This window comes from Proteus mirabilis HI4320 (assembly GCF_000069965.1).
GTDB lineage: Bacteria > Pseudomonadota > Gammaproteobacteria > Enterobacterales > Enterobacteriaceae > Proteus > Proteus mirabilis.
In genome coordinates, this window is sequence record NC_010554.1 from 1787814 (window position 1) to 1845484 (window position 57671).

55 protein-coding genes and 8 tRNA genes (1 of these 63 only partly in view) are annotated in these 57671 nt (G+C 37.5%); 26 read left to right on the top strand and 37 right to left on the bottom strand.

Features of this window, described 5'->3' with window-relative positions; all coding sequences use genetic code 11:
• Positions 1-660 precede the first annotated feature (660 nt).
• The 3 genes from PMI_RS08170 to cspE form a co-directional block, all read right to left on the bottom strand.
• Entirely contained in the window at positions 661-1359 is a 699-nt protein-coding gene (locus tag PMI_RS08170; RefSeq protein WP_004248352.1) for an MgtC family protein, read from the bottom strand.
• A 364-nt stretch (positions 1360-1723) separates the two neighbouring features.
• Positions 1724-1918 carry a protein DsrB gene (gene dsrB / locus PMI_RS08175; protein WP_004243572.1) on the bottom strand — a complete coding sequence of 65 codons (195 nt, stop codon included), beginning with the start codon at positions 1916-1918 and terminating at the stop codon, positions 1724-1726.
• Between the two features lie 108 nt (positions 1919-2026).
• A complete protein-coding gene (cspE, locus tag PMI_RS08180) occupies positions 2027-2239 on the bottom strand; it encodes a transcription antiterminator/RNA stability regulator CspE (RefSeq protein ID WP_004243573.1) in 213 nt (70 codons plus the stop codon).
• 455 nt (positions 2240-2694) lie between these two features.
• Between cspE and PMI_RS08185 the strand changes: the two genes are divergently transcribed.
• From PMI_RS08185 to PMI_RS08220, 8 genes are all read left to right on the top strand, one after another.
• On the top strand, positions 2695-3201 hold the full coding sequence (locus PMI_RS08185) for a YlaC family protein (protein WP_004243574.1): 507 nt from the start codon (positions 2695-2697) through the stop codon (positions 3199-3201).
• Between the two features lie 165 nt (positions 3202-3366).
• A tRNA-Asn gene (locus tag PMI_RS08190) sits at positions 3367-3442 on the top strand.
• Between the two features lie 234 nt (positions 3443-3676).
• A tRNA-Asn gene (locus PMI_RS08195) sits at positions 3677-3752 on the top strand.
• A 335-nt stretch (positions 3753-4087) separates the two neighbouring features.
• A tRNA-Asn gene (locus PMI_RS08200) sits at positions 4088-4163 on the top strand.
• 248 nt (positions 4164-4411) lie between these two features.
• Positions 4412-4487, top strand: a tRNA-Asn gene (locus tag PMI_RS08205).
• A gap of 187 nt (positions 4488-4674) precedes the next feature.
• The gene (gene pyrC, locus PMI_RS08210) at positions 4675-5727 is read left to right on the top strand and encodes a dihydroorotase (protein WP_012368066.1); all 1053 of its coding nucleotides are present in this window, start codon (positions 4675-4677) and stop codon (positions 5725-5727) included.
• A 211-nt stretch (positions 5728-5938) separates the two neighbouring features.
• A complete protein-coding gene (gene bssS / locus PMI_RS08215) occupies positions 5939-6193 on the top strand; it encodes a biofilm formation regulator BssS (RefSeq protein WP_004248355.1) in 255 nt (84 codons plus the stop codon).
• 314 nt (positions 6194-6507) lie between these two features.
• Positions 6508-7110, top strand: a complete 603-nt coding sequence (locus tag PMI_RS08220) for a response regulator transcription factor (protein ID WP_004243578.1) — start codon at positions 6508-6510, stop codon at positions 7108-7110.
• A 339-nt stretch (positions 7111-7449) separates the two neighbouring features.
• Here PMI_RS08220 and ttrA read toward each other — a convergent pair whose 3' ends face one another.
• From ttrA to ttrB, 3 genes are read right to left on the bottom strand one after another with little or no spacing between them, the layout of a single operon-like run.
• The gene (gene ttrA, locus PMI_RS08225) at positions 7450-10530 is read right to left on the bottom strand and encodes a tetrathionate reductase subunit TtrA (protein WP_012368067.1); all 3081 of its coding nucleotides are present in this window, start codon (positions 10528-10530) and stop codon (positions 7450-7452) included.
• Positions 10523-11551, bottom strand: a complete 1029-nt coding sequence (ttrC, locus tag PMI_RS08230; RefSeq protein ID WP_012368068.1) for a tetrathionate reductase subunit TtrC — start codon at positions 11549-11551, stop codon at positions 10523-10525. The genes ttrA and ttrC overlap by 8 nt, the downstream gene beginning before the upstream one ends.
• A complete protein-coding gene (gene ttrB / locus PMI_RS08235; RefSeq protein WP_004243581.1) occupies positions 11548-12288 on the bottom strand; it encodes a tetrathionate reductase subunit TtrB in 741 nt (246 codons plus the stop codon). Before ttrB ends, ttrC begins: the two co-directional genes overlap by 4 nt.
• A 163-nt stretch (positions 12289-12451) precedes the next feature.
• Here ttrB and ttrS point away from each other — a divergent pair, with 163 nt between their 5' ends.
• The 7 genes from ttrS to PMI_RS08275 all read left to right on the top strand — a co-directional run bounded on the left by ttrS (position 12452) and on the right by PMI_RS08275 (position 21385).
• Positions 12452-14215 carry a tetrathionate respiration histidine kinase TtrS gene (gene ttrS, locus PMI_RS08240; RefSeq protein WP_012368069.1) on the top strand — a complete coding sequence of 588 codons (1764 nt, stop codon included), beginning with the start codon at positions 12452-12454 and terminating at the stop codon, positions 14213-14215.
• A gap of 10 nt (positions 14216-14225) precedes the next feature.
• Positions 14226-14828, top strand: a complete 603-nt coding sequence (gene ttrR, locus PMI_RS08245) for a tetrathionate respiration response regulator TtrR (RefSeq protein ID WP_012368070.1) — start codon at positions 14226-14228, stop codon at positions 14826-14828.
• Positions 14829-14902: 74 nt separating this feature from the next.
• Positions 14903-15844: a Kdo(2)-lipid IV(A) acyltransferase gene (locus PMI_RS08250; RefSeq protein ID WP_004243585.1), complete on the top strand. Its 942-nt coding sequence runs from the start codon at positions 14903-14905 to the stop codon at positions 15842-15844.
• A 284-nt stretch (positions 15845-16128) separates the two neighbouring features.
• Positions 16129-17337 carry a multidrug efflux MFS transporter MdtG gene (gene mdtG / locus PMI_RS08255; RefSeq protein WP_012368071.1) on the top strand — a complete coding sequence of 403 codons (1209 nt, stop codon included), beginning with the start codon at positions 16129-16131 and terminating at the stop codon, positions 17335-17337.
• A 420-nt stretch (positions 17338-17757) separates the two neighbouring features.
• Positions 17758-19293, top strand: a complete 1536-nt coding sequence (locus PMI_RS08260) for a peptide MFS transporter (protein ID WP_004250754.1) — start codon at positions 17758-17760, stop codon at positions 19291-19293.
• A gap of 789 nt (positions 19294-20082) precedes the next feature.
• Complete coding sequence (locus PMI_RS08270; RefSeq protein WP_012368073.1) at positions 20083-20862, top strand: PhzF family phenazine biosynthesis protein; 780 nt, start codon at positions 20083-20085, stop codon at positions 20860-20862.
• A 100-nt stretch (positions 20863-20962) separates the two neighbouring features.
• Positions 20963-21385 carry an acyl-CoA thioesterase gene (locus PMI_RS08275; protein WP_012368074.1) on the top strand — a complete coding sequence of 141 codons (423 nt, stop codon included), beginning with the start codon at positions 20963-20965 and terminating at the stop codon, positions 21383-21385.
• A gap of 229 nt (positions 21386-21614) precedes the next feature.
• Here PMI_RS08275 and PMI_RS08280 read toward each other — a convergent pair whose 3' ends face one another.
• The 4 genes from PMI_RS08280 to PMI_RS08295 all read right to left on the bottom strand — a co-directional run bounded on the left by PMI_RS08280 (position 21615) and on the right by PMI_RS08295 (position 24619).
• Positions 21615-21932: a hypothetical protein gene (locus PMI_RS08280; protein WP_004243593.1), complete on the bottom strand. Its 318-nt coding sequence runs from the start codon at positions 21930-21932 to the stop codon at positions 21615-21617.
• A 153-nt stretch (positions 21933-22085) separates the two neighbouring features.
• Positions 22086-22724, bottom strand: coding sequence for a CatB-related O-acetyltransferase (locus PMI_RS08285; RefSeq protein ID WP_004250749.1), 639 nt, complete (start codon positions 22722-22724; stop codon positions 22086-22088).
• Between the two features lie 268 nt (positions 22725-22992).
• Positions 22993-24084 carry an NADH:flavin oxidoreductase/NADH oxidase gene (locus tag PMI_RS08290; RefSeq protein WP_012368075.1) on the bottom strand — a complete coding sequence of 364 codons (1092 nt, stop codon included), beginning with the start codon at positions 24082-24084 and terminating at the stop codon, positions 22993-22995.
• A gap of 268 nt (positions 24085-24352) precedes the next feature.
• Positions 24353-24619: a DUF2798 domain-containing protein gene (locus PMI_RS08295; protein ID WP_012368076.1), complete on the bottom strand. Its 267-nt coding sequence runs from the start codon at positions 24617-24619 to the stop codon at positions 24353-24355.
• Between the two features lie 983 nt (positions 24620-25602).
• Here PMI_RS08295 and PMI_RS08300 point away from each other — a divergent pair.
• Positions 25603-26268, top strand: coding sequence for a response regulator (locus PMI_RS08300; RefSeq protein WP_004243597.1), 666 nt, complete (start codon positions 25603-25605; stop codon positions 26266-26268).
• Positions 26269-27672 (top strand): ATP-binding protein, encoded by a 1404-nt coding sequence (locus PMI_RS08305; protein ID WP_012368077.1) that lies wholly within the window; start codon positions 26269-26271, stop codon positions 27670-27672. It abuts the gene before it with no gap.
• A gap of 56 nt (positions 27673-27728) precedes the next feature.
• Here PMI_RS08305 and PMI_RS08310 read toward each other — a convergent pair whose 3' ends face one another.
• On the bottom strand, positions 27729-28058 hold the full coding sequence (locus PMI_RS08310; protein ID WP_004250741.1) for an AzlD domain-containing protein: 330 nt from the start codon (positions 28056-28058) through the stop codon (positions 27729-27731).
• Positions 28055-28717: an AzlC family ABC transporter permease gene (locus PMI_RS08315; protein ID WP_012368078.1), complete on the bottom strand. Its 663-nt coding sequence runs from the start codon at positions 28715-28717 to the stop codon at positions 28055-28057. Before PMI_RS08315 ends, PMI_RS08310 begins: the two co-directional genes overlap by 4 nt.
• An 84-nt stretch (positions 28718-28801) precedes the next feature.
• Between PMI_RS08315 and PMI_RS08320 the strand changes: the two genes are divergently transcribed.
• The gene (locus tag PMI_RS08320) at positions 28802-29362 is read left to right on the top strand and encodes a helix-turn-helix domain-containing protein (RefSeq protein ID WP_004250737.1); all 561 of its coding nucleotides are present in this window, start codon (positions 28802-28804) and stop codon (positions 29360-29362) included.
• Positions 29363-29424: 62 nt separating this feature from the next.
• On the opposite strand, the gene PMI_RS08325 is transcribed toward PMI_RS08320, so the two are convergent.
• Positions 29425-30282 carry a D-amino-acid transaminase gene (locus PMI_RS08325; protein ID WP_012368079.1) on the bottom strand — a complete coding sequence of 286 codons (858 nt, stop codon included), beginning with the start codon at positions 30280-30282 and terminating at the stop codon, positions 29425-29427.
• A 186-nt stretch (positions 30283-30468) separates the two neighbouring features.
• On the opposite strand from PMI_RS08325, the gene PMI_RS08330 reads away from it, so the two are divergent.
• Positions 30469-31047 (top strand): HdeD family acid-resistance protein, encoded by a 579-nt coding sequence (locus PMI_RS08330; protein ID WP_012368080.1) that lies wholly within the window; start codon positions 30469-30471, stop codon positions 31045-31047.
• 79 nt (positions 31048-31126) lie between these two features.
• Here the strand turns inward: PMI_RS08330 and PMI_RS08335 are convergent, their stop codons facing one another.
• Positions 31127-32764: a hypothetical protein gene (locus PMI_RS08335; RefSeq protein ID WP_004243605.1), complete on the bottom strand. Its 1638-nt coding sequence runs from the start codon at positions 32762-32764 to the stop codon at positions 31127-31129.
• A gap of 599 nt (positions 32765-33363) precedes the next feature.
• On the opposite strand from PMI_RS08335, the gene PMI_RS08340 reads away from it, so the two are divergent.
• From PMI_RS08340 to PMI_RS08355, 4 genes are all read left to right on the top strand, one after another.
• Positions 33364-34620, top strand: coding sequence for a mechanosensitive ion channel family protein (locus PMI_RS08340; RefSeq protein ID WP_004250735.1), 1257 nt, complete (start codon positions 33364-33366; stop codon positions 34618-34620).
• 353 nt (positions 34621-34973) lie between these two features.
• Complete coding sequence (locus PMI_RS08345; protein WP_012368081.1) at positions 34974-37412, top strand: DMSO/selenate family reductase complex A subunit; 2439 nt, start codon at positions 34974-34976, stop codon at positions 37410-37412.
• Between the two features lie 11 nt (positions 37413-37423).
• Positions 37424-38041, top strand: a complete 618-nt coding sequence (locus PMI_RS08350) for a DMSO/selenate family reductase complex B subunit (protein ID WP_004243609.1) — start codon at positions 37424-37426, stop codon at positions 38039-38041.
• 3 nt (positions 38042-38044) lie between these two features.
• Positions 38045-38821, top strand: coding sequence for a dimethyl sulfoxide reductase anchor subunit family protein (locus PMI_RS08355; protein ID WP_012368082.1), 777 nt, complete (start codon positions 38045-38047; stop codon positions 38819-38821).
• A gap of 115 nt (positions 38822-38936) precedes the next feature.
• Here PMI_RS08355 and PMI_RS08360 read toward each other — a convergent pair whose 3' ends face one another.
• Positions 38937-39479, bottom strand: coding sequence for a DUF924 family protein (locus PMI_RS08360; RefSeq protein ID WP_004243612.1), 543 nt, complete (start codon positions 39477-39479; stop codon positions 38937-38939).
• Between the two features lie 566 nt (positions 39480-40045).
• On the opposite strand from PMI_RS08360, the gene PMI_RS08365 reads away from it, so the two are divergent.
• The gene (locus PMI_RS08365; protein WP_012368083.1) at positions 40046-40225 is read left to right on the top strand and encodes a GhoT/OrtT family toxin; all 180 of its coding nucleotides are present in this window, start codon (positions 40046-40048) and stop codon (positions 40223-40225) included.
• 260 nt (positions 40226-40485) lie between these two features.
• Here PMI_RS08365 and PMI_RS08370 read toward each other — a convergent pair whose 3' ends face one another.
• The 17 genes from PMI_RS08370 to PMI_RS08450 form a co-directional block, all read right to left on the bottom strand.
• Complete coding sequence (locus PMI_RS08370) at positions 40486-41739, bottom strand: hypothetical protein (RefSeq protein WP_012368084.1); 1254 nt, start codon at positions 41737-41739, stop codon at positions 40486-40488.
• A 5-nt stretch (positions 41740-41744) separates the two neighbouring features.
• Positions 41745-42401, bottom strand: a complete 657-nt coding sequence (locus PMI_RS08375; protein ID WP_004243615.1) for a DUF2612 domain-containing protein — start codon at positions 42399-42401, stop codon at positions 41745-41747.
• Positions 42398-43585: a baseplate J/gp47 family protein gene (locus PMI_RS08380; protein WP_012368085.1), complete on the bottom strand. Its 1188-nt coding sequence runs from the start codon at positions 43583-43585 to the stop codon at positions 42398-42400. The genes PMI_RS08375 and PMI_RS08380 overlap by 4 nt, the downstream gene beginning before the upstream one ends.
• Positions 43578-43922, bottom strand: coding sequence for a contractile injection system sheath initiator (locus tag PMI_RS08385; RefSeq protein ID WP_004243617.1), 345 nt, complete (start codon positions 43920-43922; stop codon positions 43578-43580). Before PMI_RS08385 ends, PMI_RS08380 begins: the two co-directional genes overlap by 8 nt.
• Complete coding sequence (locus PMI_RS08390) at positions 43919-44611, bottom strand: Gp138 family membrane-puncturing spike protein (protein ID WP_012368086.1); 693 nt, start codon at positions 44609-44611, stop codon at positions 43919-43921. Before PMI_RS08390 ends, PMI_RS08385 begins: the two co-directional genes overlap by 4 nt.
• A gap of 2 nt (positions 44612-44613) precedes the next feature.
• Positions 44614-45426 carry a baseplate hub protein gene (locus PMI_RS08395; RefSeq protein WP_004243622.1) on the bottom strand — a complete coding sequence of 271 codons (813 nt, stop codon included), beginning with the start codon at positions 45424-45426 and terminating at the stop codon, positions 44614-44616.
• On the bottom strand, positions 45395-45715 hold the full coding sequence (locus tag PMI_RS08400; protein ID WP_004243623.1) for a phage baseplate plug family protein: 321 nt from the start codon (positions 45713-45715) through the stop codon (positions 45395-45397). Before PMI_RS08400 ends, PMI_RS08395 begins: the two co-directional genes overlap by 32 nt.
• A gap of 12 nt (positions 45716-45727) precedes the next feature.
• Positions 45728-46216: a phage baseplate protein gene (locus PMI_RS08405; protein WP_004250719.1), complete on the bottom strand. Its 489-nt coding sequence runs from the start codon at positions 46214-46216 to the stop codon at positions 45728-45730.
• A 2-nt stretch (positions 46217-46218) separates the two neighbouring features.
• A complete protein-coding gene (locus tag PMI_RS08410) occupies positions 46219-48522 on the bottom strand; it encodes a phage tail family protein (RefSeq protein WP_012368087.1) in 2304 nt (767 codons plus the stop codon).
• A gap of 82 nt (positions 48523-48604) precedes the next feature.
• The gene (locus PMI_RS08415) at positions 48605-49063 is read right to left on the bottom strand and encodes a hypothetical protein (RefSeq protein ID WP_004243627.1); all 459 of its coding nucleotides are present in this window, start codon (positions 49061-49063) and stop codon (positions 48605-48607) included.
• Positions 49064-49122: 59 nt separating this feature from the next.
• Positions 49123-49575, bottom strand: coding sequence for a phage tail fiber protein (locus tag PMI_RS08420; RefSeq protein WP_012368088.1), 453 nt, complete (start codon positions 49573-49575; stop codon positions 49123-49125).
• A 10-nt stretch (positions 49576-49585) separates the two neighbouring features.
• Positions 49586-51073 carry a DUF3383 domain-containing protein gene (locus PMI_RS08425; RefSeq protein ID WP_012368089.1) on the bottom strand — a complete coding sequence of 496 codons (1488 nt, stop codon included), beginning with the start codon at positions 51071-51073 and terminating at the stop codon, positions 49586-49588.
• Positions 51074-51081: 8 nt separating this feature from the next.
• A complete protein-coding gene (locus tag PMI_RS08430; protein WP_012368090.1) occupies positions 51082-51594 on the bottom strand; it encodes a phage gateway protein in 513 nt (170 codons plus the stop codon).
• A gap of 36 nt (positions 51595-51630) precedes the next feature.
• Positions 51631-52080 carry a lysis system i-spanin subunit Rz gene (locus PMI_RS08435; protein WP_012368091.1) on the bottom strand — a complete coding sequence of 150 codons (450 nt, stop codon included), beginning with the start codon at positions 52078-52080 and terminating at the stop codon, positions 51631-51633.
• Positions 52077-52481: a hypothetical protein gene (locus tag PMI_RS08440; RefSeq protein WP_012368092.1), complete on the bottom strand. Its 405-nt coding sequence runs from the start codon at positions 52479-52481 to the stop codon at positions 52077-52079. The genes PMI_RS08435 and PMI_RS08440 overlap by 4 nt, the downstream gene beginning before the upstream one ends.
• Before the next feature lie 2 nt (positions 52482-52483).
• Positions 52484-52783 carry a phage holin, lambda family gene (locus tag PMI_RS08445; RefSeq protein ID WP_004248367.1) on the bottom strand — a complete coding sequence of 100 codons (300 nt, stop codon included), beginning with the start codon at positions 52781-52783 and terminating at the stop codon, positions 52484-52486.
• Positions 52784-53164: 381 nt separating this feature from the next.
• Complete coding sequence (locus PMI_RS08450; RefSeq protein ID WP_012368093.1) at positions 53165-53980, bottom strand: antitermination protein Q; 816 nt, start codon at positions 53978-53980, stop codon at positions 53165-53167.
• Positions 53981-54225: 245 nt separating this feature from the next.
• On the opposite strand from PMI_RS08450, the gene PMI_RS08455 reads away from it, so the two are divergent.
• Positions 54226-54963, top strand: coding sequence for a LexA family transcriptional regulator (locus tag PMI_RS08455; RefSeq protein ID WP_004248370.1), 738 nt, complete (start codon positions 54226-54228; stop codon positions 54961-54963).
• A 99-nt stretch (positions 54964-55062) separates the two neighbouring features.
• On the opposite strand, the gene trpS is transcribed toward PMI_RS08455, so the two are convergent.
• From trpS to PMI_RS08480, 5 genes are all read right to left on the bottom strand, one after another.
• A complete protein-coding gene (gene trpS / locus PMI_RS08460) occupies positions 55063-56082 on the bottom strand; it encodes a tryptophan--tRNA ligase (RefSeq protein ID WP_012368094.1) in 1020 nt (339 codons plus the stop codon).
• Between the two features lie 316 nt (positions 56083-56398).
• Positions 56399-56474: transfer RNA gene (locus PMI_RS08465), tRNA-Thr, on the bottom strand.
• 6 nt (positions 56475-56480) lie between these two features.
• Positions 56481-56568: transfer RNA gene (locus tag PMI_RS08470), tRNA-Ser, on the bottom strand.
• 249 nt (positions 56569-56817) lie between these two features.
• A tRNA-Thr gene (locus tag PMI_RS08475) sits at positions 56818-56893 on the bottom strand.
• 6 nt (positions 56894-56899) lie between these two features.
• Positions 56900-56987 (bottom strand) — tRNA-Ser (locus PMI_RS08480).
• Positions 56988-57190: 203 nt separating this feature from the next.
• Between PMI_RS08480 and rcsD the strand changes: the two genes are divergently transcribed.
• Positions 57191-57671: the beginning of a phosphotransferase RcsD gene (gene rcsD / locus PMI_RS08485; protein ID WP_004243645.1), read on the top strand. 2213 nt of this gene lie beyond the right edge of the window; only the first 481 of its 2694 coding nucleotides appear in the window; the start codon lies at positions 57191-57193; its stop codon lies off the right edge, out of view.

The window sequence follows — 57671 nt, forward strand, 5'->3', positions numbered from 1 at the left end:
ATCAAAAATATTTCTCAAAAAGCAGTAGGTTAACGATCGTCAAATAAAGAATAATGATAAATAATTCATCGAATATATTGAAATTGTTTGAGAATATCATCGAGTGATATGTACGACACCAAAGTTTTCAATAGAGGCATGTAAGTAAATGCATCTTGTCTTAAGCCCTTTAGTAACGATTTTGTGTGCTAGGACAATTAATAGACTCATCAAATGGGTTTTTAGTAGGAAAGCCACTCCACCAAATCGGCTTAACATAATTTTAAAATGCGTTTTTTGATTTAAAATAAGTTTCCATTGATAAATGGTTTTTTATTATAGATAACTTTATTCTTTCATCTAAACAAAGATTGATGATACATGTTATCGATCTTATTCAGCTATAAACATAGTTTCACAATGAATAATTACACATATGAAATAGGTTACCTTTAACCACCAGTATTAATACTTAGTTAATTTTCTATTATTTATAATGCTAAACTGTATTAAATAGCGTTTAAAATAAGCTAAATTCCCTCGTTTTCAGTTATTGTTTTATATTCTACTTTTGTTGATATTATCCCCACTATTCTTATAAAACACATTAACAAGCTCTATTGCTGTGGGGATAACCTCTATTTATACTCACAAAGTATTATATTTTATATCCATAAAGTATTAGGCGGGATGCTCAGAAGCAATTTTCCAATTAATTGCACTGACACTTTTTTCTAAACTTATCCTGCAAACAATGGCTTCTATCTCTTTTTGCTCAGCTGGGGTAGCCAACACTTCAGCACAAACTTCTAATTGACTAGGCATTGGTGTATCTGCGCTACTTAATGATTGCAATCTCACATGTAAACCGTTTATGGCTTGCAAAATAAGTGTTCTTACCAAAACTTCATCGTGGGTATCACAAACAATACGAATAGAATAGCGTTGTTCAATATCTGTCGCTTGATATTGCGGTTGGGCATTTATTCGTTGAGCAGCTTCCCGTAATAGAATATTGGCACAAAGAATAAGCAATGTCGCTACGGTAGCAAGTGGATAGAGTCCAAGTCCACATAACACACCAATGCCCGCAGAGCACCAAAGTGTCGCCGCGGTATTAAGACCTCGAATATTCATTCCTTCGCGCATAATCACCCCTGCGCCTAAAAAACCAATACCAGAAACCACTTGTGCAGCAATCCGTCCTGGGCTATCGGGTGAAGTTTCAATGGAGCTTAAGATAAATACCGCAGCACCGGTCGCCACTAAAGCATTGGTGCGAAGTCCTGCCATTCTTTGACGCCATTGTCTTTCGGCACCAATCAAAGCACCAAGACACATTGCAACAACCAAATTTAAGATATAAGGAGTCATAGCCATTTTAATTTCCTCCATAAACAATGGCTAAAAAAACACGCCGTTATACGGCTAATGAAGTAATACAACAACGGATCTTTGGCTACAGCAATCTAGGAGGAGGAAATAAGGAGAAAAAAACATAGCACATAAAATCACCTCTTAGTAATAAGAGCATCTCAAGGTTAGTGCGATTCTATGTAAAACGAGGTTCAAGAAGTGCACTGCCCACCGGTAGGTAAGCAGTTTTAGCGGAGAAAACGGCTTACCAATTTATTTTTTGCATTAATTTACTACTTTGCGTATCCATCTGTTTTCTCTTCGTCAAAATTTGGCTGGTAGTATAAATAGGCCATTGCACAATGTAAATGAACGCTTCCTAAACCAATCATTTTTGTTGTACTGGTCGAACAAAAGTGCCTTCACCACCTTCTTTTTCATTAAAAAACCAAATACCATTCGGATATTCAGGCAGTGAAACCAAGTACATAATGCCTTCATTAAATTCTTCAATCAGTAAAATGGTTCCTTGACGATCTTCACAGCCATCCGTTTTTACTACAACATGATCATTAACGTTCATTTTTACTCCTGATAAAAATTCTCATTATCTTCTTTTTATTTTACCCATAAAGAAAAAGCCTGCCACCAGAAGGTGACAGGCTTGAAGAAAATTTTTAAAAGGCTTTTATTACAGAGCTGTTACGTTAGCAGCTGCTGGACCTTTTGCACCGTTTTCAATTGTGAATTCTACGTTCTGACCTTCAGCCAGAGTTTTGAAACCGTTACCTTGAATGGCAGAAAAGTGAACGAATACGTCTTTGCTTCCGTCTGCTGGAGTAATAAAACCAAAGCCTTTAGACTCGTTGAACCACTTAACTTGACCTTTCATTTTGTCAGACATGTGACTTTCCTATATATCAATAAAACGTTGCCTTCTCGGCATCTACTGGCCTGAACTACCTATAACTTATGGGCACACATGAAGAAAACGGTCAAAAAGCGATGCTGTTTAAAACTCATTAACTTAGAATGTCAATCATAAATCAGGTCTGTATTTAGGCCTTACTCATTAACGCATGAGACAGGGTTAATAGCAATAGTTTTATGCATTGAAAGATTAAAAAAATGCAAATTGCACATAAAAAATACAAATTCGCCTCTATTTTTGTCACTGTGTATAAAATTTATTTGATATTTTATAGCAATTATTAACAGCAAGTAGGAATAGTCTTAAGAGACTAACAATAACAGTTAAGCGTCGAATTTAAAAAAACTGTTCTATCTGCTGATCCTGTCTCCATGATAATCTATTCTTAAGAAACAAATTTGCAACATTCATCTTTTAAGGTATTTACAATGAATGTATTAAAAGACATTTTAGAGCGTGATTTAGCACGTATTAATGCCGCAGAAAAGCGTGATGGCAAACCACACTTTAATAGCCAATTTTTAAAAAATCATATTTGGCTTTGCGTCAGTATGGTGTTGTCATATTTATTACTGGCCGCTTTGCTTATTTACTCTCCTTACTTTGGGGTCATTTCGCTGACTCTTTTCACTTTGATGTTTATTGTGATGGCAGGAATACTGCTATTTGATATCAAACCTATTTATAAGTTTGATGATATCGGCGTTCTTGACCTTAGAGTTTGCTATAACGGCGAATGGTATACTTTTGAAAAATTATCTGATGAAGCGATTAATGAGATACGCCAGCACCCGGCTATCCCAGCGCAAATAAAAGAAGACATCAATGACATTATACGCACAAAACAAGAGATACACTTTTATGACGTGTATTTAATCGCATTCGATCCCATCACCAAACCGATTTCGTCAGAAAAATTATCACCCCAAGTCTAATACTATGAGAAATTCTCCGTGTTATTGCACACAACACGGAGAACCTTAACCATTTTTTAGCCATATTGTCCATAAACCAATCAAACAGTTAATTAATCTATTTTTTAACGTTGACACCCTGATATATCATCGCTATTATGCGCCTCGTTCTCAAGAGAACACAATTCCTCCATAGTTCAGTCGGTAGAACGGCGGACTGTTAATCCGTATGTCACTGGTTCGAGTCCAGTTGGAGGAGCCAAATTTAGAAGAGCCCGCTTTATGCGGGCTTTTTGCTTTTCTAAATAAACTAGTCCCTACTAGCCTTTCATGCTCATCAGCGATATCTATATATAACTATTTATTTTTTATACTTTTTTATCAAAAAAACAACAAAACGGTGCACTCTTGAGCAAACAAACATTTTTTTTGTTTTTTTGCTTTACAAGGGAAAAGAGGATAGCTATTATTCGCCTCGTTCTCACGAGAACACGCTTCCTCCATAGTTCAGTCGGTAGAACGGCGGACTGTTAATCCGTATGTCACTGGTTCGAGTCCAGTTGGAGGAGCCAAATTTAGAAAAGCCCGCTTTATGCGGGCTTTTTGCTTTTTTAATGCCCATTATTTCTTTTCTTATTTATCACTTTTATTCATTGTCTAATTTTAAGACACTGCTGCACAATGATCTTTAAGTGACTCTTTTCTTACTCATGATATGGCAGAATGTGGCTTTTTAGGGCGGTAAGAATATCAACACAGTATATATACTGTGCCGAAATCGGTATAATTTTAGATAAAACACATAAATCAGTTATTTTTTAACCACTTAAGCTATTATTTTATTTTTTTTACTTTACAACTGCCCTCTCTCTCGCTATTATTCACCTCGTTCTCAAGGGAACACAATTCCTCCATAGTTCAGTCGGTAGAACGGCGGACTGTTAATCCGTATGTCACTGGTTCGAGTCCAGTTGGAGGAGCCAAATTTAGAGAAGCCCGCTTTATGCGGGCTTTTTGCTTTTTAGCCGATAGCATCCCACACTTAGTATGCTGAAAAATAAATTTTTCTCTGTTTCACCCTATAAATTCCAGCATCTTTTTCATTATCTTGTTCATTATTCGCTGATGATTGATGCAACTTGCTGTTTATCTATCCATTTAAACAAATATCTACGATTGACCTTTGACATCTCAATTTTACCACTATATGATACACGCCACTTAATGATGTTCCTCCATAGTTCAGTCGGTAGAACGGCGGACTGTTAATCCGTATGTCACTGGTTCGAGTCCAGTTGGAGGAGCCATTTCTATTAGTATTACCCTCGTAACTATTTGATTTTATTCTCTGTTTTCCCTCACACACAATAAAAAAATACCATTAAAAAGGTAGCTATTTAATCGTTTTCGTATTACTATTCATTTCCGGCTTGACTATCCAGTCCAATCCAATCGTTGATCTTTCGATTTTCCTAAGACACACGGAGCCGGTATATGACCACTGCACAACCTATCACCCTCACTATTCGCCGTCCTGATGATTGGCATGTTCACTTTCGTGATGATGACATGCTAAAAACCGTTGTTCCTTATACCAGTCGTTATTTTGGCAGAGCTATCGTAATGCCAAATCTTGTTCCCCCGATCACCACCATTGAAGCCGCCCGTCGTTATCGTGATCGCATAAAAGCAGCTATTCCAAGTGGCGATAAATTCGAACCATTAATGACCTGCTATTTAACGGATAGCACTCTGCCATCAGAAGTTGAACAAGGTTTTTTACAAGGCGTATTTACTGCTTGTAAACTTTATCCCGCCAATGCGACGACAAATTCTAGCCATGGTGTTTCCGATATCAATAAAATCTATCCTATTCTTAGTGTGATGGAAAAAATAGGTATGCCATTGCTTATTCATGGGGAAGTTACTGCATCAGATATCGATATTTTTGATAGAGAAGCTCGTTTTATTGATAACGTGATGGCTCCCGTTCGCAAACAATTTCCTGCCTTAAAAATTGTTTTTGAACATATCACCACCAAAGAAGCGGCACAGTATGTCTTAGAGGGAAATGAATTTCTTGGTGCAACTATTACACCACAACACTTAATGTTTAACCGTAATCATATGCTTGTCGGTGGTGTGAAACCGCATTTGTACTGTTTACCTATCCTTAAGCGTAATGTACACCAAGAGGCATTAAGACAAGCCGTTGCATCAGGCCATTCGCGTTTCTTCTTAGGTACTGACTCCGCACCTCATTTACAACATCGCAAAGAATCATCTTGTGGATGCGCTGGCGTGTTTAACGCCCCCACCGCTTTAGCAGCTTATGCTAGCGTATTTAAAGAGCTCAATGCCCTTTCTCACTTTGAAGCCTTCTGTTCACTCAATGGCCCACGTTTTTATGGTTTACCGGTTAATGAAGGCACTATTACCTTAACGGAAAAATCCGTTACTGCACCTGCAGAAATTATGAGTGGTGATGAAGCATTAATCCCCTTCTTAGCAAATGAAGATATTCATTGGGATATTAGTATCAATTAATCATTAGTGACTTGATATCTTCTTTTTATGCACCATATAACCCCTTATCTGGGATAGTTATGGTGCATATTTTTTGCTATTCCTCATTGCACTTTTCCATTTTCCATCAAAATTTAGCTTTTTTATTGCGCCAAATTTCGTATACTGGAAAGTAACCACTTAGTGGGGGCTTCTCTCTTAGTCAAAACCGGTTGTATGATTAGGAGGTATTATGAGTAGAAAAAATGAAGTTATTCAAACACATCCTGTTGTAGGCTGGGATATTAGCACTGTAGATATCTATGATGCGATGATGCTACGTTTACATTATCTTCCTGAAAACGAACACCATCCAGACAATGCAGTGGTTGATAAAACACTTTGGCTTACTACTGATGTAGCAAAACAGTTGATTTATATTCTTCAAGCAGGTATTGATAAAATTGAATCATCTGAAGATTTTGTATCAGACAACACCAAGCATTGATAAAAAGATAAGTTCGAGAAAAGCATTAAGACACCAAGCAGGAGTACTTTCGTACTCCTGTCTCGTTTTTATTGTTATAATCACCTTTCATTTTTATTTCGTTTATCTCTATTATCTATCCCTAACATGTTAATTTTTCATACTGTTTTTTTTAATTAGTTATTGTTATAAATTAATTTATATTTAATTAAGTTATTATAATTTTCTTTTTATTCGATATATCTTTCACAAAATGATATATAACCCGAATTGACATAAAACTATGTTATCTTTATTTTAATAACTTGAAAATAGATATCACAAGGAAGTTATTAGTGAAAATATTAATTATTGATGAGTGTTACTTTACTCGTAATGGTATTCGGCATTTCTTCTTAAAAAAAAATGTAAGGCATGAAATTATTGATATGTCTTCTATTGAAGAAGCTAATCATTATATTAATAACTCTATGCCTGATATTATTTTTATTGATCTCACTAAATATTGTCGTGAAGTAGCACATTGTCAGCACTTGCAATATTTCTTTTCACTGACTCAAGAGTGTCGTTTATACCTCTATATTGATGCCAACTATCCAGACAAAGATAGACCTATCGCCTTGACAAATAACTGTTTTATCCTTGCTAAACGAGTACTACCTTGGGTATTAGAGAGAACATCAACATTAACTTCTCGTTGCCAAGTTTTTTTCCCCACTTATAAACATTCTCTTTGCTCAATATTTAGCATACAAGAACAAAAAATCATAAATTACTGGATGGGAGAGTTGCCTAACTATCAAATTGCCAAAAAATTAAAAATTAGCAATAGCACCGTTTATTCGCATAAAAGACATATTACTGAAAAAATAAATGTAAAAAATAGAATTGAACTCTTCTTTATATATAATATATTAAAATATATCTATGAGAAATAAATACAAACTTATCGTTTAATGATTGATATATTTTATGGAATGAAATTATGAAGCTAATAGTTTAATTAATTGAGGAAATAACAAACTCCTATTACTTAACATTGAACTCTATAATAGGATTATAAATATGGGTGAACATATCAAAAATTAAAAATATTTAATCACCTAAGAGCAACGTTTTATAACATAAAATATCTTCTTCATATTCAATATGACACTAAACATATTAATAAGCACAATATGTCATAGCATGACTCACTTCACTCTTACAGCACTCCTAGAGTGAAGTGAGCACCAATAGAGTCATCAACAACAAAAAGACACTATTGCTACATACTATTAGGCGATACGCTCAATCTTTGCCGGTAATCCTTGACGTACAGAGGCACCAGAAACCCAATCTAACCAAGTATTCGTTATTTCTCGTGTTGGATCAGCAAAGCCTAAGTCGTTTAAGTTAATACCACTACCTATTGCTTTATCCATAGCTAATGGTTGCCCATCTAAATAGTGTTGACGTGAGCCTAGCTCTTTATGTCCATAACCATGTTCAATCGCTAACACTCCAGGCATAACCCCCTCTAATAAACTAATTTCAGCCTCAACCTCTCCACCTGGGGTCACTATGCGCACTTTATCACCATGCTTGATCCCCCATTTTTTACCCTCTAGCGGATTAATCGCGACTAAATTGCTTGGTTTTACCATTCTTAAACGTTGGATCATGCCCGTTGAGCTACTTACCACATGAGATTTAAAGGACATCAGTTTTAATGGCCATTGCTCTTGTGGAAAATGTTGATGTATATCGCTACCGTCAGATAAACGCGGTGGATAATAAGTTGGGCAACCACTATATCGCTCACCGGTAATAGCATGATGATTCTTCGCTACATTTTCATTCCAGATCTGTAATGGTTTCTTCCATTGCGGGCCTGTCGCATCACCATTCCATGCTTTATCATAAGGGGCAAAGCGCCCACCACGAGTATAAATATTCGCCACCCTTAGGACTTCTTCTTCTTTTAAAGTGGCAGTAATAGCAGGAAGAATACGATCGACACCACTTAATAAAATATCTTCATGGCTGGCAGGTGCTACAGGCTGTTCGCCCATAAAGGCAATATTAGCCGCTACACGCAGATAATAATCTTCAGCACTATTAATTGCGTGGAAATGCCCATCTTTATCTTCTAGCGCATTTTCACCAAAGCCGGGTAAGTCTAATGCTTTAGCAACCGCAATGCAGAAAGTTTCCATTGATATAGGTTGACCATCGGCTGTTTTCGCCACACGAGGCTCTACAATCGGCCAACGTGCCGTACTGGCTTTGACTTGTACACCAGACCACGGCGCACTAAATCCCCAACTTTCAAAGTTATGCGTATCAGGCACAATATAGTCCGCCAGTGCAGTGGTCTCATTCATAAAAGCATCGATACCAATAATCAATGGTAGATGCTGTGGATCTTTAAGACGCGCTTCCATAACTTGGCGAATACCTGCAATACCGTATAGCGGGTTCGTCATATTGGTTATCCATGCTTTTAATGAATAAGGATAACCCGCTAATGCCGATCCCAGTTGCTCTGTTAATTGCCCTGCGGCAAACGGATACCACGGTGCTTTAGCAGGATAAGGAGACTCCCCTTTTGCGATCCGTTCACGGTATTCATCAGATTGTTCATAGGCCGCTTTACTGCGCGATAGCACCATTCCTTTAGGCTTAATTTTGCCTTTAAAACTATCCATATTGTAACGAGGGCCATCTATCGCACCATTAAATTTACCTCCACCGACAGATACCCCCCCTTTCAGGTTTAGATTTCCAATTAAAGCGTTTAGCATGATGACACTCCACGCCGTATAGAAACCATTTCCCCCCATCATGCCACCATGTGAGATAACCGCAGCTTTTCGTCCGTAGTCAGTAAATTCACGCGCTAAGGCAATAATAGTGCTTTCAGGTACTTTACAACGTTCACTATACTCCGCCAATGACATGCGACTTGCAGCTTCAGTTAATAATTGGAAACTTGATTTTACTGTAACCTCAATACCTGTTTTTAATGTCACTTTTTGAGTAACAAAAAGCTGTGCTCTGTCTACTTGCGTCGCTGCTGTAAGCTGTCCATTAAGGGCTATAACCATATTTTGCGCTTCGCCATCGGCAATATCCTCAAGATGCGCGGCGGTTAACATCTGCCCTGACAGTGGATGATTTTCATCACTAATGACTAAATGTGTCGCATTAGTCCAGCTTCGCTCTCCAACATTATTCATCGACACTTCACTGGGCACCGATAAATACTCAGCATTATAGCGTTTGTTTTCAATGATCCAGCGGATCATACCCATCACTAAAGCAGCATCTGTTCCCGGTTGTACGGGTACCCAATGGCCATGATCATTAGCTAACGTGGTGGTTAATGGCAAAGCAGGTGCCACAACTACATAGTTAAACGAACCACGAATACGCGCATTCGCTAATTGGCGACCTTGACGTTTAAATGGATTTCCTGATTGCGCAGGTGAGGTACCTAAAAATAGTGCAAATTCAACATGATCCCAATCAGGCTTCACATGAGCGTTTTTATCCAGATCATTCATTAATGCACCGGAGCCGGCACGATACGCTAATCCACAATAAGAGCCATGAGCACCAAAATTTTTACTACCAAAGGCATTTTGTGCAAAGCGACGAATAAAGCTATCTCGGCCATCATCCCCAGCATTAGTAACTAATAACTGATTTGCTTTAGGTCCTAGGGCTGGCTGTTTAGGATCAATGGGTGTTGCTAAATCGCGGATAGCACGTAAGCCATCAACATGCCCTTCACCAAATAAATCGCCCCCCTCAACCACTTCTTTGATCAGTTGCTCAAAGCTAATTCGTTGCCATTTTCCCTCACCTCGTTTACCCACTCGTTTCATGGGTTCAAGAATACGAGTAGGACTATCGAGGCTTTCCATCATTGTCGCACCACGAGCACAAGCCGTAGAGCGGTTAGCTAAACCACTTTCGCCCCCCATTTTTTCAAAGGCTTCTTTTATTGGCATGTTATAACCAAAATGGATATCCTGAGATAATGGGTGATAAGGATTTCCTGCAATACGTAATACTTGATTATTGTTACGATCGACTCTCGCACGCACACCGCACTGAGTCCAACAACCAAAGCATTGAGTCATACAAACTGCTTGATTGGTATTAGGTTGCCAATTCGCTTTCGCCGTGATTTTACCTTCTGGTAATAAAGAGTTACCGTTGATCCTATCCAAAGTAACCTTACCAGAAGTCCCATCAACGAGACCGTCGACAGCACGCTTAGCAACATCGCGATAACTGGCAGCAAATGCGGCAATACCACCGATAACCAATCCACCTTTAAGCCATTGACGTCTTGTAAACTTAGCCATGCTGTACTCTCCTGACAACCCAACGAATACTTTCTCTGAATATAATGGTTAACGCTATCCAAAGCCCAAATGTTCCAACAATCGCTAATAATCCATCATTACCCAGCGGGAACTGATAAGGATTGGTAATAATGTTATATTTGGGAATATATTGGCTTCCCATTAACATTAGCCAACGTAATACCCACGCCAATCCCATTGAAATAAAAGCCATTACGGTAATAAATGCCACTGAGCGTGCCTGTTTTGCCATTAATCCGCCCATAGCAACAGACACTATCCATAAGGCAATAACCCCTATCGCACTCCACCAGCCTAAACTTCCTATTGCCAATTGTTGCCTAATGGCTTGTCCTGAAATAGTATCCCCCGCAATCCAAAAACCTGTACATACAGCAAGTAACATTAAAGATCCGATAAACCACATAGCCAGTTCACGCTGATACACAGGCTCTCGTCGCGTACCTAATGCTAATAGCGTAGGCAATACTTGCATGGCACTAAAAAACAGTAATATCGGCAGCCAGTAGGTATAAAGCACCGGTCTTGCTTTTAAAATAGAAGCTTCACGGCCGGTATAGAGCAATAAACCTATCGAGGTTAGTGCGCAGGCTAAAGCAACCCAACGCGTTAACTTATATTCACGTTTCCACACTAAACGCACGACCACGGCAATAAAGTACAAAATACTAAATGCAGAGAAGAGTGGCAGTAATAGTGATCCCCATGCCATCCACGACCAAGGAGTTGGATAAGCATAAAAATGCCAAACACGTGCGGTTTGATGGAGATCAGCGGTTAATGCTAAAGGGGCGGTGATCCCCGCCGTAACGGCAATAAAAACCGCAACAGCTTCTAAACGAGGATTACCTGTACGCCCTTTCCAACATTGCCAGCATGCATAAAGTGTTGCGCAACACGCAATGCCGATAAAAAAGAAATATTGAACTGCCCAAGGTAACCAAAAGTATTCTTGGGGGATCGCTATCACTTCTTGAATTTGCGAAACGGATGAAATCATGAGTGAACCTCCTGCCATAATGCGGGTTGCCCTTGTCCAACTAATGGCTGCACAAATGCATCATCTAAACCAAGATAAAAAACTTGTGGCAAGGTGCCACTTTCTGGTTTAAGTACTTTTAATTCATGTTCATGCTCGCGGATCATTTTACTTATTGTGCTGTGTGGATCTTTCATATCACCGATAATACGAGCGCCCCCCACACAAGATTCAACACAGGCAGGTAATAACCCAACTTCTAGGCGATGAGCACAAAAAGTACATTTATCGGCTGTCTGAGTGGAATGGTTGATAAAACGGGCATCATAAGGACATGCTTGCACACAATAAGCACAGCCTACACAACGTTCATTATCAATCACGACGATCCCGTCTTTGCGTTGAAATGTTGCTTGAACAGGACAAACAGGTACACACGGAGGCTCGTCACAATGGTTACATAATCTAGGGAGTAAGACGTTCGTTATTCCCTCTTGCCCCTTGATAGCAACTTGATATTGGTTTACTGTCGTCCTAAATTGTCCTTGTGGCGTTTGGTTTTCAATCGTACAGCTCACTGTACAAGATTGACACCCAACACAACGACGCAGATCGATCAGCATGCCATAACGTTTATCCTCTGAGCCTTCACGGCGCTCTGGGGATAGTTTAATGCCTGCTTGAGAGAGAGGAACCAGTGAAGCACCTGCGGTAAGGACCCCTAATTGTTGTAAGAATTTTCGTTTACCAAGATCCATATTTGTCTCCAGTATCACTCAGTAAATACCTGCCACATTGAGCGAAGGGAATAGAAAATAAGTATTTATGGCATTGTAAAAATTACTGAGTCCTCCACCTATTGTGGTTTACCACATACTCGGTGCGAACTTGATCCAAAACAATATTTAACATTAGATAGTTATGACGATAAAACAGACAATTGGGATAAAAAAAATCGCTAGTTTGAGCTTATTACTGCTCTTTTTTCTGCTCTCTTCTTCTGCGGTTGCCAAAGAGTGGACTATTGGTGTGTTAGCGTTGCGAGGCGACGCCTCAACCCAAAGACATTGGCAACCGCTTATCGATACCTTAGATCAACAAATACCCACAGATAGCTTTCTGCTGTTACCACTTAACTTGTCAGAAATGAAGCAAGCAGTGGCGGACAAGAGAGTAGATTTTCTATTGACGAATCCAGCGCAATTTGTCCAGCTTGATAGTGCATATCCGCTACGTTGGTTACTCTCTTTACGCTCGGGTTATGAGCCGGATAACACAACAAGAAATGTGATTGGTAGCCTTATTTTGGTGCGCAAAGACAGCGCAATTACATCGATTCATGAATTAGTCGGAAAGCGTGTTGGCGCCATTGCACCAGATGCCTTTGGTGGATATCTGTTAGGTTACAAAGCACTGCGTGAAGAAGGGATTGATCCTGAGCAGGATTTTACATTACGTTTTAGTGGTTTTCCGGCTGATGCGTTACTTTACTTATTACGTGATGGCGATATTAATGCAGCGATCATCCCAGTTTGCTTATTAGAAAATATGGATAACGAAGGTCTTATTAATAAAGAAGATTATCGTCCATTATTAAATTATTCTACCAATACTTCTTGTTTAACCAGTACTCCGCTCTATCCTAATTGGTCATTTGCTGCATTAGATACTGTTCCTGACACATTAGTGGATAAAGTGACACGAACATTACTCAATGATGAAAGCGACACCATGAAATGGGGGGCACCCGCTTCTCATTCTCAAGTGGAAAATTTACTCCGAGAAGTCAACCAACACCCAAGGCAGCGACAACTTTGGCAAGATGCGAAAATTTGGGCTATCCAGCACCGTTTTATTATCGGATTATCATTGGGTGCCATTATCTTACTGGTTTTCAACCAAATCTGGATTAGTTATTTGGTCAGAAGACGTAGCCATCAATTAGAACAAGCGCATATCCATTTAAGAGAGCAAAAAGAGGCATTAGAACAAGCTCAGCGTTTAAATATTTTAGGTGAAATGGCGTCAGGCTTTGCTCATGAGCTTAATCAACCTCTTTCTGCGATCAAAAGTTATGCCCAAGGTAGTGCGATCCGCCTAGAAAAAGAGAACAAAAATCATCCATTACTCCCCGCGTTACGACAGATAGACCACCAAGCCCAACGTGGCGCAGATATTATTCGCAATCTACGTTTATGGGTAGGTAAGCAATCAGCAAATAGTGATACAGTGCCACTGTCAGAACAAAATGTTGCCCAATGTATTGAACATATTTGGCGGTTATTACGTATTGATGAAAAATATCCACAAGTGACTCTGATCACTAAGATTGATAAACATGATACCCTATACTTACCTGAAACATTATTAGAGCAAATATTATCTAATTTGATCACCAATAGCCTACAGGCGGGTACTAAAGTGCTACAGATAAGCACCCATAAAGCGCCTGATAGGTTGTTAATTGTGATCAAAGATGATGCGGGAGGAATGAGCCATAGCCAGCTTGAACAACCTTTCTCCCCTTTTCAAACCACCAAAACAGAAGGTCTTGGTTTAGGTTTGGTGATTTGCCAACGCTTATTAAATTCACAAGGTGCTGATATTCACATAGAAAATCAAAAAGATAAGCAAAATAATGTTGGATTAAAAATCACCCTTATTTTCCCCAATAACAATAATTAGAGGAAGAAAAATGCCAACAATTCATCTGGTTGATGACGATCTCGCCGTCACCGATGCTTGCCAATTTCTATTAGAAAGCTTAGGTTATGCGGCGCAGGTTTGGAATGACAGCGAATATTTTCTCCATAATATTGACCTTTATCAGCAAGGGGTTGTGCTGTTAGACATGAGAATGCCTAAAGCAGATGGTAGACAAGTACATCAATATTTAATTGAAAAACACAGTACGCTAGCAGTGATTTTCTTAACGGGTCATGGTGATATTCCGATGGCGGTTGAAGAAATAAAAAAAGGTGCCATTGATTTTTTACAAAAACCCATTGATAGCAATGCATTACTCTCTGCACTGAAATCCGCCTTTACCGAAACTGCAACACGCTTTACGGCTGATGATATCCGTCGCCGTTATGCCTCACTGACACCAAGAGAAAAAGATATTGCATATTATGTTATTCAAGGCCTAATGAATCGAGAAATTGCTGAAACTGCCTGTGTTTCTATCAGAACAGTTGAGGTACATCGAGCAAAAGTGATGGATAAAATGGCCGTTAAAAATATCGCAGAATTAGTTACCGCATTACAAGGAATTGATATTGTAGCGCCAAATTTATGACAAAATTTCTGATCTGCGGTAAAAAGTGTCACAATATAGAATATTCATTGGAAAAATAGTAAATAGATAGGCTTATGATAAAGTCACCTCCATTTAAAACATCATTTTTACAGCCCAAATATTGGCTGACATGGTTGGGGATAGGATTACTCTATCTTCTCGTTCTGCTCCCTTATCCCGTTATCTACTGGTTGGGTACACGGCTAGGTCGTTTATCTAAAGTCTTTTTAAAAAAACGTGTACAAATAGCAGAACGTAATCTTGAGCTATGTTTTCCTGACATGCCTAAAAATGAACGTGAAGCGTTAGTGAATAAAAACTTCGAATCCGTAGGTATGGGGCTATTTGAAACAGGAATGGCTTGGTTTTGGCCTGATTGGCGTGTGAAACGTTGGTTTAAAATCAGTGGTAGAGAAAATATTCAAAAAGTACAAGAAACTGGCCAAGGTATTATTGTCGTTGGTATACACTTTTTAACTCTAGAGTTAGGTGCACGTATATTTGGCATGCTAAACCCCGGTATTGGTGTGTATCGCCCTAATGACAATCCAGTTATGGACTGGTTACAAACTTGGGGTCGTTTGCGTTCTAACAAATTTATGTTAGATAGAAAAGATGTCAAAGGTATGATCCGCAATTTAAAAGCAGGAGAGATCCTCTGGTATGCCCCTGACCACGATTACGGCCCACGAAAGAGTGTCTTTGCCCCACTTTTTGCCGTAGATAAAGCAGCGACAACAACAGGAACCTATATTCTAGTCAAAACCAGTCATCCGGCTCTGATCCCGTTTACACCAAAGCGCTTACCTGAAGCAAAAGGTTATGAACTGATTATTTCACCTGCCGTAGCTGATTTTCCCATCGATAGTGAAGAAAACACCGCTATCGCAATGAATAAAGTGGTCGAACAAGAAATTTTACGTGCTCCTGATCAATATATGTGGTTACACCGTCGTTTTAAAACCCGCCCACCTGGAGAAGCTTCTTTATATAATGAGATAAAGAAAGTACACTAGTCCCCATCAGTGACTGTTTTAATAAAAAAACAGTCACTGACAAACAGATTGACTCTCTTAACCAAGATTAAAATACAAGACTAAAATAATAAAATTAGCCATACTCACTACTATTATTTCCTGCAAATAAACACATTATAAAGCACTACCTATCGTTGTTATTTTGTATTATGGCGATATTCTTATTTAAGAATAGATAACCAACATTGAGATAAAAAAAACAACGCAAACACCATTATTCTCACTTTATGTGCTTCGTTTACATTCTTAGATAAAGGAGTGACATGAACCTAAAGCCCCGCAACAATTCTTGGAAACAAAATCTCTACATTGTCTGGTTTGGTTGTTTTTTAACGGGTGCCGGCTTTAGCTTGATTATGCCTTTTCTACCATTGTATGTAGAAGAGCTTGGCATTAAAGATCATGAGTCCTTAAACCTATGGACTGGTGTCGCTTTTAGTATTACTTTTCTCTTTTCTGCCATAGCGGCACCTTTTTGGGGAAAATTGTCAGATAGAAAAGGACGCAAATTAATGCTATTACGTTCTGCCTTAGGTATGGCGATCGTCATGGTACTCATTGGTTTTGCTCAAAATATTTGGCAACTATTAATTTTACGCGCTTTATTAGGGGTATTAGGGGGTTTTGTGCCTAATGCTAATGCTCTTATCGCCACACAAGTGCCCGTTAAAAAAAGTGGTTGGGCATTAGGAACTCTTTCTACGGGTGCAGTAAGTGGCGCATTAATTGGGCCATTAATTGGTGGAATACTTGCCGATCTCTACGGTTTACGTCCGGTTTTCTTTATTACAGCCGCGGTTTTATTTATCTGTTTTATAGTGACCCTATTTTTTGTTAGCGAAAATTTTACCCCTGTTTCTAAAAAAGATGCATTATCCACCCAGCAAGTTTTTTCATCACTCAAAAATAAAAGATTAGTCATTTGCCTGTTTTTCACCACCATGATTATCCAAGTGGCAACAGGCTCTGTTACGCCTATTTTAACACTTTATATCCGTGATCTAGCCGGCTCTATCAGTAATCTTGCCTTTATTAGTGGTGTGATTGCATCTGTTCCCGGTATTGCCGCTTTAATTAGTGCCCCTCGTTTTGGCAAATTAGGTGATCGCATAGGCCCTGATAAGGTGCTTATTTTCACATTGGGTTTATCTATTTTTATGCTTATTCCGATGGCACTCGTCAGTAATTATTGGGAACTAGGCGCATTACGTTTTTTATTGGGTGCGGTAAACGCTGCCATGTTACCTGCGGTACAAACGCTTATTTTATACAATATTACGCCTGCAATTGCTGGTCGAATTTTCAGCTATAATCAAGCCTTACGAGATGTAGGAAATGTTACTGGACCGTTAATGGGCGCGTTTGTTGCGGCCAATTATGGATTTAGAGCTGTTTTTTATTTCACCGCTGCGGTGGTATTTTTTAATCTTATTTACTCATGGATAAGCTTTCGTACCCCGCAAAGAAAATAGTCAAAAAATCCACCAATAGATTTAGTTAATAGTTTTTTTTCAATAAAAAATTACACTTTCTCTCTTAAAGGTCTAATTGTTAATTTTTTTATTTTATTTTTCATAATTTATTGTTTAATAAGAAAAATATTTACACACCATGTTTACACCTCTTTACTTTTTCTTGTCCTTTTTTTTCAAAAAATTGCAAGGTTAACTATTGCAAAATGAGATTTTTATCGACTTTTGCACTAAAAAATGGTTTATAAAGTATTAAATATGCTTTTAGTCACTGAAGTTCACTAAAAGTGTGTTAAAAATATATTAATTAAATGTAGTGGCAATTGATAACAGAATGAAATAATTCTGTATTGCCTCCTACTGATATTTTGTTCTTTTTACTTGCAAACGACCTGCAAAGGTTTTTTTTGGGAATTTAAGATGCAATCTACTCACTCAAAATCAAGCCGAACCTTTTTTGGCCATCCATACCCTTTAAGCTCTCTGTTCTTCACAGAAATGTGGGAGAGATTTTCTTTCTACGGTATTCGCCCATTATTAATCCTATTTATGGCTGCAACCGTTTATGAAGGTGGTATGGATATTCCTCGAGAGCAGGCATCTGCTATTGTGGGAATTTTTGCTGGTGGTGTTTATTTAACATCATTGCCAGGAGGTTGGCTGGCTGATAATTGGTTGGGACAACGTCTTGCGGTTTGGTATGGCTCTATCTTTATTGCATTAGGGCACCTTTCTATCGCACTTTCAGCGTTTTGGTCTCAGAACCTATTTTTTATCGGCTTATTGCTTATCGTATTAGGTACAGGCCTATTTAAAACCTGTGTCACTGTTATGGTGGGAACCCTGTATAAAAAAGATGATACACGCCGCGATGGTGGTTTCTCCTTGTTTTATATGGGGATCAATATGGGCTCATTTATCGCACCACTGATCACCGGCTTCTTAGTCCGTGATTATGGCTGGCATTGGGGCTTTGGTATTGGTGGTATTGGTATGCTAGTTGCACTACTGATCTTCCGCTTTTATGCCGTACCGACAATGCGTCGCTTTGATAAAGAAGTTGGCTTAGATTCAAGTTGGGATCGCCCTACTGTTGTGCGTCGTAATGTCGGACAATGGGTATTAGCACTTGCTGTGATATTAATTGCCATTGTTGGTTTAATTATTTCAGGCACTATTCCATTTAATCCGGTTATTGTTGCCAATTTTATGGTTTATGTGATCTCCGGCAGTGTTATCGCCTATTTTATCTATTTATTCCTATTTGCAGGATTAAGTAGTAGTGACCGTTCTCGCCTGTTTGTTTGCTTCCTATTATTAGTTTCAGCGGCACTGTTCTGGTCTGCATTCGAACAAAAACCAACCTCATTTAACTTATTTGCTAACGACTATACTGATCTAAATTTTATGGGCTTTGAGATCCCTGCGGTTTGGTTCCAGTCAGTCAATGCGCTATTTATTATTATTCTTGCCCCTGTATTTAGCTGGTTATGGCCAATGCTAGCACGCAACAATATGAATTTAAGTAGCATGAGCAAATTTGTGATTGGTATTTTATTCGCTGCAGGTGGCTTTACCGTCATGATGTACGCCTCTGAAAGCGTGCTTGCAACAGGCAGTGGTGTTTCACCATTATGGTTAATTTCCAGTATTTTATTGCTGACCCTAGGTGAATTATGTTTAAGCCCTATAGGACTTGCGACGATGACCATTTTAGCGCCAGCAAGAATGCGTGGACAGGTTATGGGCTTATGGTTCTGTGCGAGTGCATTAGGTAACTTAGCCGCAGGTTTAATGGGTGGAAATATTCGTCCTGATAAACTTGATGTTATGCCTGATTTCTTCTCTCACGTCTCTATAGCATTGGTTATTTGTGCCGTTGTTCTTGCAGCATTAATTATTCCTGTGCGTAAACTGTTACAAAGTGCAGATGATAAAGAGAATGCGCAAGCATAATGAGTTTTAGGTAACATTTTTCACCCTATAACTCAACTACGCTCCTCAAATTAGACACTTCTACTCTAATTTGGGGAGTTTTTTTATAAAATTGAAATATACACATACACCACAAATATTAGAAATAAAGAAAATAGATCTCACAGCTCTATGTCCTGAAAGTGACAATAAAAAATGATATCATAGAAGCGAAATTTACGAGATAATGCTTCAATAGAAAATTTTCGTTCTGCTTAAAATGGAGTCTTTTAATTAAATAAATTAAAATATTTAACTTTTAAAGACTATTCAATAAGATAGGACAAGCCATATGCTAAACACAAAAGAAAAAAACATATTGAGAAATATAGAAAAAAGTGTTTTATGTAGGAATATAAAATTTAATATAAAGTGTAATTTACAAACCACTTTCTTTACAATAGTTTTCTCTCTTTTCTTTATTTTTAGTAAAAGTATAACTCTTACACTACAAAGTAAAATATCAATTAGCTTATTAATCGTTCTATTTGTATATTTATTTGGATCATGGCATTCATTCCGAAATATAAAGCTAGCAACAAAATTGACAATTATATATATAAAAATAAAATTAAAAAAACTCGTTAATAATCTTAGCTCTTCATGAAAATTAAATTAACCCTGTACAGATAAAACTTTCCTCATCGAGTTGAACTAACGTTTACTAAGAGTTTGCTACCTCCTACTTCTTATTTTTACTTCCAGCCACTTTTTATCACTGTTTTGCTCTGCTAAATTGTTTCTTCTTCCTCTTTCCGATTAAGGTACTTTATGAACACGCTTCCCATTTATTATGTTAACGCTTTTACTTCAACACCTTTTTCCGGAAATCCGGCTGCGGTTATTTTGTTAGATAAATGGCTACCCGATGACACACTACTTAAATTAGCTAATGAGATTGGTTTACCTGAAACGGCTTTTTTAGTTGCCAATCATATTCGCTGGTTTACGCCTAAAGTAGAAGTTCCCCTATGTGGACATGCGACTTTAGCCACGGCTTTTGTATTAAAAACGATTAACAAAGCACCTGCGACAAGCTTTAAATTCCATTCTCTGTCTGGAGAGCTCACGGTATCTTGTCACTCTTCAAGTTTTACTCTCGATTTTCCTCAAGTACCTGCATCATTAAATCCAACTATAAAACCATCATTAGAAGCGGCACTAAACATAGATATTGAAGAAGTTTGGCAATCTCACGACAGATATACCTGCTTTGTGGCTGATCCTAACAAGGTTATTGATTATCAACCTGACTTTAATGCTATAACACAACTACCACTTCCCGGTGTAATATTGACCGCGAAAGGTCATGCGCCTTTTGATTTTATTTCACGCTTTTTTGCACCACGTAAAGGGGTTAATGAAGATCCGGTAACTGGCACTTCACATTGTGTATTAGCTCCAATTTGGGCAAAAAAATTAAACAAAGATAAATTAAATGCCAGACAAGTTTCCGCGAGGGGAGGCAATATACAGTGTGAACTCAAACAAGAGCGCTTATTGCTTACTGGTGATGCTGTACTATTTTTAACCGGTGAAATAACCTTTTAAAATTAAAGAGGAATATCATCTATTCCTCTCCTTTGCTTTCATTTTTCTCTATTTTATACTTTAGGATCATCCCTACTGTATAGAAAGATAAGGTTTTATTATGTCCACAACGGATTTATCTCTAGAGTTGCAAGATAAAATTAAACACTCAATCACCCGCGTCTCTAAAGTTATTTTTCCAACCACGACCAATCATCACTCCACACTCTTTGGCGGAACGGCATTAGCATGGATGGATGAAGTCTCTTTTATTACCGCTACGCGCTTTTGCCGTAAACGTTTAGTGACAGTTTCTACAGAGAAAATTAATTTTAATCACCCTATTCCCTCTGGCACTATTATTGAATTAGTTGGTGAGGTAATACGTGTCGGGCGTACCAGTCTAACGGTAAATGTTTCTATTTTTCTCGAAGAGATGTATGCCGAAGGGCGAGAAGAAGTGATCCATGGCCAATTTAATTTTGTTGCCGTTGATGAGCATGGTAAGCCAACCCCTTTATTCGATAAACCATCGCTTTTATAACCGCTAATCTGTCGTTTTATTCTTCAAATTAAAAACGACAGATTTTATTATGCTGTGGGTTAATTAATATCGTCCGATTTTATTTGATCAGATAAATCTTTGTGGATACTTTTCAATCACATGAAAATATCAAATAAAATCAATGGGTAAATTGATTACTCACATGTAAAGCAAGAGTTATCCACAGTTAATGTGGATAACAAGAAAGACGTTGCAACAACTTTAGCCGTTAAATAACACAAATTTTTATCACTTCAAATTCAATTTGGCATACAGTCAACTTTGCCCCCGTGATTGCACTTTCAGCCATCACTATCTCTGTTGATGATTGATAACGCCGACACACCTCTAGAGCTAATTCAATACTGGGCTCAATTAATAAAATAGCGCCGATATTTTCAACCGTCGTCGGAAAATCACTCTCTGAGGAGATGGTATAGAGTAAAGATTGCTGATCTTGGGCAATTTGTTGCGCTTTATCTGTTGCGGCTTGATTAACTCTTTGTTGTTTAGCGGAGTCACCGCCACCAGAATGCAGATAGATCATCGCTTCCTCATAAAAATATCAATAATAATTAATTTTTGCTATGTAAACACCCCATCAATATCTGTCGATATAAAGGCCGTTTATATGTAATTAGATAAGACAATGGTAGTCAACAAAAAGCCTTTAATAACAATATTATTAAAGGCTTTAGTTCTATTTCATATCTTGGTTATATTGCGTATGAGCAGTTAACAGCTTATCAATTGAAGCTTGGCATAAATAAGGTTTTAATGCGGCAAACTTTTTCTCTGACCAACTATAAATATTTAAAGATAAAAGTTGCTCTATCACTTTTGGTTCAAAGCGGTATTTAACATGCTTAGCCGGTATTCCACCAACGATACTATAAGGAGCAACATCTTTTGTCACTACACTATTTGCTGCGATAATAGCCCCTTCACCAATAGTAACGCCAGGCATAATCATTGCCCGCATACCTATCCATACACCATCGTGAATATAAGTATCACCTTTACCAATATAGGCTTCTTTAATATTGTCTAAAAATGGATAAAGAGAAAACCAATCCATACGATGAGTATGATTGCCCCCCATCAAAATAACCGCTTCAGCACCAATACAAACATAGTCACCGATATATAATTTATCGATTTCCCATAAAGGTTCCCACTGAAGGCTAAATTCATCGCCATAAAGGTAACGCACTACAGATGCTTCAAAGCCATTATCCCAACAATCACTGTAATAGCTATGCTGACCTTTAATAATAATATTCTTATTTTTTACTGTTTCGTGTAAATATTCGACACGTGACCAATGTTTCGTGTTCATACTATGACTCGCTATAAATTAATGAGCCATCAAAGAATGCTGTATTCTTTGATGATGTGTCCGCATTCCAAAACACATCATGACTAAGCAATCCGTGGTTGTAACAATAACGGATTTTGAACCTTATCCATTCCTTACACTCCTTCACCATTATTATGAATATCTATAATAATGTGACATAGAAAAACCACAAAGTTGCAACTTGTTAACTATTTTTCCAGCAACTCTGTGGTTTTAAAAATACATTATCTTCTAGCTATCAACTATGCTATTTAAAAAAATCTTTACTACCATGTGGCGCACAACGCAAATATTGCGGAGCGACTTTAATGGTCTGCTTTAATTTTTCAGCCGCATGCCAAGGCCAACGAGGATCATAAAGTATTCCTCTGCCTAATGCGATAAAATCAGCTTGTTCAGTCAGTAAAATAGCTTCTGCTTGCTCTGGCTCTGTAATTAACCCAACCGCAATCACGGGTAATTGTGTTTCATTATAGATGGCTTGAGCAAAAGGAACCTGATAATTAGGTCCTAGCTTGATGGCTTGTTTGTCTGATAAGCCACCGGAAGAAACATGAATATAGTGGCAACCGAGATCTTCAAGATGTTGAGTTAATGCGATAGAACTTTCCAGATCCCATCCTCCCTCAACCCAATCAGTCGCCGATATTCTTACTCCCACACACATTTTGTCAGAGACTGCTTTTTTGACTGCAGTAAAAACATCAATTAACAAGCGGCTACGATTATTAAAATCACCGCCATACTGATCGGTGCGATGGTTTGATAATGGTGATAAGAATTCATGCAGTAAATAACCATGAGCACCATGTATCTCAATAACATCAATACCTGCTGACTCAGCTCTTTTAGCTGCTTCAACAAATGCGTTTTTTATCTTTTCAATCTCATCAATTGTTAATGCTTGAGGCTGATGATATTGACCAAAAGCAATACTAGAAGGTGCTACTTTTTGCCAGCCATTCTCATCATCAGGAGCCAATGATTTTCCACCTTCCCATGGCAAGGATGTTGATGCTTTTCGCCCCGCATGAGCCAACTGTATACCTATTTTAGCATTAGTATGCTGTTTTATATCGCTAATAAGCTGTTTTAATGCGCGACCATGTTCCTCAGACCATAATCCGAGATCTTTATAACTAATTCTACCTCGAGGCTCTACCGCCGTCGCTTCTATAATCACTAAAGCGGCACCTGATAATGCTAATTGCCCATAGTGCATTGTATGCCAAGATGTGGGTATTCCATCTTGCGCAGAATATTGGCACATTGGTGCAACAATAATACGGTTGTCTAATTGATGAGGTCCTAATTTATTAGGCGTAAATAACAAACTCATGCAAAGCCTCCTGCTATATAAGCAATGAGACAAAAATCATTTTTATCTTATGGTTACGATTAAAAATAATTATTTGCCCTCTATCTAGTTTTAAATAAACCATCACTATAACTTAATAAGGCTAACGCATTAAATGACATAACGCGATAACCTATCTCACAGTGTGCTAAGAAAAACAGACTTCAATGGCTGATCCTAATACAACATCTAATAAAATAGCGGTATTAGATGCCATATTAGGTTATAACGCATTATAGGATATGAAATATTAATGTGGTTTTACTAATAAGAGTGATAGCTTTCTTGCAAAGGGTAAAACGAATAAAACGGTTGGAAACGCAATCATCCAAGATACCCCCCATGAAGAGAACCAAGGTGCAAACATAAGGCTATTTAAGCCCATTGTTTTTGCTGTACTAATAAAAGAAACAATGCCACACATCACAAAAGATAGGAAAAACGGAACCAGAAAAATCATGGCTCTTGGTGGCAATTTAGGTATACCCAAAATATTATTTTTATCTTGAAAAAACATAGAAAAGACCCCAATAGAAACGTGTACTACGGCATATAACCGCCAATACAACAGGCGAATACCCATAAAGGTAAAAAAATTAAGTTATATGCGTTGATTAACGTAAACGCTTACGAGTCTTGTAGACTAGACCGATGCTAGTATATAAATGAAAGTATTTTTGTCAAGTAAACTATTATCATTATCATTTGATAAAAACAATAGAACTCATGAATAACTTAAGTGAATCTTTATCTTTCAACAGAACTACACCAAGGGTAAAACATTATTACTCATATTTTGAGTTAATTTTTTACCCAATACATTTTATCGGTGAAATGCTCCCTGAGGAGGGGAGCATTTCTGACACAGAACGATTTAATTAATATTAAAAGTGATCATCTAATTGCATATTAATTCCTTTTAATAACAGTGTTTATTCCAATTAAATTGCATAATTTTATTTAGAATATTGAAATGTATAGGGTAAATAAATTAATTAACTCTGATACAACACACTTATCTTACTATATTGTTTTTTATCTAATAGTAAGAAAAGATCGCCTCTTATCTCATATTCAATATGATAAAATTATATTTTCGATATTATCCATTTTCATACAACATATTTATTATCTGCTTATTTATAATTAATGCCTTTATTTTCTATTATTAATAGAATTAATATTATCAATTTACGTTAATGCATTACTTTCTATGAGTTAACTCTTTGGTTATATTGAAATTTAAAACAATACAGTTCATCAATAAATGTCATCATCATCATAAAAGCAAGTATTTATTTATCACCTCTACAAAAGATTTATGTAGAAAGTGATTATTTTATTAATTAAACACCTTACTTTCAGTAAAAATACATATTTAATAATATATTATCTAATATTAAGAGTTGATTAATCACACTTAGCTTTATCTTTTATTATATTGCTCAAACTTTATTTGCCTTTTATACTTTCTTAAAGCATATTTTGATAGGTGTTATTATGAATATTTTATTAGTTGAAGACGATCTGCAATTGGGAAAGGCGCTCTGTCGTGGTTTAGAAATTGCTGGTTTTCAGCCCTGCTGGGTAAGATTGCTTGCGGATGCACGTGTTCAATTAAACCAAAAAGCCTTTGATTTAATGTTGCTTGATCTAGGTCTTCCTGATGGTGATGGTCAAGATGAGCTTATCGCACTAAGAAAAAGTGGTGAAAAAATACCCATTATTATTTTGACGGCTCGTACTCAAATAGATAACTTAGTACAAACATTAGATTCAGGTGCCGACGATTTCTTACCAAAACCTTTTGCTATGCCTGAATTAATTTCTCGTGTAAAAGCCGTAAGTCGCCGTATGGCCGGTTTCTCTTCACAGATTTGGTCTATTGGTGATTTACAGCTTAATCCCTCGAATCATCAAGTCACTTTAAATGGTGAACTATTGTTATTATCAGGTAAAGAGTACCAGTTATTATATGAGCTGATGCGCAATACAGATAATGTAGTACGTAAATCTGATTTAGAACAACGCTTATTTGGCTTAGATGACAAAATTGAAAGTAACTCACTTGAAGTTCATATGCACAACTTACGCCGTAAAATAGGCAAAGAGCGTATTATTACGGTTCGCGGTATCGGTTATCTCTTAAAAAAAGAAGTGAACTAAATGAAGATCCGCTCTTTCTTTATTTATACTATCTTTCTACAAACGATATCTATCGTGATGCTATGGGGCGTTTGGTTAGCTTGGATAGAATTTGATTATCTTGCTGACTTTGAAACTATCTACAATAAGCAACAAGAAATTATTGCTGAAGGATTTGCCAATACACTCGAAACGGTTTCCTCTCAACCCGAGACAGTAAAACAGATAGCTCACCATTTACAAAACATGTATATCGATACCATGCTTAATGGTGAAGATGATGATTTACACTATTTACCTTGGTTTATTGTCTTAAATAAAGATAATGATCTGATTTATACCAATAGACCGGAACTTTCTCTGCCTAAACGGGTACTATCGCTTGCCTCTGAAAAAATCTCTGTGGCTGGGGAGAAATGGTATTTATCTTATAGTTGGGGAAAACAACATAAAATTAAAGTTTTTATTGGTGAATCCGTCGAAGATAGAGGACATGTCATTGGTAACCCTATTTCCGGTACTTTTGTGCCCTTCCTATTTATTTTAGCGACAGTGATCTTGGCTATCTTAATTACTGCTTATTTTAGTTTGCGCCCTTTAAGACAAGCCGCAGAGCTGATTTCTAATCGAAAACCTCGTAATTTAACGCCAATTAATGTCGGACAACAATTTAAAGAGATCCGCCCTATCTTTAAAGAGCTTAACCAATTAATGGCAAGAATAGATGCGGCTAATATTAGAGAAAAACAATTTATGGCTGATGCGGCTCATGAGCTAAGAACCCCGATTGCCGCAGTGATTGCCCAATTACACATTCTCTCTTTAGTCGATGAAAAGCAGGAGCGAGAAGAAATTATTGAAGATATGAAACAATCTCTGGATAGAGCCGCCGCACTTTCCCACCAGCTTATTGATTTAGCAAGATTAGAGTGTGACGATTTCCCTATAAAAATAGAACCCTTTGATGTTTATAATATTATTGGTAATGCTATTGCTCAGCGCGTGCCTTATGCCTTAACAAAAAATATTGAGCTATCTTTAAATGAAGGTATGTCACTTAAAATAGAAACAGATAAACAAGCACTGCTGTCTATTTTTAATAACTTATTGGATAATGCAATCAAATATTGCCCCAATAATAGTCAAGTCGAAGTGACTATTGAACATAAAGATACCCATCATCTCAATATTATTCTGCGTGATAATGGACCAGGAATTGCACCTGAGTATATTAGCTCACTATTTTCCCGTTTTTATCGTGTTCCGGGATCACAAGGGACGGGCAGTGGTTTAGGCTTATCTATTGCACAAAATCTCGCTGAAAAAATTCAAGCAACCATTTCCATTACTGAAGGGCTACACAATAAAGGTATTGGTTTTATTATTACCTTACCGTTAAAAATTAAACCACTAGATAACGAGTAAATATATTGTAGGAGGCCTTTGCCTCCTATAATTTTAGTTAAAACTATTAGTTATGCTTATCCCCACAAAGTGGCTATCCAACGTAGCATCGCGGTAATAATAGCAGCACTTAATACCACCAAAATAAAAGGTTTCTTTTTCCAGGTTAAAACGCCCGCAACACCCACACCAATAATCTTGGCAATATCAGCGAGTTGGTCACCATCAAAAAAAGTAGATGTCATTGCAACCGAAAATAAGATCACAATTGCCGAAAGTGAAAACATTTCTTTGACCCGCTCAGACATCCCCGTTTTATTATTTAATAAGATACCGGAGATGCGCATGGCATAAGTTCCTACGGCTAAAATAGCGATACCTGCGATAAGTGAAGTTGTTGAGATCATATTTTTCTCACCACAAATAAAACGCCTAACAAGGATAATAAAACTGGTATTCCCGCAGGGAGAAACAGTGTCGTTGCTAAGGCAATCACACTACCAATAATAGCGGCTTTTCGTGTTAATTTATTTTTCAATGCCGGTAAACTCAGTGCCAAAATAATCGCTGGGAACATCGCATCTAAACCAAGCATTTTTATATCAACAATAAAAGAGCCTAAATAAACACCTAGCATAGTACCTAACGGCCACATCAGTAAAATGCCTAATCCACAAGCCCAAAATGCTAATCTATTTTGCTCAGCAGTCGATTGAGATAACCCAAAAACCACACTTTCATCATTTAATACATGAAAGCCTAATAGTGATTTAATCCCTTTTCCGGGTAACTCTTTCACCGCCATACTAAAAGGGATGTGCCTTGCATTGACCATTAAACCAGCGAGTGCCGCATAGATGGCGCTTCCTCCCATCGCAACCACTCCGATAAATAGAAATTCAGAAGCCCCTGCTAAAACAAAAATCGATAACGAAAGAGGTACCCAAAAATCGAAACCTTGAGTATGAGCTAAAGCACCATAAGATATTCCAACGATCCCATCCGCTAATGAAACAAGCAGAATATCTCTAAGTACGTTATTATCTAGACGACTGTTAATATGCATAAAAAACGTATTATTTATTGAACGATTTGTTCATTATGTTGAACGACATATTTTTTTGCAAGCTGATTTTTGAAGGAAACTATAATGTCATCACCTTCGGCACCCATTGAAATTATTTCTCAATCCATTGCTAGAGAAAGAAAAAAAGCAGGTCTTTCACTTGCAGAAATCGCAAGGCGAGCAGGGATCGCCAAGTCAACGTTATCCCAATTAGAAGCGGGACAAGGTAATCCAAGTATCGAAACCTTATGGGCTATTTGCGTCGCACTCAATATTCCGTTTTCACAACTGATTTCCTCACCTAAACCAGAAGTTAAAGTGATCCGCAAAGGTGATGGATTTAAAATTAGTGCAGAAAAGGCCTATTACCATGCCTTTTTATTGTCATCTTGCCCCAATGGCGCTAAGCGCGATATTTATACGGTTATTGCTCAGCCGGGTAAAGATAGAGTATCAGATCCTCATAGTAAAAATGTCACAGAACATATTCTTATAATTAGCGGTCGTGCCATTGTCGGTACTTTAGATAATCAACAAGAGTTATCTCCCGGTGACTATATTTGTTACCCTGGTGACGTTACTCATGTGCTACGTGCATTAGAGCCAGACACTACCGCTGTCATGATCATTGAACATCACAATTAGTGACAATGGTATTATCGCACTGATTTTTCGGATAACGTCAAAATCAGTGCAATAACAATTCACTATGGTTTAACACCAGCTTTCTCAAGATAAATTTCTCTTAAGCGTTGTGATAACGCCCCTACCTTACCTTGATTTATTTTTTCATTATCAATGGAGATCACCGGCCAAATTAAAGTGGTCGCTGAACTAATAAAAGCCTCTTTGGCTTGTTTCGCTTCTTCAAGTGTAAATAAACGCTCAATGATGGTGAGTTTTTGTTCTTTGGCTAACTGAATAATCGCTTGTCGCGTGATCCCCGGTAAAATATCTTGGCTTAATGGACGAGTGATAATTTCATCTTGCTGATTAACAATAAAGAAATTACTTGAACTCCCTTCGGTGATATAACCCTCTTTGATAAAAATAGCATCATCAGCACCTTGCTGATGCGCATGATGTTTTGCTAAACAAGCAGCAAGTAATGCCACCGTTTTAATATCACAGCGTTGCCAACGAATATCTTCAACACTTACGACAGAAATCCCTTTGCTTGCATTAGGATGATTTACCACCGTTGAGTGTTGAACAAATAGCACGAGTGTAGGGGCGACTAATGAAGACGGAAAATCAAAAAAACGTGATGAATCGGCGCCACGAGTAACTTGTAAATAGATAAGTCCTTCATGTAGATGGTTCTTATCAATTAATTGCCTGTGGATCTCTTTTAATTGCTCTTTTGTTAGTGAAAAAGGCATTGATAATGCTTTACAAGAGCGCTGTAAACGTTGAAAATGCCCTTCAAAATCAATTAATTGCCCGTTAATAACGGCAGTAACTTCGTAAACGGCATCAGCAAATAAGAAACCTCGATCAAAAACAGAGATATTAGCTTGTTCTTTAGGTACAAATTGGTTATTTAAATACACAATCTCAGACATTTTACCTCCGTGATAAATTGTATTAACCTTGATAACTTTTCACCACACTACTCTTTCACATTACTATTTCAAATGCTACTGACTTTCTAATACAAATCTTTAATGGCCTTTTTCTTTAAAGAATTCCTGTTATATAGCTAAAAATTGCTATAATTTGCGATAAGGATTACAAATTAAGAGGTTGTTATGTTAGACATTAATAAAAATAATTTATCTCAGCTAACAGAGAAACTCGTTAAAAAGCAGTGTACTTTAATGAGTATCATTGCCGTGCTGGGATTACTTGCGGGTATTATCTGTATTATTAACCCTTTTTCTTCAGGGGTTGTGGTCAGCGTTTTCCTCGGTATCGTTTTTTTTGCTTGTGCAATAACCAGCATAATGGCGGCCTTTAATAGCCGGATCTCTTCTGGTTGGTCGATGTTAATTACTTTACTTGCTGGTTTTATCTATCTATTTTTAGGCTATATTTTTATTACCGATCCACTAAACGGCATGTTAAGTCTTGCATTTATTATCGGTTATTTATTTATCTTTGCCGGAATACTCCGCTTAGTACTCGGCTTTAAGCAAATTAAAGATAGTTTTTATGGCTGGTTTAATATTCTAGTGGGCTTTTTAGATCTTGTTTTAGCCTATTTCTTACTAGCTTTTGGCCCTGAAACTTCTATAACACTGGTGATGGCATTGATTGGTATACAACTTATTTTAAGTTCTATTACTATTCTATCAATAGCCAGTGCCATCAAGCGGATGACTCGTTAATGATGTCTTACGTTTAATTTGTTATTTAAATTTAGAGCCACACAATGTGGCTCTAAATCGTAAGCAAAAAAGTTGTATATTAAGCACAAGGTAAGCGTAGAGAAACGGTATACATATTTTCACCACATAAGTAACAGTTGCCATTTTTCTCAAATACCATCACCTGAATACCTAATTGTCCCACTTCGATATTTGGCAATGCATCCGCCAAAATACTTTCTAATGCAGGCTCTGATATTTCAATCATACTTATCGGCTCATTGCTTGGTGTAGTATCTTGCAGGAAATCACCTAAACGAGGATCATCGGCATAAATTTCTAATGTAGAACGATAAACCAATGTCCGCTCACTGCTATTGACTTTAGTATATCCATTAAAGATTATAACCATTTTTTGGATATCCAATTTTGCAACACGGTTTTTAATTTGTAAGCATAAAGAAGGCACAAGCCGAATATTGACAGAATTAAAATAACGATCGCAAATTTGCGGAATAGTGACGCTAATACAAGGCTTCGGTGCAATATTTTTAATTTGTTTACCGCATTCCCCAGTTAAGGAATTATCCACAATAATACGTTCACGGCGTGAAAAACAAATATTGTTAAAAATATCCACAGTGAAGAAAGAGATATAATGAACGCCATTCGTTAAGGCTTGATTCTCTAACCTGACCGATACCGCTGATTTATCAGTACAGGGCAACATTTTAAGTTGATCATTAAAATAGAACCCTACTTGTGTACTTTCACTAATATCACGACCTAAAATTAGGTTCGCATTTACACAGTAATTTTCACTATGATAGCTTAGAATACCATTTAGCGTTGCAGGAACCTTAGGAGACGGCAACTTCTCTGTCGTCATTTCAACATAATAGTTTCTTGATTTGAGTGGGTTATCTATATCTTCACTGTTTTCTGATTCAGCATAAAAAACAGCAATCTGCTTTGGCTCGGTACCTTTAAATCTAACTTTAAAGTTTGCAATACCATATTTATTGGTTTTTGAAATATTGCTTAACTCACCTTCGGAATTATAAATTTCAGGCTGAGTAAGTAGTGTGCTGTTGTCTTTATCGTAAACTAATGTGACCTCCTTGTTTTGCATATCTTCACCTTCTTGATTTTGAAGGTGTACCACAAAGCTTTTAGATACCTCTTCCCATTTGCTCGGCCATTGCATAGATTCAGAGTTGATTGTCAGTAAATCATCAAACCTCTCACAATTAGCCGCTGAGCAATCGGTATTAGGGATCGCGGGTGTCACTCGAATTTGCAACGGCGGGGCATAATAGGCATTATCTTCATTATCTTCATCTCTTAGAATCAACTGTAATGAAGCCACTCCACTACGATTGCCAGTTAAAGAGATCTTCGTTTTATGGTCATCAACGATAGTGGTATAAACATCTTTGTTGTTGGGTAAAATTAAAATTCCTTTAGGATTTGTACTCCATTGAGCCAAACGTAAATCACTATCTTTTACCTCTACTTCATAGCTAATTATCCCGTTCATTTTTACTTCGTTACCAGGCTCATCTGGCGAAGATTTTATTTGATTATATTTAATCTCTGTAACTGTATTTTTATCGGGATCTGTATCAGGCTCATCAGCTTGAGGATGAACAGGCTTAGGTGGTGTTTTTGCGGTATCCTTGCAGTTTTCAGCTGTTAAGATTTTTTGTAAACGTTCTTCTTTTGTTTCGATAGTCATCGCGTCATTTCCTTTCTTTGCTAAGTTCCATGTTCAGCTTAAAGAAAAAAAATGCAGTGAAAATCACAATAGAAAAAAGTCAACTGAGTATTGCTGATAGGGAAAAATAAAAATAATTATAAAACAAAGAGATAGATATAAATTCAAACGTTTTTAAGCTATGGTTACCAACAAAAAATGCTTTCAATATAAAAAATAATTTAAAATTTAAAATATTTTTGTATAAAGCTATTGACTGTTATGAAAATGTGATTAGAATCAGTATCAGAAAATATTTGTGACGAGAATCACATTTTATTAATAGGATACTTAATATGAAATCAATGACTTCTTTTATTACTCATCTGCACCAAGTTGTTGTTAAATTATCTTCAACTCGTTTATTGTAATTCTTTGTATTAAAAAGAATAACTAAGCATAAAGCCAGAAAATGCACTCTATATCGCAAGAGGCACTATCTGGCTTTTATTTTCTATCTCTTTGATTTTTTCTTATCTTACTCTTCGCGCATCTTTAGTAACAAAAATTTCACTTGTTTGAACTAAAATCCCTCTTCTTGTACCCTAGTATTAAATCACCTTTTATGATGAGGATAGTTTATGCAGCAGCAACTGCTTACATGGATACGTCAGTTTAATGAAGAGTACGCTCAAATCACTTCTCTGTTACTTGTTTTATTGATCATTTTTGTTGTTGCTCTTGTTCTCCACTTTATTTTGCACAAACTTGTGCTCCCTAAGCTTTCAAAAGCTATCAGTAAATACGATCAAAAGTGGCAACTCTCTTTTGAAATTAATAAGTTATTCAGTCGATTTGCCTTTCTTATCCAAGGTGTAGTCATTAATATCCAAGCCTTATTATGGATGGGACCCGGTAAGACACAGGAGATATTAACCACTACAGCTCAAGCATGGTGTTTACTTTTCGGTTTATTGATGATTTTCTCAATTATGGATCTCTGTTTGCAGATCATGAGAAATTCCCCTTCTTTTGGCCGATTACCCCTTAGAGGTATTTTCCAAAGTTTAAAATTAGTCGCCAGCGTGCTGATTGGTATCATGATTGTTTCATTACTGATCGGTAAATCACCGCTTATTTTATTAAGTGGTTTAGGTGCCATGACTGCGGTGTTGATGTTGGTATTTAAAGATCCAATTATGGGACTTGTTGCCGGTATTCAACTCTCCGCCAATAATATGATTAGCTTGGGTGATTGGTTAGAAATGCCTAAATATGGTGCTGATGGTGCCGTAGTGGATATTAGCCTCACCACAGTAAAAGTACGTAATTGGGATAATACCGTTACGACCATTCCTACTTATTCTTTAATTTCTGATTCGTTTAAAAACTGGCAAGCGATGACACAATCAGGTGGGCGTCGAATTAAGCGCAGTTTATCTCTTGATATCAATAGTATTTACTTTTTAGATCAAGAGAATATTGATAAATTAGAAAAGGCACAGCTTCTTGAACCTTATATAAAAAGCAAAGTAGGTGAAATCTCCAGCTATAACGCTAGCCTTTGTCATGAGCATCAAATGCCACTTAATCAACGTGGTATGACGAATGTCGGTACATTTCGCGCTTACGTGGAAGCTTATCTAAAAAATCATCCGAAGATCCATAAACAGATGACCATTATGGTAAGACAGCTTGCCCCAACCTCTGAAGGGTTACCTATCGAAATTTATGCCTTTACCAATACAACCGTGTGGGTAGAGTATGAAGCTATTCAGTCCGATATTTTTGATCATATATTCGCTATTCTTCCTCAGTTTGGTTTACGAATACACCAATCACCAACAGGTAGCGATGTTAGAGCATTAAAATTCCCTACCAATATCGACACACCATAGCCCTAGCGTTCATTATTTAAAAGGGAGATTAATTCTCCCTTTTTTCTATTAAATAAATTAACAAATATTTATAACTAACGACTTTGTTATCATATTAACAATCTTGTTTTAGGCTATTTTTTTAAAATCGATATGTTATTTTTTATATATCGAATCACTGTTTCCACCTATATATTTGATATTTTATTTACCACTAAAGTGGTATTAACCGCAAAATGTAACCAATTGTTTAATAATTATTTTTTTAGATAACCTTATTAACATTTTTTATATTGATATAAATCATTATAGGTATAGGTGTAATAACTTAACATAGATATACAACTTTATTTGTTGTGAAAAATGTTAGGGTAATGTCAATGTCAAAAATTAAAAATAATGTTTCTATCACTGAAATGAGCCGGCGTGGCTTCATTCAGTCTGCAGCTGTTCTTTCTGGCGCTGCTGCTGTAGCTGGAACGGTATCATTACCTTTCTCTGCTAATGCTCAAACACCCCAGGGTATTCGTCCTGATGAGACGTCTGAAACCATCAAATACAGTGCATGCTTAGTGAACTGTGGTAGTCGTTGCCCATTAAAAGTTCATGTTAAAGATGGCGTGATCCGCCGTATTTCCAATGAAACCATGTTTGATGACTCAACCTTTGGTCTTCATCAGATCCGTCCTTGCTTACGTGGACGTTCCGTTCGTTGGAAAACTTATAATCCAGACCGTTTAAAATACCCCATGAAACGTGTCGGTAAACGTGGTGAAGGTAAATTCGAGCGTATCTCTTGGGATGAAGCGACTTCGATTATCGCTGATAAGCTAAAATATACTATCGATACCTATGGTAATGAGGCTATTTATTACCAATATGGTACTGGATCTACCGGAGCGAATTTACATGGTAGAACAGCCTGTAAACGTCTATTAAGTACAGTCGGTGGCTTCTTAAGTGACTACGGTACTTACTCTTATTCACAATTAACCGGCATCGTCCCTTATGTGTATGGTGATATGCTGGAATCTCTGTTAACAGAAATCGAAAACTCAGATCTGGTTGTGATGTTTGGTCATAATCTTGCTGAAACTCGTATGTCTGGCGGTGGTCAGTTCTATGAAACACTGAATGCGTTAGATAAGAGTAAAAGTAAAGTAATTATTATCGACCCGCGTCGTACTGATAGTGTCACAACATTAGGTGCAGAGTGGATCCCTATCTATCCGGGTACTGATGCTGCATTAGTGGCTGCGTTAGGTTATGTGATGATCCAAGAGGGCATCACTGATGAGGCATTTTTACGTGAATATTGCATCGGTTGGGATAAACAAACTCTGCCAGCCTCAGCACCTGAAAATGGCTCTTACAAAGACTATATTCTCGGTAATGGTCCTGATGGGATTGCTAAAACCCCTGAATGGGCAAGTCAATTAACCGGAATTTCCGTTGCACGTATTATTCAATTAGCACGTGAAATTGGTAATGCCAGAGCTGCGTGGATCTCCCAAGGCTGGGGTATTCAGCGTACCAGTAATGGTGAACAAGCTTGCCGTGCAATTATGATGTTGCCATTAATGTCTGGTCATATTGGTCGTCCTGGTACTAATACCGGATGTTGGGGCGGTAGCATTGAATACCCTGTCGCAAGTTTTGCCATACCAAATCCAGTAAAAACCCAGATCCCAACGTTTATGTGGTCTGAAGCAGTTGCTCGTGGTGAAGAGTTAACCAGTAAAAATGCCGGTGTCAGAAATAAAGATAAGCTGGATACGGGCATTAAATTTATGTGGTGTTACTCCAGTAATGTGATTGGTAACCAGCATGCTGATCTCAATAAAACACATGAATTACTGCAAGATGAATCAAAATGTGAATTTATTTTAGTGTGGGATAACCACATGACACCATCAGCAAAATATGCCGATATTTTACTGCCTGATGTCACTACTGTGGAAACTAACGATCTTATCAATAACTCTTATGCTAGTGGTGCGTATCATTATATGGTGCGTTTACAAAATGCCATTGAGCCGTTATGGGAAAATCGTCCTAACTATGATGTATTGGCAGATATCGCTGAAAAATTAGGTGTTAAAGAGAAATTTACTGAAGGTAGAACCTACCAAGAGTGGATTGAGTATTGCTATAACCAAGTAAAAGCAAATAACCCAGCGCTTCCTTCTTTTGCTGAAACTAACGATATGGGGATTGTGGATAGAAAACTTCCTCCTCGTAGCGCTTATGTGGCATTAGAAGCATTTCGCCAAGATCCTATCGCCAACCCACTAAAAACAGCATCAGGTAAAATTGAAATCTATTCTGAGAAATTAATGCAAGACACTGAAGGTTGGATCTTACCAGAAGGTGATCGTATTCCAGCAATTCCAGAATATTGTAAAAATGAAGAAGGTGTTGAAAACGTTACCTTAAAAGAGAAGTTCCCACTGCAAATGACGGGCTTCCACGATAAAGGTCATGTCCACTCTACCTATTTTAACGTCGCAATGTTACGTGAAGCTATTCCTCATCAATTTTGGTTAAACCCCGTTGATGCGGCACAGCGTGGATTAAAATCTGGCGATATTGCTGAGATTTATAACGAACGTGGTCGCTTGCATATTCGAGTCAAAGTGACAGATCGTGTATTACCTGGTGTGATTGCAGTACCACAAGGTGCATGGCGTTCACTTGATACAACAGGTGTAGATACCGGTGGATGTATTAATACATTAACAAGCTGGCACCCATCGCCGTTTGCTAAAGGAAATCCACAACATACTAACCTTGTTGAAGTGAAACGTGCATAAGGAGTTAACTCATGAAACAATATGGTTTTTATTTTGACTCCACTAAATGCACTGGCTGTAAAACCTGTCAAGTCAGTTGCAAGGACGAAAAAGATTTAGATTTAGGCCCTAAATTCCGTCGTGTTTATGAATATGGCGGTGGTAGCTGGGCAAAACAAGACGGTATCTGGACACAAAATATTTATAGTTATTATTTATCAATTTCTTGTAACCACTGCTCTAACCCTACTTGCGTGGCAGGTTGCCCTACTGGCGCGATGCATAAACGTGAAGAAGACGGTTTAGTGGTTGTTAATCAAGATGTTTGTGTTGGATGCCGTTATTGTGAATTACGCTGCCCTTATGGCGCACCACAGTTTGATGAAAAGAAAAAATTGATGTCAAAATGTGATGGTTGCTATGAGCGTGTCGCCCAAGGTATGAAACCGGTCTGTGTTGAATCTTGTCCACAACGTGCACTGGATTTTGATGATATTGAAGTGATCAGAGCGAAACATGGTACAGAGTGTGGTATCGCACCAATGCCAGATCCAAGCTTAACTAACCCAAATATCGTGATAAAAGCACATAAAGATGCAAAACCTTCTGGTGATAAAACCGGCTCAGTTCAAAATGCGGCGGAGGTATAAACCATGCATGAACTTCCTCTTGTCTTTTTTACTGTTTTAGGCTCTAGCGCAGCAGGTCTGTTTCTGATCGCTTATATCAGTAAAAAGTTAGGTCAAATTGATGAACAACAACTGCGTAATGCCAATATTCTTGCTCTGATATTAATGCTTGTGGGCTTAGGTATTGGTGGATTACACGTAGGTCAGCCACTACGCTTTTTCAATATGTTATTAGGCGTAGGCCGTTCTCCAATGAGTAACGAAGCTTTTCTAAGTGGTGTATTTACTGGTTTTGCTTTTGCAACAGTGGCACTCACTATTATGAAAAAATGGCGGGGATTACGTGAAATTTGTAATCTATTTACCGTTATTTTTGGTTTAGCTTTTGTTTGGTCAATTCCGCAAGTTTATCATATTCCAACAATTGCTAACTGGAATACAGATTACACCACATTACAGTTTTGGATGACGCTATTAATTGGCGGTGGGGTACTTGCGATGGTCAGTGGTGCAAGACGTTTAGGGGCATTGTCCTTTATTATCGGTGCCATAATTACCTTTGCAGCACGCTCCGGTTATGTCAGTTTCCTAAGCTTTAATGGCCCAGAATTAAGTGCTGAGCAATCACTGTTTTGGGGTTTCCAATTAGCAGTATTAGCATTAGGTATTGTGGTTGTCGGGTTTAGTGCATTAAAAGCGCAAACCTCAAAACTGACCTTAGCCACTTGTGCCGCAGCGGTCGTAATTGCTGAATTATCCGGTCGCATTGCCTTTTATAACTTATGGCATATAACCATGTAATATTGGTTTTCTGTGCTATGACGCTCTATCATTATTGATTTATCATCATAAGCATAGTCATCGGCAAGAAACGAAAAACAAAATGCATATCTTTTTAGATATGCATTTTTTCTTTTTAGAATGAGGAGCCGGGTTGTTGTAAAAACGCTAACTCTTCTGGTGTGGAAGTACGCCCTAAAATTTCATTACGATGAGGATAACGACCATATTTATCGATAATCTCTTTATGGCGTAATTCATATTGATACGTGTCGTCATCATTTAATTGTGAAAACAACGCAATGGCATCTTGATGGATTTTTTGTGATTCTGAGTGCATAAATGGCATGATCAGAAATTTGCGTTTTACTGGTGTCAGGGTGAGATATTCGGGTAATCGAATGGCTTCTTGAGCAAGAATTAACGCCATATTATCTTGGGCGAAAGCCTTTGGTGTATCACGCCAAATATTACGTGAAAACTGGTCTAGAATAATAATTTCCCCTAACCGCCCTTCAATGCTCTCGCGCCAAGAGGCAAGCTCTGCGCGACTTGCGCTAATACATAGCTCACCAAATCTATCCTTAATTTCTTTATCAAAAGCGCTATCCTTTTGAAACCACTGTTTTGGGGTACATTCTTCAAACCAAAAGGTTAATACGGGTTGGTAAGGAACCATAGCGATAACCACCTTATATAAATTGATAAGAATATTATCTCTAAAGTATACTGATTTTTAACCTATGAATAGTATGAAAAAGGTTACAGGGATCGAGCTTCTTTAAAAAAACAAAAAAATAAATCCTCTTTAAAGGCAACAAGAGGATTTTAATCACGTCCTAGTTAACACTTAGCTCCTTTAAGTGTTACCCATCCATGAGCAAGTTATACTCTAAACAATGTTGTTAATGATATATGTAACTTAGTAATCAATATAATAAGGATGTTGTTACTATAACCCCCTTTGGGATCGTTAATAGAATAGATAAAAGCCTAAAAGGGATAAAGCTTAAAAAATAGTGTTAGGGTATTAAAAAGACTTACAGTAGCAAAGGCTGCGGTAAAACAAGAAAAGTTGTTATAAGCTTGTTGGATGTTACTTAAGTAAAATATGCGATCAATAATGAAATAAATGCTAAAAAAACACCAATTGCTAATGACATTTGTTGAAATTTTTTCTTCTTAGTCTGTTTCTTTAACAAAATTAGCGTACAATTACTGCAATTTTTTTACTGAAGATCGACTATGTCTGTTATTGCAATTATTGGAATAGGCTACCTAATTGGGGCTGTACTCTCTTTTATTATCACCTTCTTTTTAACCAAAGATCCCAGCTTAGCTATGCGCCTGCTGAGTGCTTTTCTTATCGCAATAACATGGCCATTGAGTTTCCCAATGGCCATTATATTTTCTATTTTTGGTTGATTATTTATAAATAACCATGTAAAAATTTTTTTTGAAATGTTCTATTATACCATAATTTATTATCCTATATCTCTTTAGATAATATTATATAATTTACTATTCCAAAATTAATTATTATGATTAGAACATAATATTAATAATGTTTAAAATAGTAATCTTCAACAGAGATATCTAAAAAATCTCTGTTGAAAAGAAAATATAATTTATATTCACTTACAACAAATATAGAGCTTGTATATTTTCAAACAAAAGTGAATAGATTAAACCAACACATTAACCTTATGGATAGCTGAATCATTATACTGATAATCGACTTGAAATATCATTCCATTATTTTTCAATCTAACAATTGCATAACTACCAGCACCAAGTGGTACACAAATAGGAAAATCATCCATAGGTATTAAACAAAGTGATGGCTTTCCTCCTCCTGAATGATTTGCAGAAATAAATAGAAATCGTCCTCGACAATCCATACTAATATGGACTGACTGACCATCAGTTAATCCTTTATTACTACTAAATATTTCCTTAAGAGTAACATTCCCTTTAGCTTGATATCGACTATCACTTTCCGCCTTAGTATAACTACTCCCAATAACTGCATAATTCCCTTTGGGTTGATAATTCCCCTTCGGCTGATATTTACCATCTGACTCTGATTTAGAATAACTATAACCTGTCGCTAAATAATTGCCTTTAGGTTGATATTTATTATCAGATTCCGTTTTCGTATAGGATGCACCCACTAATGCATAATTGCCTTTGGGTTGATAATTCCCTTTTGGCTGAAAAGCATCAGTAGCGGCTTTTTGGCTAATAACATGAGCCGTTGAGGTTCCGGTCGCTTGAGAAATATTACCCTTATCAAATTTTTTATTAAGCTCATTTTTTAAATTGGTATTAGTGGCATAATCTCCTGAAGCTTGATAATTGCCTTTAGGTTGATATTTCCCATCAGATTCTGCTTTGGTATAGCTATCGCCTTTATTCGCATAATTTCCCGCAGGAGCATAATTGCCTTTGGGCTGATATTTAGTATCAGATTCCGCTTTTGCATAGCTATAACCTTCCGCTTGATATTTACCCACCGGCTGAAAACGCTTATCAGCCTCGGCTTTGTTATAAGCGCCCACTTCATTCGCGGTGATATCAGCTTTTAACTCAGCCCATGCATTACCGGCAATAGGCTCAATATTATTATTCTCAATTTTAGACTGCCATACCTTATTGTTATGATAAACCACACTACGAATAGCATAGGGCTTGCCCGCTTCTGACCATTTAGCAAAACCTTGTAATTGCATTTCACCAATAGACTCGGTGATATCGTGAAATAGGCTATTCATTTTTTCACGTTCAATATCTTTTGCGGCCGGATCAGTGACTTGGTCACGCTCATAATCATAACCGTAACCTTGAGTATAAGATACTGAGCCATCTGTTTGGATCTCTACAGGCACAACTGTTTTATCCCCTTGCGTGGCAAAGGGGATTTTAAATATTTTAGTCATAGGATTTATTCTCCGAAATTACTCTTTAAGAAATTTTTACGATATGAACCATAACCAAATGCTTTTTTAGTTATGATGCGATATTTGACGCCTACGCCAGAAGGACGTGGCATTAAATCGAAGTTTTCTAATAATAAACGTAAGCGTTCATCTGGATTAAAATTAAAAACGTAATACATATACGTCATATCAAAGGGATCAAGTACAAATACTTTACTTTCACCTCGCCAGAAAAAACGTTTTAAAAATTGATTAATATTGGTGACCGTCGGACTTTGGGTGAGATTAAAATAACGCATTCTTATCAACATTCTTTTTTGATCTAACGTCAGTGATAAGGTGTAATCGGTATTGCGTCGAAAATTTGCGTTAAAATTAGCTTTCTTTTTACCAAAGCCAAAACCTATTTTTGTTTTCTCACTTGGGGAAATATCAATGCCTAAAGGCACATCTAAAATACGCGCCCAGACTGCTAAACCAAAGTCGTTGGCGGTATCAATATTAAATATATCGCGATACCAATTTTGCCAAAATAACACGGTGGATTGGTGAAAATAGTCTGCCTTAAAATGAGCCAGTGATTTTAATTTATCGGCATTTTCATATTGCCAAAGTATCGCTTGTAGAAGATCTGAATGATAATCAAACTGTTGAATATTCATACCATCACCACTTGTATCGCCCCTTTAGGTAAGCGGGCAATTTGATTAATGGCAATGGGAATTAATGCTACATGCCAATTTTTTCCATCTGTTGATAACTCCACTTTTGTGACAAATAAATGTGGCTCCACAGCATTGACGGCAGCGGAAATCTCAAAAGGAGAGACATCTCGCCCTACCACCAGCCCATTATCCCCCTCTATCTCTCCATGACTCCATTTTTCTAGTGCATCAGGAATAATGGTTTGTGCATCAAAAGAGGATTTTTTAACGGTAACTTTGCAAAAAATCGTCACTTCTTTTGGTCGTGAAAATTTAATCGGATATGCTTGACCACTTGCTGGCTCTAAGAGATTTATTTCAATATCACCATTAAACGCCGCACCTATTGTTTTCGTTCTTAATAAAACATTGGCAATTTCATGGCTGTCTCCCCCTTCAACACAGACATAAATGCTATGTGGCAATAAGGAAATACCATCGATAGTTAATGTTTTATCAGTGAAATTTTCTCGAAAAGAGAGAGAGTTAACCCCTGCTAATTCATAGAGGGACGATGTAATAGCTTGGGCAACACTGATGGTATTTTTAGCAAGAGTCTGTTTACGCCGACGCCTGGCTTTAATATCAGATTCTGCATAACGGCCAATAATAGCGTGCGTGGTATTATTGACTTTTTCCCAGCCTAATACCGAACTTGCCACTTTATTTAATTGCCCAATACCACAAGTGATAGGCCCGTACTCTTTAGCGCGCATATCCCCAGTTATTTTTCCAGTGTCTGCGATAATAAGAGAGGTTAATGTTTCAAATACTGCGCCATTTATCGTTAGAGCTTGTGAACCTTTAGGGATAATGGTGCCGGGCACTCCCATAAATTCCACATTACTTAAATAGGAGTGTGTGGCATTAATACGCTCTCCTCCCATTAACGCCCATATTGCATCAAGAAAAATACCCCCAGCAATATCGGGATTAATTTGATTAGCAAGTTCGGCATTATTACGCACAATGGCATCGCGATTTTCAATTTCCATTGTTGCCAAAACCCCTTGGGGCGTTTCTGGCGATAAATTGATTGATTGCCCAAAGACAGTGCGAAATTCGTCTTCTACCTCCTTTCGTAGCGCTGCCGTATCAGGAACAATAACACCTTTATTATTAATATATCGATAATCAGCCATGTAATGTAAATCCTCCATATATCGTGCGTATATCCGCCTGATATTTCAGTACGCCATTATCTAAAAAGGCATTAAAATGGCTGATAGCCACAACTTCCTCGATTTCAGCCAGACGTTGTCGAAAAGCCATTTCAAATAAAGGAATATCAACTTGACGGCTAAATGTTGCTGACCAATAAGGAATACCTTTATCTTTTTTATGCAACATCTCACCACGAACCGCTTTAATAAAATGCTGACAAAGGTTTTTTACTGCTTCATCGTTATCACAAATTTGCAGATCACCTTTAGCATCAATCACCAGATCATTATGCTGGTTTATAGCAAATGTCCTCATATTGGACTCCCTGTGTTATCTTTGCCTGCTTGTACGCCACTATGGCGATGGGTTGAACCGATATCTTTCCCGTTGTGACGCATCACGCCCCCTTGAGAATCACTATTTCCATTTACCGCATAATTACCATTTACTGTGACATTGCCGGTAAATATCGTTTCTGGGGCATTGATTTCATACTTGGGGGTTTCTAGTACAACTTTATCGTTATGAAGAGAAAAGCAGACAGAACCATCCATTGACTGAATAACCAAAGCATCAATATTTTTTCCGTCGATCACCCAACCTTTTAAGGTGTCAGGAAAAAACATCGCATCACTAAAGGTATGTAATCGGGTGGTATTAGGTCTATCCTCTAGACCACCGCGTTGAAAAATAAGGCTAATATCACGATCATTAGCTTTTAACCAACCAAAATCTCCCGCTTTAATCGGGGCTCTAATAAAAAAACCTCCGCCACCAAAGCGAAATACGGGAATATTTGCAACGGGTGCTCGTGAAATAGTTTGATTATCCGTGGTTAACATCATCACCAGTGGTTTGATCACGGCTCGATTGCTTTTTTCATCATAATCAATGACTGTTGCGGGCAACATATCATCCGTATTCATCATCAAATGGCGAAATGCGGACGAGAAAGCCCCTGCCAGTGAACCAACACTCGCAATATCGTTATTGGGTTTACTCATAATTAAGCTCGTTTACAAATTGCGGTATAGTTGAAGTCAGCCTCATGTGAGGCAACACTAAACGCTAATTGCTCAATGATGTAATCACCATTTAATGAAGGGTTTAATTTACTCTCAAGGCGAAGCATTCCACCAAGCTCCGAGGTGCTATCAATCAAGTAACTTACGGTTAACCCACTTTCTGTCGCTTTGGGAATGCCAATCATGCCTGAATTCATATTTAAAATACGCAAACGGCTTTTTAGTGCTTTGTCGTCATCTTTTACAAATAACGTATCATCATCAATAAAGGCTTTAACGTCCCCAGCTTCCTGTAAACGTTCTATTTGATGCAATGCTGAGCCACAATAATACCAATTAGCAATATTCTTATCGGTAGCTTGAAAATCTAGTTTCACCCCACAGTCATCAGCAATAGCCAAGGCTATTTCACTCAGCCTGCGCATTGTGCCGCCACTGGAAGAAATAATTTTTCCCGCGCTTTGATGACTGGTTTTTGCCGATAAAGTTAACGTCACATCAGGAGGTGAATCTATTTCAGCACTGACAATATCGCCAATAAATAAAGAGAGTAATCCGGTATTAACTCGGCCGACCTCCAAATAGAGTCGTCGCGTTTGCTTATTGTTATTATAGGGACTGGTTTCTGTCAGCAGATAATCTCTTGTTTGTGCATTTAGCCCTGAGATAGTGACATTACATTCATTTTGTAATGGATTGGCATACTTTGTTCCACTGGCTGAAATACGTAATCCCTCATACCATTGAAGCCGTTCTCCGACTTCAATTCCGAGCCTTATTCGTCGAAGATCCATCTTCCTCACTCCAATACACTAATGATTGCGTCTTGGTAAATTCCTCATACCAAGGTAATGCATCATGCTCTGTTAAAAACATTAAATTAATTCCCTGATTTAAATAGCGATAAGGAATTATCGGTGTATTAGCGACAAGGCGCATTCCTGTAATAAGTATTTCACCTTCTCGCTCGATATCACAAAACATGGTTTGATTAGCCACTTTAAGCGTTAATTGCCAATTCACACCAGCTATTGCTACAGAAAATCGTTGATTAGGAATGGCTTGTAATGGTATTTCTTGCATTTTTTCTACCTCCTAGCCCTGTTTTTTTCCTATTGGCATGGATTTTTTACTTTTCACATTTCCTCGATTAATCGTTGAGGATTGCTTAGGTTTTTTAGTCGATTTAGCTGATTTTTTATTGTATTCAGGCTCAATGCTTTTCCATTCAATAAACTTCAGTTTTAACTCAATAGCGTCTACTTTTGACGGATCTTCATCATGGCTAAGACTTTCTAATAGCATTGGTTGATAGGTACTAACACGTGTTTGAATACCCACTAACGTATTTTCGTCATATAACTGTTTTATAGTGGCATAAGCATTAGCAATATCACCCGTTAACAATAAGCTGATACTGATACTGATGGGGTTGATCACCACATGGTCACTGCGACTTTCCCCATTTTCTACCGTAAATGTAATCGCTTGGTGGCTATCGTCTATGGTGACTTGAGTTGGGTTAACACTATCAAACAATGTGGTAAAAGAGGCTAAATCAAAAATTCTAACTTCCGTTATCATAATTACACCCTCCAGCCACTAGAGTGATTCTGCGATATATTTTTAGCTTCTTGCTCTGTATAAGATTTCTTGATTTCTTTAACCACCTCCGCACCATTTGTGGCTTGAGTTTCAATTTTGATTTCACCAATTTGCACATTACTTTCATTTTTAATGCTTGATTGATTACTGATCATTTGACTGGTCATCGGGTTTAAACTGTTATTTGACGATATTGCTAATCCGTTATTTAACGATTTAACCTCCTGCATAGGACTATAATACCGTGTCGCTGTTTGAGATTGTGGCAAGATATAGTCAAGCTCCCCCTCATTTGTTAATCGCCGCTCTACCTTTTGCACCACACGAATTTCTTTTTCTTCGTCGTCCATACCGAAAAAGCTTTTGGCTGATTGCCATATATCTTGTATTAGGTTGATTTTTTCATCGACAAAATCCAATATCTTTTCAACACAGCCCCACATCCATTCAAATAGGCTCACCACTGAATCAGAAACAAAAATAAAGATATCAATAATGGATTGCCCCCAAGCAATAAGATTATTAATCCCTATTTCTAGAGTCTGTATAAATTGGTTAAATGAGTTAGATATTAAATCCCATGCAGCAATAACAAAATCAGCAACAACAGTGACAGCCTCTTTTAAATATTCAAAGAATGATTGCCATGCCTGCCATATCGTCATGATCACACTTTTTAATACTGGGTATTTTTCTAATATACGGCCGATCATGGAATCGTTACCGTTAATAAAATTCATAATATCGTCATAGACGAGTTTAAAGGCGACACCTAATAAACCAATCACCGTTGCAATAGCAATAATAGGTAATGCCATGGCAAGTGTCGATGCGGCAGCAGAGATCATGACGGGTAAATAATAAATAGCAACAGCGGCGCCGATGGCGGAGAAAAAGCTAATCACAATATCTTTATTTTTCACACAAAAATCGACTAATTTATCAAACCATTCCATACCTTTTGCCAGCGTAGGAATAATCATATCTAAAAAGTTATTTTTGAATTGTGCCGCTAATTGACTAAATTTATGTATTGTGACATTGAGTTGGATCGCACTTTCAATACTGTCGTCGTTAATACCTGAGAATTGTTTTTGTACCTCCATCCTACGCTCTAGCTCTTGACGACCTTTCATCATTAATTCGATGGTTTTATCATCAACAACACCTAATTTTTCCAGCTCTTTTTGGGCATCATCAAAACTCATATTTTTAACGTTATCAGCGACCTGTAAAAGCTGCTCTATGGGATCTTGCGTATCATCAAACGCATTTGCCATAGCGGCTAAATCCGCTTGAGCAGCTTCTTTCGTGCCACCAATTGCAGCCATCGCACCTGAAAAAGCGTCAATATCAATCGCCGCAACACCCATTTTTTTACTGAGTTTATCTAATGATTCGATTTCTTGAGAACGTTCAAGTGACGCAGAAAATACCTTTTGTAACGTCCCCATAATATCCGTAGCACCTATGGCGTTTAGGATAAAATCTTTCATTTTATCGACGGTTTGCTGATAACTTTTCCCGGTTTCATCAACACTACTGCTTAATCGACGTTGAGCTTGAGCTTCTTCTATTGCCGCTTTAATACCTTGGGTTTGCATGGTGCTGATAAATTGATCGTAATCAGCACCTAGATTTTTAATGACTTCATCAATAACTAATTTATTTTCTTTATTTTTCTTTTCTGCCTCAGTTAATAAAGTTAATTCATTATTTAATGAAGCAAGCTGATCTTCCATTGCCTGATATTCAGCATTTAAATTCGCAAGATGACTTGCATCACTATCCACATCATTGCTGAGCAAATTTCTCGTGTAATTTAATACTGACATCGCTTCTTTTAGAGCGTCAATGCTTGACGTAATTGAATGGATCTTCTCTTGTGTTTCACCACTATTTATTTCAATATTTATGGGCTCATCAAGCGATAAACTCGTCAGCCCCATTAAGATATTTTGCAAAAAAGTATCAAATTCTTGAGTACTACTAAGTGCCGTTTTAACGATTTGTTGTATCGAATTTTCAACAGTTTCAGAGGCTTGAATAATTTCTTGGTTGTCCACCGAAAGGTTTATTTCAGGCTCCAGTGATAATTCGTTAAAACTGGCGGCTATTTCTTGAACAAAGGCAAAAAAGCGATTAATACCTGCTGATGCGCCCTGCTCTATTTTCTTCATTTCCTCAAGAATTTCGTTGGTCGATTTCCTGATATTATTTAATGCGTTATCAGATACCTCCGCGTCTAACGTCAGTACCTGACTAAATACGGGTAATAGCGACATTATCTCTCCTTGGACGCCGCTAGCGCCTCGTTATAACGATTGGTAATCGCAATTTCCCACAGATCAAAAGCTTCCTCTAAATCTATGGTTGTTTTGAGTTCTGTGAAAGAGGCGAAGCCGGCTGAGATGATGACGGCAAAGAAGCCATCAGCGTTTTTATAATCGACGGGAGAGAACCGCTGAGCTTGCCTAATAGGTATTGAAGGAAATTTTGGCTCCCGCCGTTGCCGAAAAAACTGGTGTTGTACTTTAACATTTCTAATTCAAGACGAATTAACGCTTCCCCATCAGGGACGTGATTATCAATTAATGTACTGGTTTTTAAATAAATTTCTTGGCCTTCTTTTTCTACAGCAACATACGCCATCATCTTTAACATGGCCTCTTTACTGACTTCATAATCACCGATTTTAGGGGCATTTGATAATGGGTATTTAGCCAAGATCTCTCGTCCAATTGTGGCGGGTAACCGGCTAATAATAAAGGTATGCTGTTGACGATCACTATCAATCACCGTGATCTCTTTTGGCTTAATCAACATATAAAAACTCCATAAAAAAAGGCGACCGAAGTCGCCATGATAAAAAGTAAGATTAATATTTAACGCGCTCTAACACGGTCAAAATCTTGGAAAATAAAAGTGTACTGCTTAGATTTAAGGCGTCCTGCCCCTGCGACTGAATTACCTCGGCAACCGTCAGTAATACGTCCATTACGTGCCGTGGTAATAGAGCCATCGCCATAAGAAGCGACTAAAGTAATCACATCACTGGCAGGACGTCGCCCCCGTCTTGCCGTATTAGCATCAAACAAAATAGCTAGATTTTCGTCTTCTTCACTTCCCGCTAACACATTAATGGTGACCGTTTGAGGTGTTGGTGAAGACCAACTGACCAAATTACCATTAATATCTACCGCTGTTTGTGTAATATTAACTGTCGGTAAATCTAAAGGATCACCTTCATCAGAAAAGGTGGTGATCGGGATACCCGCTGGAAATGTTTTACTTGCTTGAATAATAAGGCTTAAGCCTGTTGCTGAAATATCGTTCATTGTTTGTTCCTTAAACTAAATTATGTGAGCCTTCAACTTTACGAACCCAATCGCCTTTACCGTAAATCAATACATATTTCATGGTGTATTCCGGTAAATTCCCTGGCCCTGTTTGTTCAACGATTTCAGCGTTGTACCAATAACCTTTGTTTTGTACATCGTGCCACGCTAAATCATCACCTGCCGCATCTGTAATTGCGATTTTTTGTACTTCTGTTAATGCTTTACCCGTTTGAATAGTGCCGTTATTTAACGCCTTTGTTACTGCCCCAGCAATGATCATCATCGCTCTTGCTTCACCATCTTTATTCGCAGGAATACCGCGCGTTGACAGTAGTAAACTAAGCCACTGCTGTGCAATATACGCTTTTAGCCATTGCTCATTGGCATGTACGCTCATATCTACTGGATTAGCACCATTACCACATAAAAAGCCACGTTGATAGAAACTGATCTCAGAGCCAGATACCGCCGTTTCACCATAATAGTTCACGCGCAATTTATCTAAGCGATCGGCCGCCATATCTGTGGTAACTTGCGATGGGAATGTAATACCAAATTGTCGATACATGTAATTGGTGGTGGCATTAGTACGCTCAAAATCTGTTGCTGCCATAATTGCCATAGGCAACGCTTGCACAAAAAAGTTTTCCTCGGTTTTTAAATTCAACCCTGTCGATGCGGTATTCATTAATGCCTTGCTGTACATTTCAGCTTGTTGATCTGGCACCGATAAATAAAGTTGGTATTTGACATTTTCACCTGCTACGTATTCAGCCAGTTCCACACTTTGCTCAATAGATAGTTCGGTTAAAAATGTTGCACTACCAAATGAGTCAGAAATAGCTTCTGCAGCCATAAATGCTTCAAGGGCAGTCTGTGATGCATTACCCTCAGAAGTTTGTCCCTGACTTAACCCTAAGGCATCAGCAAGAGGTGAGTTGTTGACGCTAATCTGCGCTTTTTCTTGCACACCGCCGCTGATTAAGAAAGCACTATCCATAGCATTAAAAGTCACATAACAACTGGCAAATTGTGGCTCACTTTCAGCATTGAGTTTTGCTTGAATTAAAGATGCAATATCACTATAGGACGTCACGTCTTGAAGAGAGAGCTTGCTGATTTTTTTGGTCACATCGCCAATCACCAGCGTTAACTCACCCTCTTCAATCAGCTTTAATTTATCCAGTGTGGCAACCGGCCCACCAAAGAGTGTTGGCGCTCGTCCCATTGGTTCATAAGAGGCAATTTGTAGCTCTTTAGGCTTGCTGACGGGAGCCGGACTCACATAACTAAAATATTGGCGGGCAAATTGCGCTTCTGGAGAATCAGCTCCCAGAAACGCATCAACTTGACCAGAAGTAAATTCGAGTACTTTCCCTGCTGGAATTTTAGGGTTTGTTGAAAAAATACGTGCGGTCAGTTTACGCATTGGTGCAGTAGAGACACCAATCACCGCACTCGCAATATCAACATAGCGTGTTTGTTTAATAGACATATTTATCCTTAAATACGAGATAGATTAGATATAAGTAAATGTGTAGCTGCAGTGTTTAGAGATAATGAGCAGGGAAAAGTGACATTAAAATCAAATGAAGGATTATGTTCATAGCTATTTCCTTCATTAATTATTGGCGCACGCCTAATTTCTGTCGCACGTTGTATTCCTATTCCTTTTTTTCTCATTGATTCAATAAAAGGCAGCGAATGAATGATCATTCGCGTTGTTCTAATTAAATCACCTGCAGTAAAATCAGATTGTTTTTTAGTAAAGCTCTGAACTTGATAAGTTAACTCAACAAGTTGTTGTTCAGTGTGATTGGCATTATTACCTTGAACATCATAACTTCTTTTCTGCCAACCTTGGCTCACCTCCTTAATAGGAAAAAACATAATAATATTATTATCAGTGATTTCTTCCGGTTGATATCCTGTAATAACTTCAGCATTGATATCTGTTTTTATTAATTGTTTTATTAATTGCTCTCGAATAGCTTTATTAATATCATTATCATTCATTTCATCTCCTTTATTTTACACTCCTTTTTAATCACTTTAATTAATACACTCTTGGCGAATATAATCTTGTAGACCTAAGATGATGGACTCTGACTGAGCAATTCTTTCTCTGAGTATCCAATAATTTCGGATAGCGGCGTCAGTAGGTCTGGCGCGGGTTGCATCATCCACGCGGGGGGTGGAATTGGCGTCGTTTGTTGCACAACTGGCTCTGATGTACACCCGCTCAGGATCACGCTCAGCATAACTACGCAACCGGTCAATTTCGCTCTTGGCACTGGCTAACTCCTGTAAACGTTGAGTATCCATTTGATATAATTGCTTTATTCTTAATTGATAGTTTTTGTTTTCTACAATCTGTTGCGTCAGTGTTTCATTAATTTTCACATATTTTTGTTTTAATATTTTATTTCTATCAATAACCCAAAAAAGTCCAGCAATTAAACATAACATAATGATTATTATGATTTTTGTAAGATTGTTCATAATAACAACCAAGCATCTTCAAATACTTTTTTTGCATAGGGTTGATAACCCAGTTCAATATTAATAATGGCTATAGATAAAGATATACAAACATTTTTTATTTGGGTATCAATAGGTTTATTACTTTCAATCCCTATTTCTTTTGATACGCGCTCAATATAACCTAATGTATTATTCTCATTAGGTGGTGCATAGCGATAAATAATAGTTTTAATTGTATTTAAACCATATTTTTTTTGATAGGTTTGAATTAATTTATAAATTGCTCTGATGCCATATTCTGGTGAAATAAATTGACAAAAATCTTTATCTGTTTGCGTGCTTGCTAATCCTTGCCATTTTGCACCATGGCGTATATTACCTGGGTTATTATTACGTTCACCCCGCGCTATTTTAGCCATTTTTAACTCCTATTTTTCCTTATAAGAAGTTTGCTTACAGGTTCAATGCCTACATAGCCAATAAAGACACTGGCTAAGTAAGCAAATTGATGATTAATACTAAATAAAAGGAGAATATCTTTGATAAACCAAGCAAACATTGCACACATCAGTCCATCTAAAAAAGTTTTTTTCCATCCTCCTGCGTTATATAAACTTCGAAGAATAGCCATTCCCCCAGCGAGTAAGGCTGATATACCTTGCTCTTTCATTGAATAAAGAACAATGCATATTTGTTCCCATAGATCTGGATTTTCTTTCATTATTTCTTATGGCTTACCTCCAATCAGAGGAAATGTCATTAATAATATATTCATTCTTCATATCTAATTTTAATCACAACGCTAATATGAATATATTGACGATTTTATTTATCTAATAAATGTAGATAAAAGCGTAGTATAAAAAATGCCATAACATAAACCTATTGGCAGTGAGATCGATTAACTCGCCAAGCTTATATAATGGTCAGTGTGATAGTGATAAATATTGAAAACAAAAAAGCCCCACTTCAAAAGTGAGGCTTCTTAGATTTTGCTGAGAGCTTGTTAGATACAAATCTCTCACTGTGGAGTTATAGTATGCTTATTTTTCCTTTAAGTCAACAATATTTTTTCATAAAAATAAATAAAAATAGAAAATTATTATTTTATAGTAACTTCTTGTAGAAATTTATCTGATAAAGACTCTTCTTTAAAGCATTCCGCCACTAAAAAATCAAATAGCGGTTTATAATGACTATAAGCAGCCGTTTTTGAAATACTCACCACATGTTGCAATTGTTGTAAGACTTCGCTGAATTTAAGGCGAGGATAACCGCGTCCAGCACATTGGCGACAAGGTTTAAATACGGCAACTCCTTGTAATTCAGTCTGTTTTTTATCAATAATTTTTCCACGTCCATGGCAACGGCATGCTAAACGAATTTCCGCTTTACCTTTGCATGTAGGGCAAATAACGCGTGTTACTTCCCTTACCTCTCGAAAAGAAGGTTTATTTGATGAGGTTGTTTTTAGATGAGGTTTGGCATTTTGAGTAACCTGCCGGGTTGTTTTTCGACCATGGCATTTGGTGGTAAAAACTTCAACTTCGATAAAGCCATCATCACAATCAGGACATGCTCTCTTGCTGGCTGCACTTCTGGCATAATCCTGAAAAGCATATTCAGCGATAATATGTAAAACTTTAGCTTTATCATGTTCAGCTAACTTATCAATCATCTTATATTGGTTAACTTGAGTTAATGCACATTGATACAGGCTTTCTATCGCTTCTTCGGGACGGTTAATGTGGTGTTTCGCTAAAAATAGCTCTATTCCCATTCGCCCTTTACGTGTCGCTAAGCTTATTGAAGCCATTACATCCGTAATGGATAATGAATCAACAGCTTTAGGCGTTCTAACATCACTTAATACAACACTTTTTGGAGAAAAATACTTAGGTAAGTCAGCTAATCTCATACAATATTCCCTTTGATTTACTGTCACGACTTATTTGCTTATCCATATCCCACAACAAGTTAGGGGCACTTACATGCCTGCTTAAATCACCATTAGCGTATTGATGCACTCAATGCTATTTTATACTCAACCTATCCGTTATGGTTAATTTAGTTAACAAATCATGTTTAACATACTTTTATTAACTGTTAGTTAATGCTAGTATGTAACTAAAGTCACGTCAAGATAGAAAAGGAAATTAACTAGTGGTTAAAAATGACTATAAGTTAGCATTCACAAAAAGACTACAAGAAGCCTGCCTAGACTCCGGGATTGCGGGTAGAGGGTTAGGTAAAAGAATTACAGAGGCATTGGCTAAACAAGGAATAAAAGTCAGTGCGCCCGCGGTCTGGAAATGGTTAAATGGTGAATCCGTTCCTGACTCAACAAATATTTTAGCCTTAAGTCAGTGGCTCGATGTTCGAGCTGAATGGTTAGAATATGGCAGAGGCGCCAAGAAAAATGATGGCATTTCAGTTAATGAAATAATGCCTGTTAATGATTGGGATAATAGTACTCCTATAGAGCGAGATGAAGTGGAGATCCCATTTTATTCAACAATTGAATTGGCCGCAGGTTTTGGCAGTTGTACCACTGATAATCAAAAGGTGGAATTATTGAGATTCTCTCGTTCTACATTTAATCAATATGGTGTACAGCCAAGTGATGCTGTTGCTTTTAAAGTGCATGGCGATAGTATGTCACCAGTTATTCCTGACAGCTCTATTGTAACCATCAGTACAGGGCATACTAAGATTATTGATGGTGGTATTTACGCTATTCAGCAAGGTGACTTGTTAAGAGTTAAAATCTTGCACCGCCTACCCAATAATAAAATCATTATTCGTAGCTATAATACGATTGATTATCCTGATGAAGAATCAACCTTAGAAGAAGTAAAAATCTTAGGGCGTGTTTTTAATTGGTCGGTGATGGGCTGGTGATCGCTTTAGGAAAAGTGAATGAAAAAGTGAATAGTGCTAACACTAGGCTTACTGATATTCACCGTTAAGCCTAATGTTAGCTTTTTTAAATACAATAGCTCACAAGATCAATAATCCTAGACCACGTTTTACTTCATCAAGCTTTTGTTGAGTCACTTCTTTCGCTTTATCGCTCCCTTCTTTGATCACTTGTAATAAATAAGCTTTATCATTAATAAGTTGCGCTCTTTTTTCACGTATTGGTTGCAGAAGCTCTTGTAAGATATCATTAAGCATAGCTTTGCATTTCATATCACCAAGTCCTCCTCTTTGGTAATGAGCCTTCATTGCCGTCACCATGGCTTTATCTTGGCAAAAAGCATCTAAATAGGTGAACACCACATTACCTTCAATATGACCTGGTGATGCAACATCAATATGTTGCGGATCGGTATACATCGAATAAACCGCTTTTTTAATTTCATCGGCTGTGGATGATAAATTAATCGTATTACCTAAGGATTTAGACATTTTCCCACTACCATCTGTACCGGGTAAACGACCGACTTGCCCTACTACGACCTTACAACTTGTCAATACGGGTTGTCCTATTAAGCTATTTATTTTGGTGACGATTTCATTGGTTTGCTCAATCATAGGTAATTGATCTTCTCCTGCGGGCACAATATCTGCACTAAATGCAGTAATATCCGCCGCTTGACTGACAGGATAGGTTAAAAATCCCGCCGGCAATGAACGAGAAAGATTTTTTTGCAAAATCTCATGTTTTACTGTTGGATTACGCTCTAAGCGAGATACTGTGACAATATTTAAATACAGCATAGTCAGTTCTGATAAAGCCGGTAGTGCGGATTGTAAGCATAATGTGGAAAGTTTCGGATCAATACCAACAGCTAAATAATCAGCCACCACATCAAAAAGAAATTTACTGACCTTTTCAGGTGTTGAGCCATTATCGGTTAACCCTTGCATATCAGCCATTAAGATATATTGTGTCGCTTTCTTCTGAAATTCGACACGTTGCTGAAGAGAGCCAATATAATGACCAAGATGTAAAGGTCCAGTGATCCGATCCCCTGTTAAAACTATCGATTTATTTTCAGTGAGATATTTGTTCATTGCATTTCCTTCGTTGGGATAAATACCGCCAGAGAAATGCCATAAACAACATCACCGCGCTCTGGCGGCAATAGTGTTATTTATATAAATCAAAGATAAATAGGACTAGGTGCCGCTTAAATAAAGCGCCACCAATTTTGAATTGATCTTAATGAGCGAGGTCTTGTATTCACAATCTTTCCTTATTAACTTATTTAGTTGTATAGCAGTTTTATCTATAAGTCAATCAAGGAAAATTATCCTAAGATCATCATTATCCCAACAAGTGGAGATAAGAAAAAACCCGTTACCTCTTACGAGATAACGGGCTCTTATATGGTGCCGGCTACCGGAGTCGAACTGGTGACCTACTGATTACAAGTCAGTTGCTCTACCAACTGAGCTAAGCCGGCGAATTCTGGCGGAAGGATAGAGATTCGAACTCTAGGATGGTTTCCCATCGGCGGTTTTCAAGACCGCTGCCTTCAGCCACTCGGCCATCCTTCCATGGCGCGCAATTATGCCTATCTCTGAGCTTGCTGTCTAGTCCTGATGATAAAAAAAATGTTTTTTTTATTTGTTTGCTTAAACTTCAGTCGAATTTTGCCTAAAAAACGATAACTTATTAATTTAGTGGTTAAATTTTGTGAGTTTTTGCTTTGTGATAATGGTGCTTTACAGATAAAAACGATGAATAAAGGCGAGAAAAAGATAAGAAAAAACCCGCTATCTCTTACGAGATAACGGGCTCTTATATGGTGCCGGCTACCGGAGTCGAACTGGTGACCTACTGATTACAAGTCAGTTGCTCTACCAACTGAGCTAAGCCGGCGAATTCTGGCGGAAGGATAGAGATTCGAACTCTAGGATGGTTTCCCATCGGCGGTTTTCAAGACCGCTGCCTTCAGCCACTCGGCCATCCTTCCATAGCGCGAAATTATGCCTATCTCTGAGCTTGCTGTCTAGCATTCAGCGTAAAAAAAATGACTTTTTTTGTTTATTTGCTCAAACTTCACCCGAATATCCCTTTTAAAGTAATAACCTGTTAATATAATGACTTAATACTGATGGTTGTTTAGCCAATTTTTTCTTTTTTATTGACTTCATTTCTTAAAGGCTCGCAAACTGAATGCGTACACTGACCCAATTAAAGCCAAATACATTAACTCGCTTATATGCTCTGTTTCTTCTGTTTATGGCCATATCCCTTTTTCTATATGCTTATAGCTATTTTGATACTTGGCTAGAAAGTAAAAAAAATGCCATTAATAACACGACTAATAAGTTTGCTTCTCAAGTTGAAGATTACCGCTATCACGCTAACCAACTATTCCAGTTATCAAACAAAATTAATGATCCAACCCTCTTTCTGCCTTTAAAAATCAATCCGGTCAAACTACGCTCTGATGTTTATTGGCTTGAAGGACGCGATCAGACCGTTGACGCTATTGTTTTTGGTAAATCGAATGAACAAACCTTTCAGTTAGCCGGTTATTTTGCAAACGCGTTAGAAATTATTTGGGGGGTACGTAATAACTATAGCTCTCTCTATTATCTTAATGGTAAAGGCAATGATCTTATCCTTATTACTACCCACTCAATACTAAAAC

Excerpts from the sequence above, each read along its gene's own strand:
- PMI_RS08170 (WP_004248352.1), bottom strand. The coding sequence starts at position 1,359 with ATGGCTATGACTCCTTATATCTTAAATTTGGTTGTTGCAATGTGTCTT.
- dsrB (WP_004243572.1), bottom strand. The coding sequence starts at position 1,918 with ATGAACGTTAATGATCATGTTGTAGTAAAAACGGATGGCTGTGAAGAT.
- cspE (WP_004243573.1), bottom strand. The coding sequence starts at position 2,239 with ATGTCTGACAAAATGAAAGGTCAAGTTAAGTGGTTCAACGAGTCTAAA.
- PMI_RS08185 (WP_004243574.1), top strand. The coding sequence starts at position 2,695 with ATGAATGTATTAAAAGACATTTTAGAGCGTGATTTAGCACGTATTAAT.
- pyrC (WP_012368066.1), top strand. The coding sequence starts at position 4,675 with ATGACCACTGCACAACCTATCACCCTCACTATTCGCCGTCCTGATGAT.
- bssS (WP_004248355.1), top strand. The coding sequence starts at position 5,939 with ATGAGTAGAAAAAATGAAGTTATTCAAACACATCCTGTTGTAGGCTGG.
- ttrA (WP_012368067.1), bottom strand. The coding sequence starts at position 10,530 with ATGGCTAAGTTTACAAGACGTCAATGGCTTAAAGGTGGATTGGTTATC.
- ttrC (WP_012368068.1), bottom strand. The coding sequence starts at position 11,551 with ATGATTTCATCCGTTTCGCAAATTCAAGAAGTGATAGCGATCCCCCAA.
- ttrB (WP_004243581.1), bottom strand. The coding sequence starts at position 12,288 with ATGGATCTTGGTAAACGAAAATTCTTACAACAATTAGGGGTCCTTACC.
- ttrS (WP_012368069.1), top strand. The coding sequence starts at position 12,452 with ATGACGATAAAACAGACAATTGGGATAAAAAAAATCGCTAGTTTGAGC.
- ttrR (WP_012368070.1), top strand. The coding sequence starts at position 14,226 with ATGCCAACAATTCATCTGGTTGATGACGATCTCGCCGTCACCGATGCT.
- PMI_RS08250 (WP_004243585.1), top strand. The coding sequence starts at position 14,903 with ATGATAAAGTCACCTCCATTTAAAACATCATTTTTACAGCCCAAATAT.
- mdtG (WP_012368071.1), top strand. The coding sequence starts at position 16,129 with ATGAACCTAAAGCCCCGCAACAATTCTTGGAAACAAAATCTCTACATT.
- PMI_RS08260 (WP_004250754.1), top strand. The coding sequence starts at position 17,758 with ATGCAATCTACTCACTCAAAATCAAGCCGAACCTTTTTTGGCCATCCA.
- PMI_RS08270 (WP_012368073.1), top strand. The coding sequence starts at position 20,083 with ATGAACACGCTTCCCATTTATTATGTTAACGCTTTTACTTCAACACCT.
- PMI_RS08275 (WP_012368074.1), top strand. The coding sequence starts at position 20,963 with ATGTCCACAACGGATTTATCTCTAGAGTTGCAAGATAAAATTAAACAC.
- PMI_RS08280 (WP_004243593.1), bottom strand. The coding sequence starts at position 21,932 with ATGATCTATCTGCATTCTGGTGGCGGTGACTCCGCTAAACAACAAAGA.
- PMI_RS08285 (WP_004250749.1), bottom strand. The coding sequence starts at position 22,724 with ATGAACACGAAACATTGGTCACGTGTCGAATATTTACACGAAACAGTA.
- PMI_RS08290 (WP_012368075.1), bottom strand. The coding sequence starts at position 24,084 with ATGAGTTTGTTATTTACGCCTAATAAATTAGGACCTCATCAATTAGAC.
- PMI_RS08295 (WP_012368076.1), bottom strand. The coding sequence starts at position 24,619 with ATGTTTTTTCAAGATAAAAATAATATTTTGGGTATACCTAAATTGCCA.
- PMI_RS08300 (WP_004243597.1), top strand. The coding sequence starts at position 25,603 with ATGAATATTTTATTAGTTGAAGACGATCTGCAATTGGGAAAGGCGCTC.
- PMI_RS08305 (WP_012368077.1), top strand. The coding sequence starts at position 26,269 with ATGAAGATCCGCTCTTTCTTTATTTATACTATCTTTCTACAAACGATA.
- PMI_RS08310 (WP_004250741.1), bottom strand. The coding sequence starts at position 28,058 with ATGATCTCAACAACTTCACTTATCGCAGGTATCGCTATTTTAGCCGTA.
- PMI_RS08315 (WP_012368078.1), bottom strand. The coding sequence starts at position 28,717 with ATGCATATTAACAGTCGTCTAGATAATAACGTACTTAGAGATATTCTG.
- PMI_RS08320 (WP_004250737.1), top strand. The coding sequence starts at position 28,802 with ATGTCATCACCTTCGGCACCCATTGAAATTATTTCTCAATCCATTGCT.
- PMI_RS08325 (WP_012368079.1), bottom strand. The coding sequence starts at position 30,282 with ATGTCTGAGATTGTGTATTTAAATAACCAATTTGTACCTAAAGAACAA.
- PMI_RS08330 (WP_012368080.1), top strand. The coding sequence starts at position 30,469 with ATGTTAGACATTAATAAAAATAATTTATCTCAGCTAACAGAGAAACTC.
- PMI_RS08335 (WP_004243605.1), bottom strand. The coding sequence starts at position 32,764 with ATGACTATCGAAACAAAAGAAGAACGTTTACAAAAAATCTTAACAGCT.
- PMI_RS08340 (WP_004250735.1), top strand. The coding sequence starts at position 33,364 with ATGCAGCAGCAACTGCTTACATGGATACGTCAGTTTAATGAAGAGTAC.
- PMI_RS08345 (WP_012368081.1), top strand. The coding sequence starts at position 34,974 with ATGTCAATGTCAAAAATTAAAAATAATGTTTCTATCACTGAAATGAGC.
- PMI_RS08350 (WP_004243609.1), top strand. The coding sequence starts at position 37,424 with ATGAAACAATATGGTTTTTATTTTGACTCCACTAAATGCACTGGCTGT.
- PMI_RS08355 (WP_012368082.1), top strand. The coding sequence starts at position 38,045 with ATGCATGAACTTCCTCTTGTCTTTTTTACTGTTTTAGGCTCTAGCGCA.
- PMI_RS08360 (WP_004243612.1), bottom strand. The coding sequence starts at position 39,479 with ATGGTTCCTTACCAACCCGTATTAACCTTTTGGTTTGAAGAATGTACC.
- PMI_RS08365 (WP_012368083.1), top strand. The coding sequence starts at position 40,046 with ATGTCTGTTATTGCAATTATTGGAATAGGCTACCTAATTGGGGCTGTA.
- PMI_RS08370 (WP_012368084.1), bottom strand. The coding sequence starts at position 41,739 with ATGACTAAAATATTTAAAATCCCCTTTGCCACGCAAGGGGATAAAACA.
- PMI_RS08375 (WP_004243615.1), bottom strand. The coding sequence starts at position 42,401 with ATGAATATTCAACAGTTTGATTATCATTCAGATCTTCTACAAGCGATA.
- PMI_RS08380 (WP_012368085.1), bottom strand. The coding sequence starts at position 43,585 with ATGGCTGATTATCGATATATTAATAATAAAGGTGTTATTGTTCCTGAT.
- PMI_RS08385 (WP_004243617.1), bottom strand. The coding sequence starts at position 43,922 with ATGAGGACATTTGCTATAAACCAGCATAATGATCTGGTGATTGATGCT.
- PMI_RS08390 (WP_012368086.1), bottom strand. The coding sequence starts at position 44,611 with ATGAGTAAACCCAATAACGATATTGCGAGTGTTGGTTCACTGGCAGGG.
- PMI_RS08395 (WP_004243622.1), bottom strand. The coding sequence starts at position 45,426 with ATGGATCTTCGACGAATAAGGCTCGGAATTGAAGTCGGAGAACGGCTT.
- PMI_RS08400 (WP_004243623.1), bottom strand. The coding sequence starts at position 45,715 with ATGCAAGAAATACCATTACAAGCCATTCCTAATCAACGATTTTCTGTA.
- PMI_RS08405 (WP_004250719.1), bottom strand. The coding sequence starts at position 46,216 with ATGATAACGGAAGTTAGAATTTTTGATTTAGCCTCTTTTACCACATTG.
- PMI_RS08410 (WP_012368087.1), bottom strand. The coding sequence starts at position 48,522 with ATGTCGCTATTACCCGTATTTAGTCAGGTACTGACGTTAGACGCGGAG.
- PMI_RS08415 (WP_004243627.1), bottom strand. The coding sequence starts at position 49,063 with ATGTTGATTAAGCCAAAAGAGATCACGGTGATTGATAGTGATCGTCAA.
- PMI_RS08420 (WP_012368088.1), bottom strand. The coding sequence starts at position 49,575 with ATGAACGATATTTCAGCAACAGGCTTAAGCCTTATTATTCAAGCAAGT.
- PMI_RS08425 (WP_012368089.1), bottom strand. The coding sequence starts at position 51,073 with ATGTCTATTAAACAAACACGCTATGTTGATATTGCGAGTGCGGTGATT.
- PMI_RS08430 (WP_012368090.1), bottom strand. The coding sequence starts at position 51,594 with ATGAATGATAATGATATTAATAAAGCTATTCGAGAGCAATTAATAAAA.
- PMI_RS08435 (WP_012368091.1), bottom strand. The coding sequence starts at position 52,080 with ATGAACAATCTTACAAAAATCATAATAATCATTATGTTATGTTTAATT.
- PMI_RS08440 (WP_012368092.1), bottom strand. The coding sequence starts at position 52,481 with ATGGCTAAAATAGCGCGGGGTGAACGTAATAATAACCCAGGTAATATA.
- PMI_RS08445 (WP_004248367.1), bottom strand. The coding sequence starts at position 52,783 with ATGAAAGAAAATCCAGATCTATGGGAACAAATATGCATTGTTCTTTAT.
- PMI_RS08450 (WP_012368093.1), bottom strand. The coding sequence starts at position 53,980 with ATGAGATTAGCTGACTTACCTAAGTATTTTTCTCCAAAAAGTGTTGTA.
- trpS (WP_012368094.1), bottom strand. The coding sequence starts at position 56,082 with ATGAACAAATATCTCACTGAAAATAAATCGATAGTTTTAACAGGGGAT.